Origin of the sequence: Bradyrhizobium sp. 138 (genome assembly GCF_023074075.1) — a bacterium.
Taxonomy (GTDB): Bacteria; Pseudomonadota; Alphaproteobacteria; order Rhizobiales; family Xanthobacteraceae; genus Bradyrhizobium.
The window spans coordinates 1-57,671 of record NZ_JADPKT010000089.1 but is presented as its reverse complement, the minus strand read 5'-3'; the positions used below and the strand labels follow the sequence as shown (position 1 = coordinate 57,671).

44 protein-coding genes and 5 pseudogenes (1 of these 49 running past the window's edge) are annotated in these 57,671 nt (G+C 58.2%); 13 read left to right on the top strand and 36 right to left on the bottom strand.

Annotated elements, in window-relative coordinates:
• Window positions 1-220 carry the start of a crotonase/enoyl-CoA hydratase family protein gene (locus IVA79_RS31210; protein WP_247560361.1) on the bottom strand. Its footprint begins 563 nt before the window's first position, so the window shows 220 of its 783 coding nt (coding positions 1-220); the start codon lies at window positions 218-220; its stop codon lies off the left edge, out of view.
• A 137-nt stretch (window positions 221-357) separates the two neighbouring features.
• Here IVA79_RS31210 and IVA79_RS31205 point away from each other — a divergent pair, with 137 nt between their 5' ends.
• Window positions 358-1,248, top strand: coding sequence for a LysR family transcriptional regulator (locus tag IVA79_RS31205; RefSeq protein ID WP_247560359.1), 891 nt, complete (start codon window positions 358-360; stop codon window positions 1,246-1,248).
• Between the two features lie 188 nt (window positions 1,249-1,436).
• Here the strand turns inward: IVA79_RS31205 and IVA79_RS31200 are convergent, their stop codons facing one another.
• From IVA79_RS31200 to IVA79_RS31135, 14 genes are all read right to left on the bottom strand, one after another.
• Window positions 1,437-2,792 carry a Glu/Leu/Phe/Val dehydrogenase gene (locus IVA79_RS31200; RefSeq protein WP_247560391.1) on the bottom strand — a complete coding sequence of 452 codons (1,356 nt, stop codon included), beginning with the start codon at window positions 2,790-2,792 and terminating at the stop codon, window positions 1,437-1,439.
• A 339-nt stretch (window positions 2,793-3,131) separates the two neighbouring features.
• Window positions 3,132-3,965, bottom strand: a complete 834-nt coding sequence (locus tag IVA79_RS31195) for an NAD(P)-dependent oxidoreductase (RefSeq protein WP_247560357.1) — start codon at window positions 3,963-3,965, stop codon at window positions 3,132-3,134.
• 178 nt (window positions 3,966-4,143) lie between these two features.
• Window positions 4,144-5,535 carry a PLP-dependent aminotransferase family protein gene (locus IVA79_RS31190; protein ID WP_247560355.1) on the bottom strand — a complete coding sequence of 464 codons (1,392 nt, stop codon included), beginning with the start codon at window positions 5,533-5,535 and terminating at the stop codon, window positions 4,144-4,146.
• A gap of 35 nt (window positions 5,536-5,570) precedes the next feature.
• Window positions 5,571-7,004, bottom strand: a complete 1,434-nt coding sequence (locus tag IVA79_RS31185) for an NAD-dependent succinate-semialdehyde dehydrogenase (protein ID WP_247560353.1) — start codon at window positions 7,002-7,004, stop codon at window positions 5,571-5,573.
• Between the two features lie 229 nt (window positions 7,005-7,233).
• Window positions 7,234-8,133, bottom strand: a complete 900-nt coding sequence (locus IVA79_RS31180; protein ID WP_247560351.1) for a dihydrodipicolinate synthase family protein — start codon at window positions 8,131-8,133, stop codon at window positions 7,234-7,236.
• A 12-nt stretch (window positions 8,134-8,145) separates the two neighbouring features.
• Entirely contained in the window at window positions 8,146-8,985 is an 840-nt protein-coding gene (locus IVA79_RS31175) for an amino acid ABC transporter ATP-binding protein (RefSeq protein WP_247560348.1), read from the bottom strand.
• Complete coding sequence (locus IVA79_RS31170) at window positions 8,985-9,638, bottom strand: amino acid ABC transporter permease (RefSeq protein ID WP_247560335.1); 654 nt, start codon at window positions 9,636-9,638, stop codon at window positions 8,985-8,987. The genes IVA79_RS31175 and IVA79_RS31170 overlap by 1 nt, the downstream gene beginning before the upstream one ends.
• 11 nt (window positions 9,639-9,649) lie before the next feature.
• Window positions 9,650-10,621 (bottom strand): proline racemase family protein, encoded by a 972-nt coding sequence (locus tag IVA79_RS31165; protein WP_256465672.1) that lies wholly within the window; start codon window positions 10,619-10,621, stop codon window positions 9,650-9,652.
• 4 nt (window positions 10,622-10,625) lie between these two features.
• A complete protein-coding gene (locus IVA79_RS31160) occupies window positions 10,626-11,468 on the bottom strand; it encodes a transporter substrate-binding domain-containing protein (RefSeq protein ID WP_247560331.1) in 843 nt (280 codons plus the stop codon).
• 216 nt (window positions 11,469-11,684) lie between these two features.
• Complete coding sequence (locus tag IVA79_RS31155) at window positions 11,685-12,920, bottom strand: FAD-binding oxidoreductase (protein ID WP_247560329.1); 1,236 nt, start codon at window positions 12,918-12,920, stop codon at window positions 11,685-11,687.
• Window positions 12,921-13,635: 715 nt separating this feature from the next.
• A complete protein-coding gene (locus IVA79_RS31150) occupies window positions 13,636-14,091 on the bottom strand; it encodes a tautomerase family protein (protein ID WP_247560327.1) in 456 nt (151 codons plus the stop codon).
• A 37-nt stretch (window positions 14,092-14,128) separates the two neighbouring features.
• Entirely contained in the window at window positions 14,129-14,689 is a 561-nt protein-coding gene (locus IVA79_RS31145; RefSeq protein WP_247560325.1) for a cupin domain-containing protein, read from the bottom strand.
• Window positions 14,690-15,078: 389 nt separating this feature from the next.
• Entirely contained in the window at window positions 15,079-16,503 is a 1,425-nt protein-coding gene (locus tag IVA79_RS31140; RefSeq protein ID WP_247560323.1) for an amidase, read from the bottom strand.
• A 154-nt stretch (window positions 16,504-16,657) separates the two neighbouring features.
• Window positions 16,658-17,902, bottom strand: a complete 1,245-nt coding sequence (locus IVA79_RS31135; protein ID WP_247560321.1) for a RidA family protein — start codon at window positions 17,900-17,902, stop codon at window positions 16,658-16,660.
• A 1,288-nt stretch (window positions 17,903-19,190) separates the two neighbouring features.
• Between IVA79_RS31135 and IVA79_RS31130 the strand changes: the two genes are divergently transcribed.
• On the top strand, window positions 19,191-20,612 hold the full coding sequence (locus IVA79_RS31130; protein ID WP_247560319.1) for an amidohydrolase: 1,422 nt from the start codon (window positions 19,191-19,193) through the stop codon (window positions 20,610-20,612).
• 496 nt (window positions 20,613-21,108) lie between these two features.
• Here IVA79_RS31130 and IVA79_RS31125 read toward each other — a convergent pair whose 3' ends face one another.
• From IVA79_RS31125 to IVA79_RS31115, 3 genes are all read right to left on the bottom strand, one after another.
• Window positions 21,109-22,887, bottom strand: a complete 1,779-nt coding sequence (locus IVA79_RS31125) for an ABC transporter permease subunit (RefSeq protein WP_247560317.1) — start codon at window positions 22,885-22,887, stop codon at window positions 21,109-21,111.
• 22 nt (window positions 22,888-22,909) lie between these two features.
• A complete protein-coding gene (locus IVA79_RS31120; protein WP_247560314.1) occupies window positions 22,910-23,950 on the bottom strand; it encodes an ABC transporter ATP-binding protein in 1,041 nt (346 codons plus the stop codon).
• Between the two features lie 168 nt (window positions 23,951-24,118).
• Complete coding sequence (locus IVA79_RS31115; RefSeq protein ID WP_247560389.1) at window positions 24,119-25,222, bottom strand: ABC transporter substrate-binding protein; 1,104 nt, start codon at window positions 25,220-25,222, stop codon at window positions 24,119-24,121.
• A 241-nt stretch (window positions 25,223-25,463) separates the two neighbouring features.
• Between IVA79_RS31115 and IVA79_RS31110 the strand changes: the two are divergent.
• Window positions 25,464-25,764 (top strand): annotated as a pseudogene (locus IVA79_RS31110) (IS701 family transposase); the annotation flags it as partial.
• Between the two features lie 61 nt (window positions 25,765-25,825).
• Here IVA79_RS31110 and IVA79_RS31105 read toward each other — a convergent pair.
• The 8 genes and pseudogenes from IVA79_RS31105 to IVA79_RS31070 form a co-directional block, all read right to left on the bottom strand.
• Window positions 25,826-26,474 (bottom strand): annotated as a pseudogene (locus IVA79_RS31105) (IS630 family transposase); the annotation flags it as partial.
• Window positions 26,475-26,605: 131 nt separating this feature from the next.
• The gene (locus tag IVA79_RS31100; RefSeq protein ID WP_256465671.1) at window positions 26,606-27,385 is read right to left on the bottom strand and encodes a hypothetical protein; all 780 of its coding nucleotides are present in this window, start codon (window positions 27,383-27,385) and stop codon (window positions 26,606-26,608) included.
• 488 nt (window positions 27,386-27,873) lie between these two features.
• Window positions 27,874-29,463 (bottom strand): gamma-glutamyltransferase, encoded by a 1,590-nt coding sequence (locus IVA79_RS31095; RefSeq protein WP_247560310.1) that lies wholly within the window; start codon window positions 29,461-29,463, stop codon window positions 27,874-27,876.
• A 6-nt stretch (window positions 29,464-29,469) separates the two neighbouring features.
• On the bottom strand, window positions 29,470-30,234 hold the full coding sequence (locus tag IVA79_RS31090) for an ABC transporter ATP-binding protein (protein ID WP_247560308.1): 765 nt from the start codon (window positions 30,232-30,234) through the stop codon (window positions 29,470-29,472).
• Window positions 30,235-30,241: 7 nt separating this feature from the next.
• Complete coding sequence (locus IVA79_RS31085) at window positions 30,242-31,231, bottom strand: ABC transporter substrate-binding protein (protein WP_247560306.1); 990 nt, start codon at window positions 31,229-31,231, stop codon at window positions 30,242-30,244.
• A gap of 34 nt (window positions 31,232-31,265) precedes the next feature.
• Window positions 31,266-32,042: an ABC transporter permease gene (locus IVA79_RS31080; RefSeq protein WP_247560304.1), complete on the bottom strand. Its 777-nt coding sequence runs from the start codon at window positions 32,040-32,042 to the stop codon at window positions 31,266-31,268.
• The gene (locus tag IVA79_RS31075; RefSeq protein WP_247560302.1) at window positions 32,042-32,803 is read right to left on the bottom strand and encodes an aspartate/glutamate racemase family protein; all 762 of its coding nucleotides are present in this window, start codon (window positions 32,801-32,803) and stop codon (window positions 32,042-32,044) included. Before IVA79_RS31075 ends, IVA79_RS31080 begins: the two co-directional genes overlap by 1 nt.
• 8 nt (window positions 32,804-32,811) lie before the next feature.
• Window positions 32,812-33,984 carry a Xaa-Pro peptidase family protein gene (locus tag IVA79_RS31070; RefSeq protein WP_247560300.1) on the bottom strand — a complete coding sequence of 391 codons (1,173 nt, stop codon included), beginning with the start codon at window positions 33,982-33,984 and terminating at the stop codon, window positions 32,812-32,814.
• Window positions 33,985-34,082: 98 nt separating this feature from the next.
• Here IVA79_RS31070 and IVA79_RS31065 point away from each other — a divergent pair, with 98 nt between their 5' ends.
• Window positions 34,083-35,018, top strand: coding sequence for a LysR family transcriptional regulator (locus IVA79_RS31065; protein WP_247560298.1), 936 nt, complete (start codon window positions 34,083-34,085; stop codon window positions 35,016-35,018).
• 501 nt (window positions 35,019-35,519) lie between these two features.
• On the opposite strand, the gene IVA79_RS31060 is transcribed toward IVA79_RS31065, so the two are convergent.
• The 3 genes from IVA79_RS31060 to IVA79_RS31050 all read right to left on the bottom strand — a co-directional run bounded on the left by IVA79_RS31060 (window position 35,520) and on the right by IVA79_RS31050 (window position 41,764).
• On the bottom strand, window positions 35,520-36,692 hold the full coding sequence (locus IVA79_RS31060; protein WP_247560296.1) for a Xaa-Pro peptidase family protein: 1,173 nt from the start codon (window positions 36,690-36,692) through the stop codon (window positions 35,520-35,522).
• Window positions 36,693-37,825: 1,133 nt separating this feature from the next.
• Window positions 37,826-38,617, bottom strand: coding sequence for a hypothetical protein (locus IVA79_RS31055; RefSeq protein ID WP_247560294.1), 792 nt, complete (start codon window positions 38,615-38,617; stop codon window positions 37,826-37,828).
• Window positions 38,618-40,228: 1,611 nt separating this feature from the next.
• The gene (locus IVA79_RS31050; RefSeq protein WP_247560292.1) at window positions 40,229-41,764 is read right to left on the bottom strand and encodes a porin; all 1,536 of its coding nucleotides are present in this window, start codon (window positions 41,762-41,764) and stop codon (window positions 40,229-40,231) included.
• A 474-nt stretch (window positions 41,765-42,238) separates the two neighbouring features.
• On the opposite strand from IVA79_RS31050, the gene IVA79_RS31045 reads away from it, so the two are divergent.
• Window positions 42,239-42,721: a MarR family transcriptional regulator gene (locus tag IVA79_RS31045; protein WP_247560290.1), complete on the top strand. Its 483-nt coding sequence runs from the start codon at window positions 42,239-42,241 to the stop codon at window positions 42,719-42,721.
• A gap of 284 nt (window positions 42,722-43,005) precedes the next feature.
• Here IVA79_RS31045 and IVA79_RS31040 read toward each other — a convergent pair whose 3' ends face one another.
• A complete protein-coding gene (locus IVA79_RS31040) occupies window positions 43,006-44,076 on the bottom strand; it encodes a hypothetical protein (RefSeq protein ID WP_247560288.1) in 1,071 nt (356 codons plus the stop codon).
• Window positions 44,077-44,931: 855 nt separating this feature from the next.
• On the opposite strand from IVA79_RS31040, the gene IVA79_RS31035 reads away from it, so the two are divergent.
• The 8 genes and pseudogenes from IVA79_RS31035 to IVA79_RS31000 form a co-directional block, all read left to right on the top strand.
• Window positions 44,932-45,393, top strand: a complete 462-nt coding sequence (locus IVA79_RS31035) for a hypothetical protein (RefSeq protein ID WP_247560286.1) — start codon at window positions 44,932-44,934, stop codon at window positions 45,391-45,393.
• Between the two features lie 538 nt (window positions 45,394-45,931).
• Window positions 45,932-46,530: pseudogene (locus IVA79_RS31030) on the top strand (transposase); the annotation flags it as partial.
• A gap of 612 nt (window positions 46,531-47,142) precedes the next feature.
• Entirely contained in the window at window positions 47,143-47,901 is a 759-nt protein-coding gene (locus IVA79_RS31025; RefSeq protein ID WP_247560284.1) for an SDR family NAD(P)-dependent oxidoreductase, read from the top strand.
• Window positions 47,902-48,253: 352 nt separating this feature from the next.
• Window positions 48,254-48,959 (top strand): annotated as a pseudogene (locus IVA79_RS31020) (transposase); the annotation flags it as partial.
• Window positions 48,960-49,037: 78 nt separating this feature from the next.
• On the top strand, window positions 49,038-49,478 hold the full coding sequence (locus tag IVA79_RS31015; RefSeq protein ID WP_247560282.1) for a transposase: 441 nt from the start codon (window positions 49,038-49,040) through the stop codon (window positions 49,476-49,478).
• Window positions 49,475-49,831 carry an IS66 family insertion sequence element accessory protein TnpB gene (gene tnpB, locus IVA79_RS31010; protein ID WP_247560280.1) on the top strand — a complete coding sequence of 119 codons (357 nt, stop codon included), beginning with the start codon at window positions 49,475-49,477 and terminating at the stop codon, window positions 49,829-49,831. The genes IVA79_RS31015 and tnpB overlap by 4 nt, the downstream gene beginning before the upstream one ends.
• A 122-nt stretch (window positions 49,832-49,953) precedes the next feature.
• Window positions 49,954-51,432: an IS66 family transposase gene (locus tag IVA79_RS31005; protein WP_247560387.1), complete on the top strand. Its 1,479-nt coding sequence runs from the start codon at window positions 49,954-49,956 to the stop codon at window positions 51,430-51,432.
• Between the two features lie 12 nt (window positions 51,433-51,444).
• A pseudogene (locus IVA79_RS31000) lies at window positions 51,445-51,607 on the top strand (transposase); the annotation flags it as partial.
• Window positions 51,608-51,825: 218 nt separating this feature from the next.
• On the opposite strand, the gene IVA79_RS30995 reads toward IVA79_RS31000, so the two are convergent.
• The 6 genes from IVA79_RS30995 to IVA79_RS30970 form a co-directional block, all read right to left on the bottom strand.
• A complete protein-coding gene (locus IVA79_RS30995; protein ID WP_247560278.1) occupies window positions 51,826-52,866 on the bottom strand; it encodes an alpha/beta fold hydrolase in 1,041 nt (346 codons plus the stop codon).
• Window positions 52,867-52,868: 2 nt separating this feature from the next.
• A complete protein-coding gene (locus IVA79_RS30990) occupies window positions 52,869-54,209 on the bottom strand; it encodes a Zn-dependent alcohol dehydrogenase (RefSeq protein WP_247560276.1) in 1,341 nt (446 codons plus the stop codon).
• Window positions 54,210-54,326: 117 nt separating this feature from the next.
• Window positions 54,327-55,562 (bottom strand): FAD-dependent oxidoreductase, encoded by a 1,236-nt coding sequence (locus IVA79_RS30985; RefSeq protein ID WP_247560274.1) that lies wholly within the window; start codon window positions 55,560-55,562, stop codon window positions 54,327-54,329.
• A gap of 158 nt (window positions 55,563-55,720) precedes the next feature.
• A complete protein-coding gene (locus IVA79_RS30980) occupies window positions 55,721-56,041 on the bottom strand; it encodes a Rieske 2Fe-2S domain-containing protein (RefSeq protein ID WP_247560272.1) in 321 nt (106 codons plus the stop codon).
• Window positions 56,042-56,162: 121 nt separating this feature from the next.
• Window positions 56,163-57,188, bottom strand: a complete 1,026-nt coding sequence (locus IVA79_RS30975) for a sterol desaturase family protein (protein WP_247560270.1) — start codon at window positions 57,186-57,188, stop codon at window positions 56,163-56,165.
• 320 nt (window positions 57,189-57,508) lie between these two features.
• Window positions 57,509-57,671: GMC oxidoreductase (locus IVA79_RS30970; RefSeq protein WP_247560385.1), on the bottom strand; the 163-nt coding region annotated here is incomplete at its 5' end.

The following is a 57,671-nucleotide window of genomic DNA, read 5'->3' as shown; positions in this document are numbered from 1 at the left end:
GACGCAACCGTTCCGCTAGTTGCGCAAGATCGAGCCCGGCGGAAAAGTTTGGCCCATGGCCGAAGATCACGCCAGCATCCGCATCGTCGCCGGCACGTGCCACCGCCTCGCCGAGCGCTCGCAGGACATCGTCATTCAGCGCGTTCCGCTTGTTGGCTCGATTCAAGCCGATGATCGCGATATTACCCTCGAGCTCGTAGGTCACGAGTTCAGACGACATGACAAACCCCAAAACTACGTGCTTACTGCAAAGCAACCGACGACCGTTTCCAGCGAGTGCAAGGCTAGTTGGCAGCTCCAAGTTCGGCTATACTTAAATTTGAAAAGATGCGGTTCAGATTCTGACCGACGAGGAAAATGGCTTGCCGATTCGAAGTTGATGCGTTGCTGTTGTTTTCGGAGGTCGTTCGGTCCGGAAACCTGACGCGCGCCAGCGATTCAACTGGTCTCTCCAAGGCGACGATCAGCCGCAGACTAGCTTCTCTCGAAGAGCAGGTCGGTGCGCTGCTTCTGAAGCGCAACTCCCGCGGCCTCGCACCGACGTCAATAGGTGCGCGCCTTCTCGACTATGCGCAGCGGATTGATACTGAGGTCAAGGAAGCGCGAGTAGAAATCGACGAACTGCAGTCCGGCACCCGCGGCACGCTGCGGGTCAGCATTCCGATGGAATTCGGCAATGCCTGGCTCGGCAAAGCAGTTGCAGAATTCGCACTTGAGTACCCCGATATTTCCCTGATCGTGGCGGCTAACAATGGCATGGTTGACTTGGTTCGGGAACAAATTGACATCGCCATCATTCTGGGAAAGCTACCCGATTCCAGGCTCATTCACCGAAAGCTGACGTCGCTCAGACGTGCCGCCTATGCCTCCCCGAACTATATTGAGAGGCACGGCATGCCGAGGACACTTGAAGAGCTGTCCCAGCATCGCTGCGTCGTCACCGAACTTCAACAGCGAGATGGCGTCTGGACATTCCTGAAGCGTGCGCAACGTCGGCACGTCGAAGTGGCCGGCCACACTACCGTCGCCAACATCAGTCTTGTGCGCGAGCTTCTACTTAGCGGGGTCGGAATCGGCATCCTGAATGACGTTATGTGCGTGAATGACCTCAAGCATACGCGACTGGTCCGCGTGTTGCCCGATTGGGAAAGTCCTCCGCTTCACACTTCGGCCGTTACGCTGAAGCGCACCTTGGTACCCAAGCGGAATCGTCTTTTCCTCGACTTCATGGTGCGACGGTTGCGTTGACATCCTCCCCGCGCTCTGGGTGCCCGAAAACACTGCGCTAAAGTTGGATTCATCGAATTGCGTGGCCATTGCTGTTTAGGCGCGCTCTGGCCAGCGATAGGGGTGCCGCCCGACAGCTCTCCGGCGAACGAGAGGCGAGAGCTCGCTCCGATGCCTTACACGTTGCGTCTTGCTATTCTCGCGAGTGCTCAGATGCCGATCGCTTCGTATGCTTCAGCGACCTGTCGGATGGATGCGACATAGGCGGCTGTCCTGTAGTCGCCGAGCTCCGGCTGCTCCTGGAGCAAATCTGCGATGCGCGTCCAAGTGCTGCGCATGACATCCTCAAGTCCGGATCGAACAAGGTCGATTTCTGCGCCTCCTTCAAGGAATTCGTGGCGCATGTCAGCTGGAATCTCCTTGCCGGTCATCTGTTCTAGAGCTGCGGCGATGGTTCGATTTCGCCTTTCTCTACGCCGACGTTCCATCAATCCGAAGGGGATGCGCGTCAGGTTCTTCGCCCACTCGAAGTAGCTGACAATGACGCCGCCGGCGTTGACGTAGAGATCTGGAAGGATTGTCACTCCGCGAGAACGCAGCATCTTATCAGCTTCGAAAGTGACAGGGCCGTTGGCGGCTTCTACCAGGAGGTGAGCTTTTATACGGCCTGCATTTTCCGAATGAATTGCACTCTCCATTGCCGCAGGAATGAGAACATCACAGGCTAACTCAATGCCTGTCATGTCGCCCGAGACGGACGTTGCGCCAGGAAAGCCCAGAATGCTGCCAGTTAGAAGCTGGTGCTGCTTCAGCAGTTCAACGGGGAGCCCCTTCGGGTTGGCGACATAGCCATCCCGTTCCGCAACGAGGATCACGCGGGCGCCGTCCTCCTCCGACAGGAACTTGGCGGCGTGATAGCCGACATTCCCAAAGCCTTGGACCACAACAGAAGCATTTTTTAGATTGCGCCGGCCATTCAAACCTGGGCCGCGCAGATCGCGAAGATAGCTCTGGATCGCAAACTGCACGCCCCTGCCTGTCGCCTCAGTGCGACCGGCAATCCCCCCCTTGGACAACGGCTTTCCAGTTACGCAAGCTCGTGCATTCACAACGTCGGTCGGATTTGCGCGGCGGAATTCATCCATCATCCAAGCCATTTCCCGCTCGCCCGTCCCTACGTCAGGGGCCGGAACGTTGACACCGGGACCGATTAGACCGCGCTTGTTGAGTTCCTGCGTGAAGCGGCGGGTAATGCGCTCGAGCTCCTGCGGCGTCCATTCGCGCGGATCAATCTTCAGAGCCCCTTTGGAGCCGCCAAAAGGCACGTCGACCAGTGAGCATTTAAGCGTCATTAGTGCAGCAAGCGCCTCCACCTCTTCGGCATCTGCATTCGGTACGTAGCGAATGCCACCCTTTACAGGTTCAGAGTGCTCGCTATGAACTGATCGCCAACCGATAAAGCTGTACATCCGACCGCGCAGTCTCACGCCAAAGCGCACCGTGTACGTCGAATTGCATTGAATGATCCGCTCCGCCAAACCCTCAGGGAGATCGAGAAAAGTCATGGCGCGGCGGAAGTTTTTGTCAACGCTCTCGAGAAACCCAGTAGAGTTGGCCGACATCACACCTCCCTCGGTGCCGTCGTCACGATTTCGCATGTACTTCTCTCTTTACAGATATGATTGTTTAAGCCGGATCGCCGATCCCGCAGTCACCAACCACCGGCCGCGGTGACTACGTTGAAACAATCGTTTCCCATCCGGTCGAGCACTCCGTGACGGAGGGCACATGCTGCGCCGAGGGCGCGCTCCGGCGAATACGCTGTCCGATTGAACTTGTTCATGTGACCACACCACTCAAAGCCGATGACGCTACAGTGAGTCCACAACTCGCATTCTGGTGCATCAAGTCTCTTGCTCCTTCCGCAGGTGCGTCATACGGCGCAACATCAACTCAACAATTCCAAAGAGCTCGCCACTGAGATGTTCTCTGCGGCCTAGTGCGACCTCTGTTACGCCACCGGGCGTCGAGCGTTCACTTTCGGCTCGTTGGGAAGACATGTTGCTGCCGAGCGATCGCCTCACCAGTTGTTTGAACAGGATGTCTTGGAGATCATCCTTGAATTGAATCGGGAGCCGCCCCGCCTCCAGACTTTTCTCGACCGTTCGCGACAGGGCCGATCTCAGAAGCGTCAGAAGCGGGCCAGCAAGAAGCGTCGTAAGATCATAAAGGGCTTCTTCGTCGATCCATGTCACCGGTCCAAGCAACTCTGAAGCTGCTCTTGCCAAATCCAAGCGGTGATCCGCCAAAGCGGATGCATCTAAAAGTCCAATGCATGCGATTTCGCCGCCGCCCGGCGGGATGGCCGGACTCAGTCGAACGACCAAAGCCTGTGATAATACTTCTCGGACGCGTTGGACCTGCGAGTCGATTCCTGATGCAAATATGACTCCATTGAAGCTGCGCCAACGCTCGTGTGAAGGAAGGCGTAAAAGAGCTTGATTCGGTATAGCAGAAAACAGCACGTCAACTTCAGCGAGACGATCAAAGCTCACTGGCAAGTAGGTTCCTGCAGTAATGGCGCGCAGCTGAGCACCATTCTCGTGTCTCCGGCTCCAAAGCGGCACATCCAGCCCTAGGGATTTCAGCCGACTTGCCAAGGCTGAGCCAAGCCTTCCCGCGCCTAAAATGCCTAAGCGGTGGGAAAATTCGGCGCATACGTCGTTGGCCATGGTCATTCAATAGACCTCAAGGAGGTAAAGGCGGAATCGAGGTCTGGGCAAGTCGGCGATCATGTTCCGGCGTGCACCAAGCCGGCCTCGCCGGTCATCTCATAGTTCAGCTCGGAGCACGGCCGCTGCTGCTACAATTCGCCCGCTTCAGCCTACACCCAGGACGGACCGCATCGATCAGCGGTTATGCGACAGAAACAACGTTCACCGGGTGGCACCTCAGGATATCGTAAAGAGTCTGAAGGGCATTAGAGAGCTCTTTGGTGTCTTTCGGCGCACCAAGGCAGATGCGAACTGCGCCGGGTTCAGTTTCTCCCACCGCGGAAGCAATGCGGGGGGTTACAAGAATGCCGCGAGCCCGCGCAGCGGCCGCAAGTTGATCTGCGGACCACTCCTGTGGCAACGGCAACCAGCCGTAGAAGGCTGGAAACTGAAGCCTTTCGGCCTTCGGAAACACGTCCAGAAACACCCGATACCGCTCGAGCGCCTGCACGCGCCGCTCACGCAGAAGTTCTTCAAGCTTGCCACTCTCAACCAGCCGCAACACTGTCTCGCCCAGCATCGGAGTGACGAACCAAGCGGATGCGTGGAGGAGGAGCTCGGCTTGCGCGATGTAGGCCTTCGGAGCTGTCAATGTGCCGAGCCGGAACGCTGGTGCAAGGCATTTGGAATAAGACGTGACGTAGAAGGTGCGGCTTGGTGCCAAAGAGGCGATCGGTACAGGACGCTCGGCGAAGAAAAAGCCGTAGACATCATCCTCGATGACGGTGAGATCAAGCTCCTCTACAACTTCGGCGATACTGTGCCGACGAGCAAGACTCATGGTGCGAGCCGTCGGGCTCTGCAAGGTCGGCATGCAATAGAGCACCCGCGCTCCGGACGTGCGGCAGGCCTGTTTCAGCTCCTCCGGATCCATCCCCTCCCCGTCCATCTGCACAGCGACCAAGTTGAGGTGACTAGCAGCGGCGATGGCTTTGAACCCAGAATAGGTGTACGCATCCACCAATATACTGTCGCCGGGCTTTGCCACCAGGCGCAGGGCGACGTCTATGGCATGCTGAGCACCATTGCACAGGAACAGGCGTTCAGTTTCAACCGCGAACGCTGTATCAGACAACGAGGCTGCGATGATTTCGCGGTGTCTTCTGATGCCGCCGTGTGGATGATAGCCCAGCAAAGGTGCAAGATCACGCTCGCGCACCACCTCGCTAAATAGCGCGGACAAGATCTGCGTTTCGCTTCCTTGGGCAGGCACATTCAACGCTAAATTGAGCACTTCATGCCTTGCTGATGCCACCTCGGCACTGGCGGCGGAACGCCGCCGGACAAAAGTGCCCTGCCCGACATGGCCGCTGACGATGCCGCGCTGCTCGGCTTCCTGATAGGCTTTGCTGACGGTGCCGACAGAAAGATTGAGCTCTCGTGCCAAGTCACGGTGGGGCGGCAGACGGTCGCCATCAGACAGCCGTCCGTTAGCGATGTCCTGCTCCAGAGCACCGACGAGGGCGAGGTAACGCGGTCCCTCGGAGGCGAGTTTCCGCGGCCGCCACCCCGAAAATGTACCATCCAAGCTCACCTGCCGCGCTCCTTTCTCATTCCTCTCATCACCAGCTAGGCATGAAGATGACCGACATACTTTCTTACAGTGTAGGATTCCAACCCCTCGATGCCGCCTTCGCGGCCCCAGCCGCTGTCGCCGATTCCTCCGAATGGCGTTTCTGGGATCGTCACCACCATCTGGTTGATGCCGATGACGCCCACCTCCAGCTCGCCTGCGATCCGATTGGCAATAGCGGCGGAACGGGTGAAGGCATATCCGGCCAGACCGTACGGCAGGGCGTTCGCCCGTGCGATGCCCTGCTCTACGTCATCAACAGGTTGTATCAGTGCAAGCGGGCCGAATGGCTCCTCGCTCATGGCCCTCGCCTGGTCGGGCATGTCAGCCAGGATGGTAGGCTTGTACATCAGGCCCGTCGCCTTCAGCCGCTCGCCTCCGATTACAAGGCGGGCCGAATGTGATAAGGCGTCGGAAATCAGGTCATCCATGGCAGCGACCCGGCGAGTGTTTGCGACAGGCCCCACCGTGGTGTCCTTTTGCAGGCCATCGCCTACAACCTGTTTCTCCACGAACACGCGAGCGTGTTCGAGGTACTCTTCGTACACGGAGTGCTCCACGAAGAAACGTGTCGGCGAGGTGCAAACCTGGCCAGTGTTGCGCAGCTTGATGGCCATGGAGAGCTCCGCCGCTCGCTGAACGTCAGCGTCTTTCGCGACAATCACGGGCGCATGGCCGCCCAGCTCCATCGTGGCGAGCGTCAGCGTCTCTCCTGCCAACCGAGCGAGATGACGTCCAACCGGGGTCGATCCGGTGAAGGAAATCTTGCGGATCACTGGCGAGCGAATGAGGTACTCAGAGACGTCTGCCGGTACGCCGAAGACCACGTTCAGCACGCCTTTGGGTAATCCTGCATCGGTGAGCGCCCGTGCGATTTCGAGCGTGGTGCCGGGCGTTTCCTCAGCCGGCTTGATGATGCAAGTGCAACCAGCGGCAAGAGCGGGCGCGATTTTGCGGGCGGGCGTTACCGCCGGGAAGTTCCACGGCGTGAAGCAAGCGACGGGGCCGACCGGCTCCTGTGTGACTGTCTGGCGCATATCCCGCAGACGCGCCGGAATAACACGCCCATAGGTGCGCCGGCCCTCTTCGGCGAACCAGTCAAAAAACTCTGCCGCGGCGGTGATCTCGCCTTTCGCCTCCGCCAGGGTCTTACCTTCCTCCAAGGTTAGCACGGTTGCGATGTGCTCCACCCGCTCCCGCATGAGATCAGCCGCGCGGCGCAAGATCTGGCCACGTTCGTAAGCCGAAGTACGCTTCCACCCCTCAAAGGCTCGGCTTGCCGCCGCGAGTGCGCGGTCAAGCTCGGCCTTTCCGGCGTGCGGCAGCGTGCCGAGAGGCTGTTCGGTCGCAGGATTGAGAACGATCTCGCTCCCAGCATTGGTCTCCTCGATCCATTCGCCGTCGATGAGGAGTGCAAGTTTGGTATACATCTTTTATTCCTTGAACGAGGTGAATTGGGCTCAGATGCTAGTAGCCAAGCCCGCCTGCATGGGCCTTGCGTCGATGCAGGTATGAAACGAGTCGTTACGTCGGTCGCGCCATGCAATTCTTGATTTGCAGCCGCTAGTTATCTGCACAAAATCCACCTCTTCCGTCGTCGGCGCCGCCAAAAACCCTCGACCTCTCCTGCGATCAGATAGGACCGCAGGTCGACTCTCCTCAAGCGTTGGCCCAGCGAGCAAGTCCGGACTCGGCGATGATCTTCGCGATGGCCGCTTTCTGCTCGGCTGCCAACGGGAGCAAGGGCAGACGCGGGCCACCGGCGTCGCGGCCAAGCTGGCTCATGGTCTCTTTGATGGCGGCGTAATAGGCGCCGGACTGGAAGCAACGGTAGAAGGCGAAGACGTCGCGCCCGAGGGCATCCAACGCTTTATCGCCAGTGAGCGCCTTGTCCCAGTAGTCCCGGATCAACGGACCGGCGATTTGGTGCGCCATGGCGACGACGCCATGGGCGCCAACGGCGCGGGCCGGAACGATCATGGTCTCGTAGCCGACAAAAACACGAATTCTATTGCCCACGCGCTGCACAAGCTCAGCTACCTGAGTAATAAGGCCGGAGCTGTCCTTGATGGCGACCACAGTTGGCAGTGCAGAGAGCTGCTCTACAAGAGCCGGCGTGATGTCAACGCCCGCGCGGCGGGGGCTGTTGTAGAGCATCAGCGGCAGCGACGTGTTCCGGGAGATGTACTCGAAGAAAGCAACGATCTCACGCGGGCTCGGCATAGCGTAGATGGGTGGAAGGATCATGCCGCCTGCGCAGCCCGCAGCGACCGCTGACTGACACGCTTCCAGTACGTCTTCTACACGCAAATCGGCGACGCCTGCCAGTACTGGCACGCGCTTGGCCACATGATCAACCGTCAACTTGTAGAGCCGCGCGCGCTCGGCCGTCGTAAGTGCATAAAACTCGCCAGTGCTGCCAGCCGCCACGATGCCCTGTGCGCCATTGCTAATCGCTTCGTCGATGAGCGCCTTGTATCGGGGCTCGTTGATGGAGCCATCGGCTCCGAACGGAGTGACGAGAACAGGGAAAATACCGCCCCAGTTTGTACCGGTCATGATCTGTTTTCCTTAGTTGGGAGATGTGAATGAAGGTGCGGCCGGCTGCACGGCGAGAGGGCCAAGCAGACGAGCCTGTTCTGTGAAACGTCCAACAAAAGCGGCGAGCCGCGGACTGGCGGCTGACAGCAGGAGGTCACGGGGAGCACCGCTGGCAGCAACGACTCCTTGGTCCATGAAGACAACGCGATCGGCCAATTCATAGGCGAACCCGATCTCGTGGGTAACGATGACCATGGTCATTCCGTCGGCGGCGAGCTGGCGGATAGCGGCGAGTACTTCTCCCACCAGTTCCGGATCCAGCGCCGAGGTCGGTTCGTCGAAAAGCATGATGGTGGGCTGCATAGCGAGCGCCCTGGCGATGGCGACGCGCTGCTGCTGGCCGCCCGACAATTGCGAAGGGTATTTATTCCCGGCGTCGGGAAGACCCATTCGGGTGAGGAGTTCGAGCGCTCGAGCCTCGGCTTCGGCACGCGGCACCTTCTTCACCACCAGCGGGGCTTCGATAATGTTCTCGAGCGCGGTGCGGTGGGGGAATAGGTTGAAGCTCTGGAAGACCATGCCGGTCTTGATGCGCACAGCGCTGACCTGCCTGCCGGAGAGCTTCAGCCGCTCGTCACCCGCGCTGCGGAATAGAGGCGCCCCCTCGATGACGATCTCCCCCTGGTCGGGCTCCATCAACAAATTCATGCAGCGCAACAGCGAGGTTTTGCCCGAACCGCTCGCACCAATCAGGCAGACCACCTCTCCGCGATGGACATCGAGATCGACGCCGCGCAGTACATGGTTCTTCCCGTAAGACTTCTCGATGCCACGCACGCTCAGTACTACTTCGGTGGATGTTGCAATCATCACGCGGCCTCCTTGCGTTCGAACCGGCGCGAAAGAGCGCTGAGGGGAAACAGCATGAGGATGAAGACGGCGCCGATAACGGTGTAGACCTCCATCGGCCGATAGGTGAAACTGGCGATGTAGCCGGCCTGATAGAGCAGATCAGGAATAGTCAGAACCGAGAGAAGGGTCGTGTTTTTGAGCTGCATGATGGTCTGCCCCATCAGTGGCGGCACCATGCGGCGCAGTGCCTGCGGCAAGATGATCCGCTTCATGCGCTGGAAGTACCCCATGCCCAACGCGATGGCCGCGTCGGTCTGGCCATGATCGATCGACTGGACTCCGGCGCGCAGGATCTCGGCATAGAAGCCGCTCGCGTAGAACCCGAGACCCAGAACGCCCGCGGTTTCCTTGCCGATCTGGATCTGAAGAAAAATTGGCAGGGCGTAGTAGGTCCACATCAGCAACACCAGCAGCGGGATGTTGCGGAAGAACTCGACCCAGACTCGCCCGCTCCATCGCATGAGTGGCCATGGGGTGAGCTGAAGCAGCGCCACAAGAAGACCGATCGCGAGCCCGATGGCGCAGGTGTAGATCGTGTATTTCAGGGTGACCAGCAGTCCGTAGGCAAGGATGTCCCAATTCGCAAAGACAATGGACGGATCGAATTTCATGGTGCTCTCCGTCAGGTGGGAAGGAAACCTGCGGGCAGCGGGTCGTCCGCTTCCAGCACAAGGGTGGAGAATGCGCTGATATGAGCCATACCTCGCACCTCCGGAATCACGGCGGGTTTGCCGTCACTCGCCTTAGCCAAGCCCACCACTTTGGCTTCGAAGGGAACGCCGAGGATGTTCTCTGCACGGTATGAGGCGCCTATTTCCAACTGTCCGCGGGAGTGGAGTTGGGCAAGCCGAGCAGAAGTACCCGTGCCACAGGGCGAACGGTCGAACTTGTTGGCGGCCAGAATGACCAGATGGCGCGCACCACCGTCGATGGAACGATGAAATAACACGCTATCGACCTGCGGCACTCCGCTGCGACCATTGAGGGCTTGCTTGATGGAGATGCCCGCGCGGCACCATCCGGTAGCATGGTCAATATCGAAGGGAAGATCGACCTGGTCAGCGTCGACAAGCGCGTATATGATACCGCTATACGCGATGTCGCACGCTACTCTGCCGACGCCTTCGATCTCCGAAATAACGTCGGAGGCAAGAACGTAAGAGGGTACATTCCGCAACAGGACGGCAGTGAGCCGGCCAGAATCGAACGTACCGGTCACGTGGACGATACCCGCCGGCGTCTCTATGGACATGCCATTTTGCTCGAAGCCCTGCGGGAGAGCTCCCATAGCCGCCAAACTGGCGATGTAGCCGATCGTGGCATGACCGCACATGTCGGCGTAAACGTAAGAGAAGATGAAGAACAGCCCCTGGTCCGCTTCGCGGGAGGGCACGGGCACCGCCGCCGCCATGGCGGCATGCCCGCGCGGTTCATGCAGCAGAAGCGTTCTCAAACCGTCATGGTTGTTGCGGAAATCATCCCGCTGCTCGCGCACACTCTGCCCGCGCAGCGGAGGAATGCCCGCCATGACCGTTCGGGTGGGATGTCCTGCGGTGTGACTGTCGACGACAGTGAACAGACGACTCGCACGCATGGCGTCAGCAATACTTGCCGGACTGAGGAACGACTTTCATGTCGATGCCGCGATCGAGCATGTAGCGAGTGATGCGCGAGCAGGCGAGGCCGAGAGAATTCTGCTGGGACATCCAGTTGGCCAAGAAGTTGGAGAACCCCTCGTTGCCAGCTTCGCGACGGATGCCGATTGTCGCCGGGTTGCGCAGGACCGGCGTGGGCACCACGGCCTTGCCGACGCCCTTGGAGTCGAGGAGTGCGGCGTCCTGGTCGGCCACGATAATCGCATCGACCTTGCCTGACTGCAATTCCAGCACTGCCTGGTCGCGCGTCGGCACTACGACGATGGTGGAGCTGGGAATTACGGCTTCAGCGATCACCTGCATGGTGCCGCCCTTCTGCACAGCGACGCGAACTTCCTTCTTGTCCATTTCACGCCAGGTCTTTGGCGCGAAGCCGGGGCGCGCGACAAGCGCCCAGATGCCTTCAACGATGGATCCCGGCACGTAGTCGATAACGAGCCCGCGACGCGGATTGGGGTTCAGCGCTACCGCGAGATCCACCTTGCCGGCCTGGAAATCGGCAGCAAGATTGCCCCAGGTCGTCTCATAAAATTCGATCTGAACGCCAAGCAGACTGGCAATGTCCTTACCCCAGTCGACGAAGAATCCAGACCATTCGCCGGTGCGCGGATCCTTGAGGTAGCCCGGCTCCTCCGCAACCATCACCGGAAATTTGAGCTTGCCACTGGCCTTGATCCGGTCGAGCACCAGGGAGGGGTTTTCGGCTCGAGCGGGCACGGAGGCCGGCCCGCACAGCGCAACCACACCTACAACAGTCGCGATGATCGCACCTATCCAACGACTCATTGACGTCTCCTTTATTGAACTATGTCAATTTCAGAATGACATATATCATTTTAGCTGATGGGTGCAAGATAAACTTGAGCGGCCCACCGGCTTTATCGAAGCCGATGAGGCGAGCTTGAAACGGACGCGCGTCGAGACCGGATAATGGCGGCCCCCTCGATCGAACCGGGTCAACTTATAATTGAAATCACTGATTGGCCCGCAAGACTAAACCACCTATCGCACCCGATAAGGCGCGCCTGAAATTCGGGGGGCGCGACCCGCGACGAGGTCGGATATCATCGCCGCGGTCATAGGGGCCCCGCTGATGCCCATGTGGCCATGGCCAGTGGCGAACAGCACAGTCGGGTGCCTTGGATGAGGACCGATGATGGGCAAACTGTCTGGCGTTGAGGGCCTTACGCCCATCCAGTCAGTTACTTTGGCAATGGATATCTCCGGCAGCATTGCGCGGGCATATGCGTGCAGCTTTTTGGTTTGCTTTGGGTCACGCGGCGCATTGGGTACGTCGAATTCGGCGATACCTACGATTCGCAGCCCCTCGTCGAGTGGCGTGGCAACGAAGGCCGAGGCTGCATCGGTTACGGGTCGGCTGATCGCACTGGAAATACCGGGCATGGTAATGTGGTAGCCACGCTCGCTCGCCAGCGACAGAGAAATTCCGAGGGAGCGCGCCAGATCGCGGCTGGCGATACCAGCTGCGATAACCGCTATGTCGCAGTGATGGGCCCCGCTGCTGGTCTGCAGCGTTACACCTTCGGCGCCGGGCTCTATGGATTGGACCCGCGCCACCCGAAGTGAAACTCCAAGCGTGGCGGCTCGATTCATCATCCCCTCCACCAGCGCAGGGGGTGAAATGACGTGGCCACTACCTGGAAAGAAGATCCCACGCTTGTAATCCTGCGACAAGGCTGGCTCTAGCTCGTGAAGCTGCTCGGCGTTGAGGCTCTCAAACGCGACGCCATGCTTTCTCCGCAGACTTTCCACCAGCATGTCTAGGGCTGTTGGTGATTGATCGCGCCAGACGTGGAGAGCACCGCTGGGGCGGAACAGCCGTTTCCACTCAGAGTCACCGAGCATATCGCGATAGAGGGAAGCACAGGGCTGGTTCAGAGCGTGCAGGGCCGCATATACCGTCTCCCAAGACTCGAGCCGTCCGGTGCGCAGGAAACGAACGAGCCATGGAAGGGTACGGGGCAGCTCACGCGGGGCGAGGCGCACTGGGCCGTTAGTATCAGCAAACCAGCGAAGCGCACGCCACAGGACACCAGGATGAGCCATGGGAAAAGCTGATCCCGCATTGTATTGGGCTCCGTTGCCCCAGGAGCAGCCGTAACCTACCCGGCCTTCCTCTACCACGGTGACGCGGTGCCCTTCCCGGGCCAGCATGAGCGCGCAGCTTACGCCAACTACGCCGCCGCCAACGACGGCAACCGTGCGAGGTTCAGCCATGCGATATCTCCTGTCCAAGCCGACTCGCGACTGAGGCCCGTTGCGCCCGCTCATTGCCGAGATGTGGGCTAATCTTCACGGTCACTCTGACTACCCCCAGATTGATCTAGTTCATTGAGCGATATTCCGCAGATTGACATGATACAAACACAACCAATGGAGGGATTCAATGGCGTCGCGACCTCGGCTTGACCTTGTCTCAGAAATGGCCGACGCGGTGCCCCGAGGCGGAGCACGACCGGACGGCTCTCAGCGCCTGAAGTCCCACGGTTCTGGTCCGGTGAGGTTCAAGAATTACGGTCGGTAGAGTCTCAATTGGCAGGAGAGTGCGAATGAGCGTCGCGATCGATCGCAACATGGTGGTGGAGTCAGTCCTGCTCTCGTTCAGGGCTTAATGAAAGAGCCGCTTCTTCGCTGGGCGATCGAAGCGCCCCAGGCATTGAAGCCTCCGCCCAGCGGTAGAGAAACTGACCATCAAGCGGTCGCTCGCATCGGTTGCCCTCCCGAGACGAAGAATGGGTTGGACATGCGCGGATCAGTCTCCGACTGAGCAGGTTACAGGCCGCAATGCGAGCATCCCGCGTGTCAAACGGGGCGATGTGGCCATTGTGACGATCATGCAAATTCGGTTCGAAAGGAATTGGGACAAGAAGCGCGTTTTCGACATCATTGTATATTGCATAGCCCGGTTCGAAGATCCGTCCTGTTCACCAGTCTAGACATCAACCTTGAAACCCAGATCGATCTCTGATGCGGGATAGCCACCTCTGAGTCCCCAATTCTCCGCCGGCACTTCAAGCAGGATGATCTTGATTTCAGTCGCCGGAACACCGAGCCCGGAGAGATTCGTGACGAGTCCCTTATAGAGCGCGCGTTTTGCTTCAAGTGATCGGCCCGAGAACATCACCACCTCAATACGAGTGTAGTGCTCGGAACGACCGGTCGGGACGATCCGAGCGGCAGCATCGCTGATGTCGAGGACTACATCACGGTCGTATTCAGGTATCTTCAGCGCAGAGAGGAGCGCTGACTGGACGGCTTCGATAATCTTTTGCTCGGTCCCACGAGCCCAGCCGCCCGTCGTGATCCGTTTACTTGGCGTTCGGAGATTCCCCTTGAGAGACTCGGCGTCGGATGTTTCAGCCTTAAGCAGGGAGGCTAGCACCTCCACTCACAGAGCGCTGTTCGTACAAGGCGCTTCGTTCCTTTCAAAATGTTGGCGGCGAGCACGCACTCACGACCTCGCATGGCTCTCCTCCGATGCACCTAAATCGATGCGGCAGACGGCTAGAGAAATAATATGCATCACCAGGGCCAAGTACGCGCCGTTGATCTTCAACAGTGATCTCCAGGCGGCCCTTAATGATAATACCACCTTCTTCACCGGCGTGAGTGAGCCTAACCTTTCCTGTATCGGATCCCGGCGCGTATGTTTCCTTCAGGATCTGAATTGAACGACCAACCATATTGTTTCCAATCTGAAGGTAAGAAATTCCGCCTTTGCCGATTTCCGTGAGCTCTTTGCTCCTGAAGAAGATCTGCTCCCCGCCAGAGTCTTTCAGCGAAAAGAAATCGGCCACGCTAATCGGAATAGCGTCCAATATGCGTTTCAGTGCTCCCACCGATGGATTAGTCTGCCCGGTTTCAATCAATGAGATGGTTGAGTTCACCACACCGGCCCTTTTTGCAAGCGCGCGCTGCGAGAGCCGATTGCGCTCTCTGAGCTGACGGAGGCGAGCACCGATTTCTTCGTTGAGACAATCAGTCATGCTAGGATTAACGGCTCGGCAACGTGAGTTCAGAAAAATAGACTTGGCAGTGACGTCTCAAGAAGCCGGAGTTGTGGCGCCGCAATTTCTTTGGGCGGGTACGCACGAGCGCCGAGTGTTTGCGACGCCATCACCTGAGCATAGCTACCTTTAAGGCCGAAAATCTTTAATCCCGATCCAATTTTGCAGAAATTGAGCGATCATCGGGGTGCTCTCCTTGCAATCACGCGAGATTGAGAAAACTTTTGCGTAGCTTTCAACTGGCGAAATCTATTTCGCTAATCCGTGAGGCTAACGTTCGTGCTGGTGTCGCTAATTTTCTGTGCCCTGGTCCAGCTAACCTCGTTCCGGCTTAGGTTGCGAGCTTATGAGTCGACGGGAGAGGCTAGCTAGATCGCCGGCACTCGATCAAACCAAGGTTGCGCGGTCTCCAATTGTGTGGCCAGGGTTAACAATGTTGCCTCCTCCCCGTAACGGCCCGCGAAATGCACACCGATGGGCAAGCCACAGTCCGTCCAATGCAAAGGTACCGCCATCGCGGGGGTTCCGGCAGCATTGTGTAGAGGTGTGACGCCCATGTATTCGATCGTCCGATCAGCATGCAGTTTAACGTCGCCACTCATATCGAAGTATCCGACTTTCTTGGGAGGGCCGCAGGTTGCAGACAAGATCACGTCATATTTTGCGAAGAAATCTGCTAGCTTCCGGCCGGCCGCATGAGCCACCGCGATGGCCTCGACATAGTCAACCGCGGTGATACCGAGCGCGCGCTGGTAAGCCGCCCATGTGACGGGTTCGAGATCATTGGGACTTGGCTCTCGACCGAGAGCTTTCCAGCGAGCGTTGCAAACGCGTGCAATATTTGCGGCCGAGATTCTGCGGTTCATGGGGTAGAGCTCGGCGAGGTCGATTTTGGGACTGTCTTCCTCGATGACATGTCCTAAATCGGCGCAAAGCTTTGCAGCGTTTTCAACGGCTTTATGGCAGTCGGGATCGAGCTTGGCGTCTCGATGATCCTTTAGCATGAGCGCGATCTTGAGCTTGGGCGCTCTTCGCTTAGTGGCGCTCAGGAAGCTGCCTTGGGGCACCGGTACTGTGTAGGGATCGCCAGGCTCAGAGCCTGCTGTGCAATCGAGTATAAGGGCAGAATCGCTCACGCTTCGGCTAATCACGTGGATCGTCGAGAGACCACCCCAGCCCTCGCCAGCATCTGGCGCCATTGAGACGCGTCCTCGCGAGGGCTTGAGGCCGAAAAGGCCGCAGTGTGCCGCCGGCATCCGAATAGAGCCGCCGCCGTCTGTCGCGTGCGCAACAGGCAGAATCCCCGCTGAAACTGCCGCCGCCGCTCCACCAGAGGACCCGCCGGTAGAAAACTCAAGATTCCAAGGATTGCGGCAAGGTCCATACAGACGCGGTTCGGTGCTGGGATTAATCCCGAACTCGGGTGTGGAGCTGCGCCCGATGATGACTAACCCGGCTTGCTTGCAGCGCTTTACATATGCCGAATCATGATCAGCAACAAAATCTTTGAATAACGCACTACAGATTGTCGCCGGTTCGCCGTTCTGGAACGTGCCTAGGCCCAAGTCCTTGATCAGATACGGTACCCCCCTCAGCGGAGCTTCGGCAGGCGCTGCGCTAAGAGCTTTGCGTCCTTGCTCATATTGCTTGTGCACGATCGCATTGATGAGTGGGTTGACCTGCTCGGCTCGGTCAATGGCGGCGTTCAGCACTTCCTCCGCACTGATCCTTCGCTTCCTAACGAGCTCCGCTAAACCAATCGCGTCATATCGACGGTATTCCTCAAACTTCATGGTTCGAATGTCCTGTCTTAACTGCGGTGTCGCACTTGTGTGAAGCTCCATTTGTGGATTTGATGGAGTCAGCTTCCGACAATGCCAATGCGGTCCGGCGAGATTCCTCGTGGTACCTTTGAGCTGTGCGCAAAGGCTATCGCGCGAAGCGTTCTCAACCCTGTGCCACACCCCAAATCTCGAGTCTCGTTTCCTGAGTGTGCAGCGCGGGAGTTGGGACGACCGTCAAGGGTGGAAGCGCCCCAGGTATGCAATCGGCGAGGGTCTTTAGGAAGGCGGCCGTCTCGGCCTCGCTTCCGGTCGAGGTGAAGTAGCAGACCAACAGCTTCAGATCTGCAAGCGTGCGGCCAAACGGACGTAGCAGGTCCTCGAGCAAGCTCATGACGACAGCGGTCTGGGGTGTGAGCTGGCCCTCCGCAACGCGCAGGCCGGAGTTGACGTAGGGGCGGCAGGCGCACTGGCCACCCAGCCACACTACGTTGCGCAGCCTGATGGCTTGTCGATAGGGCAAAGGAATCGGCCAGTCCCAAACGCGCTCAGGCCAATGATCCTCACGCGGAATGTATTTGTCGAACCCGCTTCGCAGCGTGCGCATGCCCATGAGTTCGATTTTGATTAGGGCTCCCTTCGGGTTGAGTCGGTGACAAGGCACCACGGTCGCTACCGGTCCTGGGTCGCGGAAGTGGTTCGCCCGAGCCTTGGCCAGCGGCATCCAATCTGCGCGCGTGCTACCGAAGTAATAACCTTCCATCTTGACGCTGTCCTGCGTAGAAGCACCGAGGCCAGCCAGCGTCTCCTCGTGCCGCTCCATGATGAAGTGTGTCTGACCCACACCGTCGTCCGGATGGTGCACCACACCATCGGCGTCCTCCGCCGTGCGGTTGGCCACCGCGATGAACTCGCCAGCGCGCAGACCTGCGGTGACGGTGCGGTCACCGAAGAGTGCCTGTTTGGGATGCGGCACACGGCGCGGCACCACACGTAAGTCGGCATGCTTGCGCCAACCACGCTGGGCAATGGCCTGGATCTGGATCGTCTGACCGCCAAACGGCTGGAATGGGTCTGGCACGGTGCTGATCACAGGCATGGGGTCCTTCCCGAAGAACCGAGCTAGCGCTGCAATGACGTCCCAGTCGTCGCGATCCGCGGTGAAATGCGCCTTCAACCGCACTATGTCGTCAAGCGTGCAGTTTTCAATATCGAGCGCGTCTTTTACGTTCGCCATCGCACCTTCAATCTGCTTGTCGAGATCGCCTGGATTGCGAATTCGCCCCGCTGCATCCAAGTCGCCCGCGCCGCCGACGAAGCTCAACGCGCCTGCGCTGGCGCACAGAAGGTGCGTCTTTGCAATTGGCAGATTCCAGATGAGCGGCGCCGTCATCTCCACTTTATCCTCCAAGTGTCGCCCTCCGATATTTTGTAGCAAGGCTAGGCTCGCCTCATGCAGACTTGCGCGAGGTTATCGTCGCCCTCGTCCTTGAAAAGACGTTTTCTTAGATCCTGTAACCTGTTGAATTGTATGGGCCGCGTTTTATAAATCGAACATCGTAATCATTTAGCCCGCGCTTTGCGCAAGACCTAGCGACCCAGCGAACAGCTGCGAACTTCGGGACACGGCTCCGCGGGAAACCGAACAGTCGATCACTGATGAACTTGGTTGACCGCGGCTGCACACTGCGCTTGGCGTTTTGTCAGCTCGAGCAGAGTGAACTTAACCTGTTGATCCCGCAGCCTTGGCGGAACCGATTGCGGCTGTCGACGCACTCAATAGCAAATAGCAGTAAACTAACTCGCCGTGCCGGATTTCCCTGAGGACCTTTGGCGCAAGATGCGCTCGAATATCCAGCGAAGTTGGAGAGCACGGTTCGGCGACCTCATCCGCACCGGTGCAGCGATCGCAGAGATCCCTAATCATTCATTGACGGTCCCCATTCTGCCCCATCGTGTCGCCGCTTGTAGCTTCTACTGGTACGAATAGTTCGCATCGTCCTCAATGTCCGCATGGGCGAGATCCGTCTACCCGAGCGGCTGAGCTTTTCGAGAGGACTGCACCCCTGCCGCGGGAGCTATTCTCGCAGATACCGCCCAAATACAAACTTACCAAGGCGATCCTTGCCAGTCTCCAAATCTGCACCGCCTGTTTTCAATTTTTGCTTGCTTTCATGGGGGAAGCCTCTCGCTGTAGGCTTTTCAGCAGTTCATGACCTGCAAGGCCTTCTTAATGACAGACGCGGCCTCCGTCGGCGCGATTTCACCAGAGCGTTTGCGCTTTCTCACTCGACGCTGACTGACAATCTTCTGGTCACGTCGGCGCGTTTCCCCGATGTTGCAGCTATCCATTTCCTGGGCACTTCGATCTCCTACCGCGACTTTCATAGAAAAGTGGAGCGCCTGGCCGGGAAGCACGGGAACCTAAAGCGCGGACCGCGTCGCATTAGCGCATTTCGGCGCTGCAAGCGGTCTCTGAGCGGCAATTCTCTATCTTCCGAAGCACATTTGCTGGCGATTGTCGCTGCACATCGTCCATGTTCCTGGGCATGGATTCCGCGAATCGAGGAAGTTAAGGTCGGAGACCAATTCGGCGCCTCCCCTTCAAGCTCCCAGGGCGGAGATCAACGCTGGCCTGTTCTCTTCGCGGAATTGCTAACGCCGAACACGTTATCCTGATCTGAAGCGAGGAGGATTTAATGCTGAAGAATACGAAGCCAGTTTGGGATCGCGTCGAGGCTCACAAATCCAAATTTTGCGGTCTGAGCGATCGAGTTTGGGACAGGCCCGAAGAGAACTATCAGGAATTCTTCGCCTTCACCGAACATCGGCAGGCGCTCGTCTCGGAGGGCTTTACAGTATCCGAAGCAGTGGCCGAAATTCCAACGGCGGTCATGGGCGAAGCGGGTGAAGGCGGCCCCGTTATTGCGATCCTTGGTGAATACGATGCGCTACCCGGGTTGAGCCAGGAAGCCGGTCTTGCGGAGCAGCGCCCTCTCGTTTCCGGAGGTTCCGGCCACGGCTGTGGCCACAACATGCTGGGCGCGGCCTCCCTCTTAGCTGCCGTGGCGTTGAAGGACTGGTTGGCTCAGGCCGGGCTGCCTGGGCGAGTGCGATATTACGGGTGCCCAGCGGAAGAGGGCGGATCCGGCAAAAGCTTCCTGGTCCGCGGCGGTGCGTTTGATGACGTCGATATCGCGATTTCCTGGCACCCCTCGGCCTTCACAGGAGTTTGGCCTGCGGCTTCACTCGCCTGCGTGGAAATGGAATTCACGTTTCATGGCCGTGCCGCACATGCTGCTGTGGCGCCGCACCTTGGGCGTAGCGCGCTTGACGCGGTGGAGCTTATGAGCGTGGGCGTGAACTACATGCGCGAGCATATGCCCTCTTCGGCCCGTGTCCATTATGCCCTTGTTAATGGCGGCGGTGTTGCGCCAAACGTGGTGCAGCCGCGCGCTGTGGTGCGTCATCTCGTTCGGGCGCTAAAACTTGACGAAATGTGGGGCCTGGTCGAACGGGTCAAGAAGATCGCCGAGGGCGCGGCCCTCATGACCGAGACCAGGGTAGACGTGAAACAGCTATCTGGCGAGGCAAACCTCGTTGGCAATGCCCCATTGGAAGAAGCAATGCAAACGAATCTGGAGCTGCTGGGTGGGGTCGGCTTCGACAGTTTCGATATGGAGTTTGCACGGCAGATCCAGACCACCCTCTCGCGGGATGACATCCTCACGGCCTACGGCCGGCACGGCCTGCAAGTCGGCTCAGAGCCACTGAGCGAGCAAGTCTATCCGTTGAACGGCCCACGCGCGAATTCCATGGGCTCTACGGATGTAGGAACGGTCAGCTGGGTTGTGCCGACGGTGCAGTGTCTGGTTTCCTGCTATGCGGTCGGAACGCCAGGGCATTCGTGGCAGCTGGTTGCGCAAGGCAAATCCTCTGCTGCGCACAAGGGAATTGCCTTCGCCGCAAAGGCTATGGCCGGCCTCGCCGCCGACGTCCTTTCGGATCCTGCTCTCCTGGCGGCGGCAAAGGATACCCTTCAGAAATACCGCAAGGATAACGACTTCAAAAATCCCATTGGGCCAGAAGCCGAACCGCCGCTTTCTATGGCGGCCAAATGAAGTGAACTTTGAAAAGCGTCCCGAAGGCCGCGAGGTGATGATCGCTGCGGACGACATGCCGACGTCCGACCTCACTCGAGCACCGCGTCTCGCCGCCTTCACCGGTCGACAACCGTCCGACAGGCAGTCCAGTTGCTTTGCCTATTTGACTCGTGCGTCGCAGCAAGTCGTCAGAAAAGATGGTAGCGCACGTTCGTACGCATATAGCACGAGAAAGTGACCTACCCTTGCTCTGAACTCATGGGTTCGTGACACGGCTCGAGACCGACACTGCTCAGGCGTGCTCGGTTATAGCTGCTGAGATACAACCGAGCGGCGCTCCCCTCCGTGAACCTCGGCTACCGACTGTGCCAGTCCCCTTCGAAGGGGGCGGCCATATCAGGAGCCGATATGCATTACCGCGCCCGCCCGCCGAAAATGGCTCGTCCTAGTGGCTGGCTTGGCTGCTTACCTACCGGTCAGGCCGCTGCTTCCGACGTTTCCTCAGGCATACGGCTCAGCTTACGGCGTCTGGAAGCACGTTTTGGGCTCGCGGCCTCGGCCGCCAGCCCGTCACGTACAGGACAAGCAGCCAGAGCAAAGGCAAAAGTATCAGCAGCGATGCCACAGCCGCGATTGTCGGATCGATCTGATTGCGTATGTTCTCCCACATCTTCAGCGGCAGGGTGCGAACCGAGAATCCGCTGACCAGCGATGTTTTGACGACCTCATCAAAGGAGTGGATAAACGCAAATAGAGCTCCGCCCATGACACCGGGTCGGATGAGCGGCAATGTCACCCTCCTGAAGGTCTGGAGAGGTCCAGCCCGCATGCTTTTCGCTGCCTGCTCGAGCCTACGGTCGAAATTGGCCAGCGTAGCTGAAACGATCACCACTACATAAGCAATGGCGCCGATGCTGTGGGTCAGGATAATCCCCGTCTTGGTACCGATCAGTCCGAGATTGAGCAGCCCAAAATAAGCAGCAATGCCGACAACAATACTAGGAAAAGTGATCGGCGCGAGTATGATCAAAGTCAGAAAACTGCGCAGCCGCGGAAAGGTGCGGTTAAGTCCGTATGCGGCGAGCGTCCCGACGATGGTCGACAGGACAGCGACCGCCACTCCAATCTGGATGCTCATCCAGGCTGCGCCGGTCCAGGAAGGATCACCGAAGAAGGAACTGTACCATTTCAGCGAGAGGGTAGAAGGCGGGAATTCCAGGAACTCCCCGCCACTGAACGACATGATGATGACTACAACGCTCGGAAACAGCAAGTAGAGCATGACGAGCAGGACGAACAACGTACCGAGGGTCGTCCACAAGCCGCTGCTGCCGCCAGCTTGGTAGAGCTTAGCCGTCCAGCGCTTCGCCCGATATGGACTCGCAAGCTCATTAAGATCCCGTGTCAAAGCACGGAATGAAGGCAGACCGCTGCGCCAGGATTTTCGCGCTAGCCGCGTCCCGTGGGTCTTCGTATCAGCAAGGTCGAGTCCAAGAACAGAGAGCATCACTGCGGCGATGCCGAGGAGGATAAAAGCCGAAGCTGCGGTTTGCGCCATATTGAAGGAACTTGCCACTTGCGCAGCGATGAGGGTCGATAGCATGGCGTCGCGTAGCCCGCCGAGGGCGGCAGGCGTGATGTAGAAGCCGAGGCAGAACACGAAGACGAGCAACAGGCCGCTGCGAAGTCCGGGCAGGCTGAGCGGGAGGAACACACGCCAGAAGGCGGCAAAAGGGGGTGCGCCCATGCTGCGAGCAGCCGCCACTAATGATTTATCGATGCCCATCATGACGCTGACCAACGGCAGAATCATCACCGGCAGCATTATATGGACCATTCCGATATAGACAGCCATTCGGCTGTAGATGAGCGACAGCGGGCTAGAGATCAACCCTGTGCTGAGCAGCAGGTTGTTAATCAATCCGCTGTCGCCGAGTATCACTATCCACGCATAGGTGCGCACCAAAAGACTCGTCAGATAGGGGATGATAACGAGCACGAGCAGAACCATACGCACGCGCTTCGAAGCGGCCGTAATCAGATAGGCCATGGGATAGCCGATGATCAAGCAAATGGCCGTCGCTACTACGCTGACCTGAATGGTTTGGAATAGTACGCGCACGTTTGCCGGCTGGCGCAAAAACGCTTGATAGTTGCTGAGTGATAACGCCGGCGCATTAACGCTGGTCAGGAAGAGCAGAACGATCGGTAAACCGAAAACAACTAGCAGGATCGTAAGCGCTGGTACCGTGAGCCCGATAGGCATTCGCCCGAGTTTCTGAAGCGTCTGCATGTGCCTTGAACCTCCCAGCGCCTCACGCCGCAACGAAGCGGATATCGGAGCTCAACCACTCGAGCCGAACTTCGTCGCCAGGTCGGAAGATGTCCTGTCCCGAAGCAACATGCTCGCGCACCATGAGCAAACTATTCCCAACGCGCACACGGTATTTGCGCAAAGGACCAGCATAGATCATGTCGTCTACCGTGCCGGTGACGGACTGGCGCTGGCCTGCATCGGCACGTTTGGTTTTGTCGGCAGGAAACACGCAGATACGTTCCGGTCGGATCATGGCGAACGTGCCAGGCGGCTGAGTTGCAACGAGTTCGCGGTCAAAACCAAGATTTTCGAGAATGTTGGCTTCGCCGAGAAAACTGGCCACAAAACGGTTTGCTGGTCGATCATACAGCGCTTCCGGTGTGTCCGTCTGCTCGATCCGGCCTTCTCTCATGACGACGATCCGGTCTGACAGCGTCAGTGCCTCCTCCTGATCGTGCGTTACGCAAACGGTGGTGATGCCAAAATCCTTGTGCAGGCTCTTGATCTCGACCTGCATCTGTTCGCGAAGATTGCGATCAAGCGCCCCGAGCGGCTCGTCGAGCAGAAGGACCGGTGGATCGGCGATCAGTGCGCGGGCAAGCGCAACGCGCTGCTGCTGGCCACCACTTAGCTGCGACGGCATGCGGTCGCAGAAATCGCTGAGATGCACACGCTCGAGGATGCGATCGACCCGCGCTGTCCTCTCGGTCGCCTTGATGCCGCGCATTTCCAGCGGAAATTCCAGATTTCTTCGCACCGTGAGGTGTGGAAAAAGCGCATAGCTCTGGAAGACGATGCCTTGGTCGCGCCGGTATGAAGGCACTGCGGCGACGGATTTTCCGGCAATCAGAATATCCCCCTTCGTTGGCGCCTCGAAGCCGGCGAGCAGCATCAATGTCGTCGTCTTGCCTGAGCCGCTTGGACCGAGAATGGTCAAGAACTCCCCGCGATGAACCGTCAGCGAAAGATCCCTGACAGCGGCAACGGGGCCGTACATCTTCGTGACGCGGTGAAATTCAATTTGCGTCGCCTGAATCAAGCTTTTCTCCAACACTTCATCCTCGGCAACTGGGAGTGGACTTGTGACACGCACAGTTAGCAAATTGTGCTCCAAAGTAGTCCGATTGTATATCTAGCCGGACCGGCGCACCCGATGTGAGGAACCTGGCGCGCTGTCCGGCTTACTCACTCATGAATAATGGTCATATCAGAGCAGAACCCACTCGTTCCAGCGCTGACGGAGCTGCTCGCCGTTTGTCAGGCCACCGGCGCCGATCTCGCTGTACCACTTCGCATTCCAGGGAAGGCTGATCGCCATGTAGTCGGGATGGCTGGCTAGTTTGCGCGCTACTTTCTCGGGGATCAGCTTGAAGGCATTACGATTAGTTGGGCCGTAATTCATCAGCTGGGCGAAGACGGCTTGGCGGTCAGCACGGGTGGCGAACTCAATGAACTTTTGCGCGTTCGCGGCATTCGGACTACCCTTCGGGATCGCCCAGTAATCCCATCTCAGCTTCGCCTGATTTCGATTGATCTCGAGCGGCGCGCCCTGGTTGATCAACTGGCTAGCCCGGCCATCAAAGGCATTCACAAGGTCAGCTGTCTTGTCGTGCATGATTTGCTGGATCTCGGACCCCACACCCCACCATTTGCGGGTATGCGGCTTTATCTTGTCCAAGCTCTTGAAAATGCGGTCGATGTCCATGGGATAGACCGCATTCAAAGGAACGCCGTCCGCCATCAAAGCTTCCTCCCAAGGGCCCTCAACGCCGCGCTGGCCGGTCGGCAGCACGCGGACGCCAGGAAACCTCTTCACGTCCCAGAACTCGGCCCAAGTCGTGGGCCGCGGCTTGCCAGCGGGAAACTTCTCCGTGTTGTAGACCATCACGTTCGCATACATGAGCGACCCGACGGCGAACGGTTCTTTGGCGAAGTCAAGGATGCCATCGAGCTCATCCTTTTTGTAGATGGAGTAATCAATCTGTTCGAGCTGGCCTCTTGGGCCTGCGATGGCAACCGAAGGCGCGCCCAGGTTGATCACGTCGAGGGTGACGTTTTTTGTGGTCACCATCAGTTCAAGCTGCGCTATCGTCGAATCGTCGGTGATTGGATTCACCTTGATTCCCGTTTCAGCTTGAAATGGTTTTACATACGCTTCGATGTTCGCCTTTCCCCATTCACCTCCGCCCACGGATACCCGTAGCTCATTGGAGGCCGCCCAAGAGCGGCCGGTGATAGAATTTAGTGTCCCCAGCATGAGGACGGACGAACTCGCCTGCACGAGGCGCCTGCGATTGATGGAAGAACTCATCATTCCCTCTCCAGCGTTCACTTGTCTCTCCTTCAGGTGACTTTTCTTGTTATTTCGAAATGAAAGTATTTGGTCCCGAAGGTGGGATTCTGCAAAGAATCGAGGTAATTCGCAACAATCCTGCATAATCGCCCGAGCAAAGGGACTTTTTTTGCGCCGGCGTCCCTTTTGCGTCTGGAAGAGCAATGGATCGAGCGGGGCGCTCTCGCCGAAAGTTGGCGACCTGCGTGGACGGATCTGCACATTGGCCGCCACTATCAAGGCACGATGGATTTGAGATCAGGCGCATCAGCAGAAGGAGGAGCTTGGACCTCATCACTTCGAAGGGCGATCATGGCAAGGTTCTTCATCGTCACATCCTAATGATTATGATTGCTTACGCCCTCCTGCAACGCCGTTCGCCTCGCACACGCGGCGCGGAAAAAATAATCAAAGGGGTCTCCGCCTCAACCGACCATGCCCGCAGTACGTCACGCCATCGTCGATCTCCTCCTTCGGCCGCTTTCTCAACATTGCCCATACTGCCGAAAACAAATCCTTGAAAAAACTAGCGCAAGTAGATTCTGCCAAAGTAGCGTCAGGTTCGACAGCCTGAATTTTGAGGTAGTTGGCACATTCTTCGGGGGTGAAGGTGTCCAGCGCGCGGCCGATGGCGGCGCAGACTGCGTCGACGGTTCGCCCGGAGCGTTGCTTGAGCTTGGCAACGACCTGTTCAATCGGGTTCAGATCGGGCGAGTATTTTGGCACGAAGAAGAGCCCGGCGCCGACCGAGCGGATGAGGTGGCGAACTGCCTTGCTCCTGTGGCTGCCGAGGTTGTCCAGGATGACGATGTCGCCGGGTCGAAGGACGGGGCGGGAGAACCTTCTCGACATAGGTGCGAAAGCTCACGCCATCGATCGGCCCTGCGATGACCCGTGGCGCATCGATCGGTCATAGCGCAAGGCCGCCAGGAAGGTCATGCTCTTCCAGCGGCATGAGGAGCCTTGGCGTGAACTCCATGTCCGCGCAGGCCCCCGCAAGGGCGGCATATCAGTCCTGGTCCAGATCTCGTCGGTGAAGACCCGCCGCTCAGCTTCGACGCTATCCTGGTACTTGTCCACTGGGCTCGTCGCCTCGCGACCTCGGATCGATCGCGTTCGCAGCCGCCACGCTTTTTTTGAAGCTGAGCTTCTCGGCATGCCCGAGGTCCCACACCGAGTGGTAGTCGAGCTTCAGGCCGCGACGGGCGAGCTCAGCAACGAAACCACGTAAATCGCCGTCCCTGATCCGCACGGACAGCCAGGCTGCGTGGTCTCCCGAAACCGCCTTTCGGCTTGTGGCTCCCATCTGGCCAAGCTCAACCCTGCCGTCTTTCGACCCGCTGCCTCTGACTCCATCCCGCTTTAGCCTATGCCGGTGAAAGGCCTACGTATCAAGCCACGAATAAAGAACTCCACCATAGAGGTAAAGTCGAAGACCGGAATGCCGGTAGCCTGTTGGACCGCCGCTGAGTAGGGCGGCAGCTCTGAGCATTCGAGGAGCAACGTCCCAATATCCGGGCGCGTCTCAAGCAGTGTCACCGCAGCCTCAACTGTTTCGCTCTCGACCGCGGCCATATCCAGATCGCCGTTGCACGACAACCAGGCTGCAGCAAAAGCGGGAGCATCCTCGAGTCCCGAAACCACAACTCGTTCAGAATTCGTGCGCAGCCCTGCCAGCTCCACCAAGTCCGGAGAGAGAGAGGATGCTTTTGCGGTGATGATGCCTAGTGCCTTGCCCCGGGGCAGCAGCCTTTCGAGGAAAGGACCGAGGAGCAGGCTGGACAGGAGAACCGGCACATCGACCGCACGTCGAACCGCCTCTTGGTAGCGAATCATGAACCCGCAGTTGGACGTGATCAATTGAGCACCTTCGTCTGCAAGTTCGGCCGCGGCGCGCGCAACGATCTCCGCTACATCGCCAACTTCAGGCCCAAGAATTCTGCTGAAGTTGAGACCGGGCATCGTTTTGTATCGCACAGGGACACTCCAAGTGCTGGCGTTCCCGACGCTTCCCGGAATGAATGGCCGGTCAAAGGAGTCGCGGGGACGCTCGAACATCAGAATGCCCACAGGCGCCCCGTAGTATGTCGGCTTTGGCTTCGGGGACGCGAAGTGCTGGTTAGCTCGAGCAGGAGCGGTCATCTGTGGCAGATCCCTTTCGCAGTAGGACGTCTGGGCAGCGGCAATGGTCGCTCAAAGCAATTCACTCGAAGCTCGCCATTAGCTCTTGAATGTCCTACGGGCGCTTCGACGCCTGATAACTGCAAAGACGAGCGACAAACTAGAGAAATACTGCTAACCATAAGTATTTTGCAACCGGCATCGTCATTTCTTGCTCCGCGATAGAATGGTCCAAGAACCTGAACTTTTTCAGCGCTTGGAATGTCGAATGTGTTGGATGCAAAAGAAATCCAGGCGCCAGAGAATGAATAGGCGCGTTCTGCGAAGATGGCTGAGCTGCTGGTCTCTGGTGCCCTTGAAAACAGCACCTCCTTCAGAGGCTCAATCTTGGCTTTACACCGGCCGGTTCAATTATCCCGACGCAAAAGCGCCAAGCATGGCGGCCGCCGCCCGATGGCAGTACACCTCGCCAGTACCGGCCCGGACCACTCATTTCAGCAGGATGGTCGTCACTCGGCGATTGCATAGCAAGATCGTCGGGGATCCGCGCCCCCCATAAGGAGGCATCCCTCCTTTCGGATCGCGTTCACTCCCCCCATGAGACGGGACCAGGCGTCTACTCTCTTCACGGCCCAGCCGGCTTTCGTCAGGGCAGCGTCCCAGCTCAAGGGACATCTGCTCTCGAGCATCACTTCTCGTCCGGTATCGTGCCGTAGACGAGGCCACTCGATGGCGCATTGAATGTCTACTTCCAGCTCGAAGTGGCGTCTCATGACCTGGAACAGTGACTGCGGCTGCCCATGGTCTCCCGGCGTAGCTATCGCAAGCTCCACGCCTGACTCGCCGGTCAGCAACGCCGGGCAAAGTGTGTGGAAAGGACGAAATCCGCCACGCAGACCGCGGACCGGATCATCATCCAGGCGTTCGAGCATGGCGCGATTGTGCAGTACGATGCCGTGACGTGGACACACGATGCCCGATCCGAAGGATTCGAATAGCGATTGAACCCAGGAGACTGCGTAGCCGGCAGCGTCGATGACGACCAATGTTGATGTATCACCACCACCCGCCGTGCTCATGGCGGGCTGGGAATCGAGTGATAACGTACTTAGACGACGGGACGAGAGGAGGTCAGGCGGGAGGCAAATTCTGCGTTGATCGGTACAATAAGTGTCGCGCATCGCAAACGCGACGGATTTGCGTGACAAATAAGCCACAGGATCAATCAGGGGATCGGAATTGTCAGAAGGCGGCGCAGGTGGTTGAGCTTCGGTCAGAGCCAGCATGGCGAGCAGTGCAAGACCTTGCGAATTGGGTGGAGCCACATGGACTCGTTTTTGTCGCCAGATCGTTGACAATGGCCGGTCGAACGAGGTTCGGTGGGCAGCGAGATCTTCGAGATCGATCAGAACACCCTGGTCTCGCGCTTGCGCAAGCCATTGCCGGGCAAGATCGCCCGAATAAAACGATCTCCAGCCCCGTTTTGCGATGATGCGCATGGTCTCGGCGGCCTCGGGCTGTTTCAAGCGCTCTCCGATGCGGCGCCCGCCGGCCGGACCGAATTTGTCTCTCAAGGCAGGAAATTCCTGTGCAAGCGTCGCGTATTCGATTCCGTTGAAGAACTCCACCGCCGAGACGTCCAGCGCAACTCCCTGCTCAGCGAGCGCGATCGCCGGCTCCAGAACTTCCGCAAGAGAGCGACTACCGAACCGATCCAGTGCCTCGCCCCAGGCTGCGACTACGCCCGGTACGGTGACTGGGACAGGGCCGCGCCGCGGCATTGCGTTCAGACCGCGGTTGCGCAGCGTACCGACTGACATCGCGCGTGGCGTCGCGCCGGAGCCGTTGATCGCGGTGACATCACCGTTCGGCTTCCCGTAAAGAGCAATCGCGTCTCCCCCGAGACCGTTCATGAATGGGATAGCGATAGCCAAGCTTGCGGCGGCGGAAATCGCTGCGTCCATCGCGTTCCCGCCGCTGCGCAGAATCGCTGCTCCCGCTTCGGACGCTTTGGGATGACCGGCCACGACCATGCCGCGGTCGCCCATGACGACGGGGCGATGCGATCTGAGTGTTTCGGCTTGAATGGTTGTGTTCACGGTCGATTACTCCACAAATCCGGATGCATTCATCAACATGCGTATGCGCTCACACGCGCTATGGAATTCCGGGTCGCGCAGCGAAGAGAAATCGCGCGGCCGCGGCAGCCCGATTTCTATGATTTCCTGGATCCGTCCTGGGCGGGGCGACATTACAACGACCCGATCAGCCAGCATGACAGACTCCGTAATGCTGTGCGTGATCAGAAGCACGGTTTTTCCTGTCTCCATCCATACCCGCTGGAGCTCGAGGTTCATCTGCTCGCGCGTCAGTGCGTCCAGGGCCCCGAACGGCTCGTCCATGAGGAGCAACGACGGATTGGTGACGAGTGCTCGACAGAGCGCCACCCTCTGTTGCATTCCACCGGACAGCTCGTAAGGCCTGCTATGTTCGAAGCCACGGAGGCCGACCAGCGCCAGCAACTCCGCGATTCGCTTCGGCTCTTTGCCGCAACGTTGAATGTCTAAAGGTAGCTGAACGTTCTGCTGTACCGTGCGCCATGGAAGAAGTACCGGGGTCTGAAACACGATACCGATGCCTGGACCAGGCTCCCTGACTACTTTGCCGCCGATCCTGACCTGTCCGTTCGTCGGCTCCATCAGGCCGCCGACGAGCCGCAGCAATGTGGATTTTCCGCACCCCGATGCGCCGACGATGGCGACGAACTCGCCGGCGCTCACTTCAAGGTCGATGTCCCGCAAAGCCTCAATGCTGCCCTTGCCGACTCCGAAGGCTTTCGAGACACCGTGTACTGTAATCGGTTGAGCCATGGCGCGCTCAGACCTCGAGCAATTCATTCGTATAGAGCTTGTTCAGTTGAACTGCTTTGGGAAGGCTTCCATATTTCAAAAGCAAGTCCTGCGTCTCGCGCCAGTCCTGCTCGGCCATGAAGCCAGGCGGCTTCCCCTTCGTATTGCGTGTATCCAAAGTGGGAAACGTCAACTCGAGTTGCCGGCGTAGAACGCTTCTGTTGCGCGCCTGTTGTGGCAATCGTTTGATGAGGAGGTCGACGGCCTTGTCGGGGTTCTCCTTAGATGCCCTGAAGGCGTCCAGCGAGGTACGAACGAACGATTTGGCGGCATCGCGATTCTGCTGAACCCAATTGGCATTGGCCACGAGTCCATTGTTCATCATTTCGACGCCGAAATCGTTGAACAGGAAATAGTGGAGCTTGGCTCCCTGGTCTTCGAGTTGTGCGACTTGCACATTCACGTTGGCCGGGATGGCATCGGCCCGCCCCTGCAGAAAGACCGCATTCTTTGCGCCCGTTGCTGGGTTGAGCACGTTGATCTTGCCTGCATCGACGTTGGATCGCTGCAACAGCGCGGGAAGCATCTGTCCAGTGCTCTCGGCGGGTGCATAGGCAACGACCTTGCCCTCCAGCTCCTTGGGCGCGCGAATGGGCGCGTCCGCATGACTGATGACGCACATGGCGTTCGAAATCACCCGTCCGATCGCAACCAGCGGAATGCCCTGTTCGATGGCCCTGATTGCGCTCGTGAAATCGATGAAGCCGATCGGGTCGTTGCCCTGCCCTACGATCTTGGCGACTGTGGCCGAGCCTTGGCCCTCGCCAATGCTGACATCCAGTCCAGCCTTCTCATACATCTTCTCTTCCAGCGCCAAATAGAATGGCGCATGCGACCCGTAAACTGCCCAATCGAGTCTAAAGCTGATCGGTGTCGATGCTTTCGCCCGCCGAATAAAGGGAGCCGAGAGGGCGAATGCCGCCGCTCCGAGTACGATAGTCCGCTTTGAGATCTTCATAGCCTCCACTCCTGCGTCGGTTGCGTGAGGAAGATCACGCTGTCACGTTCTGCAGACGTATTGTGCTGTGCCAGGGTATGACCAGCCGCTCGACAAATTCGACCGCGTAGTAGAACACCACCCCGATGATCAGCAGCACTATCAGAACTGCGAACAACAGCGTCGTATCCAGATTTGCATTCGCCTGCAGCAAGAGGTAACCAAGACCGACATTGGCTCCTACCCATTCGGCGATCACGGCGCCGACCACAGAAAGCGCTATCGGAACCTTCGTGCCGGCGAAGATATTCGGCAGGGCTACGGGGAGGCGAAAGTGAAAGAACATCTGGAGAGTATTGGCGCGGACAGAACTCGCGAGTTCAAGCATCTCACGCTCGATGCTCCGCAGGCCAACAATGGTTGAGATCAGAATCGGGAAGAAAGCGACCAGGAACGTAATCACGAACTTTGGGCCGAGCCCCAGGCCGAACCAGACCACGATGAGCGGCGCCAAGGCGACCTTCGGAAACGTCTGGCTCAGAATCAGCCATGGCATCACCGCACGTTCAAGCACCCGAGATGCGACCAGGACGATTGCGAGGGGAACACCAAAAGCAATCGACAGCAGAAATCCGCCCAACGTGATGTAGATGGTGATCCAGCTATGATGAAGCAGGAACCAGAAGTCTTCCCGCATGCGTTGGATCACGTCACCAGGCAATGGCAGGAGATACGGTGGGACCCGAAAGATCTTCACAGCGGCGTACCAAACCAGCAGTAAGGCGGCGAGCGTGCTGACGGGATAGAGGCACGATATGATACGGTTGAGCATCAGAGCAGGCCCGAAAACGTTGTCCTCGCACACGCATGATGAACGAGAGACACCAGATGCGTGAAATCGAATACCGGAAGGGAGATTTCGGCCTGTATCGCTGCGGCGTAGGGCGGGAGCAATGAGCATTCCAGGAGGAGAGCTCCTGTATCGGGAGCTTGGTCGACCAGTCGCTTGGCGACCGTAACCACCTCGCTCTTGATCCGAGCAAAGTCCAGCGTTGTCTTGTCGTCCCAAGCGGTTGCAGCGAACTCCGGGCAACCGTCCATCCCCACAATGTGAACCCGCGCGGGGTGGATAGCTGCCTCTTGAAGATGGCGTGAGGACAGGCTGGCTGCATCGGCGGTAATTACACCGACGCGACGCCCTCTTCTCAGGGTAGCGGCAATGAAGGGGACCAACATGAGCGATGACGCGAATACCGGGACGCTAACTGCCTCGAGCAAATGATTCTGAAATAAGACTGCGAAGCCGCACGACGTCGTAATGGCTTGGCAGCCCTGATCTTCGAGGCAACGAGCACCGTCGATCCAGGGCTGTATCGCCTCTCGGAACTGCTTGCTTTCCGGATCAAGACTGAGGAGATCGCGTACCGTCCGGCTGCCTGAAAACCCCTTTACGACGTGGTGCATCACCGGGAACGGGAATGATGATGCATTACCGATCGCACCGGGCGGCCGCGGAAAGCGGCCTTCGATCATCAGGATCCCGATCCGATGACCGTAGACGTTATGCCCGCCTCGCAGCAGATCGCTTTCCATTGCGAGCCTCAGGCTTTGCACAGCAGTTCGCGCGGAAAATCGGCAAAGACGTCGGCGCCTCGCTCCGTCACCGCGAACGTTTCTGAGATCACCACTCCGTAGTCTTCGGTCCAGATCGCCGGAATGCAGTGGAAGGTCATGTTTGGCTCAAGTTCAGTCCGATCTCCGGCGCGGATACTGGCCGTAAGTTCGCCCCAGGTCGGGGGGTATCCAATGCCCACCGGGTAGCCAATTCGGCTTTCCTTCTCGACGCCGTATCGCGAGATTACTGCTTTCCACGCGGCAGCCAGCTCTTCACACAAAACGCCTGGCCGCACTCTTTCCAGCACGGCGCTCAGGCCTTCCGCGATCACCTTAGCCGTGAAAGCCATGCGCTCTGTCGGCTTGCCAAGATAGATGCACCGCGAAAGAGGCGAGTGATAACGATGCCTGACGCCGCCGAGTTCGATATAGATAAGGTCGTTCTCAACGAGCGGTGCGTCGGTCCACGACAGGTGCGGAGCGGAACAATATTCACCCACCATCGCATTCGGCGGCTTGCACGGGAACGTTCCACCGAACTCAGGCAGTCCCGCCGTCGTCACTCGGTACACTTCGGCCATGACGTCGCACTGGCGAACTCCGGGACGCGCTGCATCGAGTGCTGCCTGCTGCGCTGCGGCAGCAATGCGACCCGCCTGGCGCATGTACTCGAGTTCGCGTTTTGACTTTACCATCCGGCATCGATTGACCAGCAGGAACGCGTCGACGAATTCGCCATTCGGAAGATTCTTTTTAAGGATCGCGTCCCACTTGGCTGTGTAATAGTAGTCGTCGGTCTCGACACCGATCCTGCCGCGATCCCATCTACGACGCTGAAGTTCCTCGCTGACGAACTGCATCGGGTGAAGCTCGGATGAGCTGACATACTTGTCCGGATAGGGAACGACGTTCTTCGGAGCGAGAAAGGCGGTAAACTTCGCCCCGACAGCATCCATGCCACGGCCGATCCAGATCGGCTCTTCTTGCTGCTGGCTGACCACCACCATCTGAGGCGTATAGAACGACCACCCGTCGTAACCCGTGAGCCAGAACTGATTTGCCGGCGAAGCCACGAGCAGAAGATCGATGCCGCGCTGCGCCATCTCTTTCTTCACTCGAGCAACACGCGCCAAGTACTCCGATCTCTCGAACAGCAGCATTTTAGGTCCTTCCGCCTCTTTGAAGTTCGTCCCAAGGGTTGCGCGCGGGAAACAGTCTGTCTAATGAATAGTTCTGCGAACTAGATAACCGGTCGGTAATGAGGCGGCTCAACCTAAGACTGCTCGAGGTGTTCAGGGTTGTGTTCGAGACGGGCAATGTAACAGTTGCCGCAGACAGGCTCGGAGTGACCCAGCCCGCAGTCAGCAAATCACTGATTGAGTTGGAGCAGGACGTCGGTTTGGTACTGTTCGGGCGAGAGCGGCGCCGGCTGATTCCCACAGAAGACGCCGTGCGCCTCTATGAGGAAACCTCGCGCCTTTTTACGCACGTAAAGGTCTTCGAAGATCGCATTGATGATTTCCGATCTGGATGCGACGGACAGTTAGCGATCGCTGCGATCCCGACGTTGGCAAGTTCTATCGTCGTTCAGGCCGCGGTGGCTCTGCAGAACAAAGCCCCGCTCGTCAAAGTCAGGATCGTAACAGTATCTCGTGCCGAGGTCATCAAGGCAGCGACGCATCATCAGGTGGATCTCGGGCTGTTGCATGCGCCTGTGGCGGACCGCGACCTAGACGTCGAGATAATCGGCGAAAGCGAGATTGTTGCAGCAGTCCATCGAGGTCACCTTTTCGAGACTTACGACCATGTCACGCCGCGCGATCTGGAGGGTCATCCTCTCATAGGTACATATATCGGCTCGCCAGCCAGCTACCTCGTTCGCGAATGCTTCGAGGCGGCGGGCATAAAGATGCAAGTGGCACTGGAGGTTAATAGCTCTTCAGTGGCCTTCGCAGCAGCTGCTTGCGGGGGGTACATAGCGTTGATCGATCCCTGGCCGAGCCAAGTCGTTCGTGATGATAGATGCGTGCTCGTCAAATTTCGACCCGTTGTACCTCAACGTATTGCGCTACTGACTTCAACTTTTCGGCCTCCATCACGAGTTGCCCAACTATTTGCCGAAGAGCTGAGGCACGAGATCATCAAGGCCGCGGCTTCCACGCCGTTCGTGAGAGGAATGATCAAGAGCAGCTGAGTTCTGTCGCGGGCATCTCGGCATGCAGATGTATGTGACTCCCATTTCGAGGGCTTATCCGCCAGCGCAACGATCTCGTTCTCGTGATCAAAAAGGTAGGATCGCTGCTAAAGGATCGAAGGCGCCTCTTTAGCGATGACCATGTTCTCTGTGACAACAGCAAGTGCTATAGATGTCGGTGCCACCTTATTCCTCTGCAATGAGGCGTGTGGCAGAAGACTGAGCTTGTGGGATGGGCCCACGGCATTTTTCTATCGACGTGTTTGCTCGTTCGGGTTCGAGCTGGCGGCGAACGCCACGCTGGGATTTGATGGACATTCCCTTGGCCGCTTTTAGAGACATGCTTGGAGAGCAGTGTCGAAAAGACCTGTTGCGCTCAACTGTCTCATATAAGAAAGACTGTTGCTCTCGGTTACGTGTCAAAGCGCAGCATTCAAACCTCCCCGGACATCCCGCAGGCTTGGCATTGCCATGCCTGCAGGTCTTCCGGTTCAAGTTTCGTTACGCAGAAATCTCGAAGAGTTCGCGTGGCAGCTTCGTGAACGATTCGCCGCCGGCATCAGTCACCCGAAACGTTTCGCTGATGACGTAACCAACATCTTCACCGATCCAGTTTCCCAGCATAAGGTGAAACGTCATGTTTGGCTTCAGAACGGTCATGTCGCCTTCCTTCAGGCTTGCCGTCGGTTCTGTCCAATCAATCCCGACAGCGTACCCACAACGCGACTCCTTCACGAAACCATGCTTCTTGAGCGCGGCGTTGAAAGCGGCGGCGACATCGCTGCAGGTCGTGCCGGTCTTGGCGGCATCGAGTGCGGCTTCCAAGCCAGCCACCTCTCCTTCGTGCAACCGACGTACTTGATCTGACGGCTTGCCGATGGACATGGTGCGCATCAATGGAGACGTATAGCCGTGGCGCACCCCGGAAAATTCGAGATTAATTTGTGAGCCCTCTTGGAGGACGTCCTCGGTCCAGCGAATGTGACATGTGGACGTTCGGGGCGTAGCGCACAGAAAGAAGCCGGCGAGGTCCGTTCCAGGCCTGCCGTTGGCGCCACGCACAAGCGTCGCAATGATTTCCGCAGACGCATCTGCTTCGCGCACGCCCGGGCGGATTACCTCCTTTGCTTTGAGCATCCCGGCATCGGAAATAGCGGCGGCTTCTCGCATCATCGCAATTTCCAGATCAGATTTCACGCCCCGGATCCAGGTGACCGCGTTGGTGCAATCAACGACTTTCGCATCTAATCGCGATCTGAACTTCTCCACCGTCACAGCCGGCAGAAACTTCGTTTCAAGGCCGATATTTTTGCGGCCGATCCCCTTGTCCAGGAGGAAATCGATTATTGCATCATATCCATCGCGGTCAGGATTAGCGATGAGCGCTTCTGGGTAGCCGATCACACGGCTTCGATCGACAAACATCTGATGAAGTGCCGCCGGTGCGTCCATGAGGCGCGTGATGAAGGTCGGCTCTTCATCGTCAATTGAGACTACCAGACCTTGGGGCACATATCCCGACTTCGAAGTGTATCCCGAAAGGTAGGTGATGTTGGCCGGGACCGTGAGCACGAGCGCTTCAATCTCGCGTCGCTCCATCTCCGACTTGACGGAGGACAATCGTCGAAGATATTCAGAACGAGGAAACACCTGCGCGGCTTTTGGGATCGTCATGATTTCTACTCCTTGGCTGAGATGATGAGTTCTTCTATTGCGTTTTGCGCTGGCGCGCCCGGTACAGCTTGGAGCCAGGCCAGAGAGCAATTCGATGCCGGCAGGCCACTCAATTGAGGGACATTCACGATCGATTTGGGTATCCTTTTGCGGCAGAGATTGACTGCCGAAGATGACACAAATTCAGCGACTCCAAGCGGCATTGAATTGCTGACCCTGCCGTCCGAACAAGCAGGACGTCGAATGCTTCTAAGGTCGACGTGTAGACGCCAGATCGGATCTGCCCAGAATTCCCGGATCCGCGGCCGAGTGCACCCATTATTCGGTAACTCCGGCTCGCGATGCATGGCATGACCCACCGCGATGACTGGGTCCTTTTCAACGACAGAAAGCAAGTTGTTCGCAATCGTTTCCATTGACGCCCTCGCCAGACCCGAGTTGCCGCGCAGGTCTTGAATAGCAAGCCCGGCTCGCCGCAACACAGCGACTACTCGTGTCAAAACGCAGTAATGCTGCAACTTTTTCCTCTAATACGCACATTAGCGGAGGTCCTTTCAGCTACCGCAGCCAATTGAATGCAACAGATCTGCACTGTCGGCCGGCACTGCCTGTCGGGCGTCCCTCCCCCGGTTTGAATATTTGAACGCCGATTCACAGCCCGCGGCACGAACGCCGGGAAAAGTGCCTTCCGCTACAATGTCGAAACAGGTTCGGTTTACATGCCCGACGCCTCGATCACTAAACACTGGCTTGGCGACCGTCCGGTGGCGATGAGCGAGCCGCCAATGGTGATCAAGCCTGCTACACCCATGGCCGTCACCGGTCTGACCGAAGGAGGCATCAAGAGGCACCGTTGAATCACCCTCAACGATCGTCGCCCCCATGGCATGTAGCGGACTTTGCGGTGCACCCAGGCAGGTAGATGATGTTCGACGCAACTACAACCGCCGTGACATCGATCTCACGTCGCCTCATTCCAACAGGTCCGCGGGTATCTGATTGCAGAAGCGCTTACCGCCTTTCGGCACCGCAATAATTTCAGCCTGTTATCTCGAACCTTGGGTTCTTGGCTCCGTTGCGGCCGATGATGGCGCCTGTGCTGGACCAGATCTTCATTTTCTGTCCGACGATCGTCAACGCGTCGACGCCAATAGGCTACCAAATCCATCGATCGAATGACGATAGCCCACGAGCCGAAGTGCATCCCAAGCCATTGCCTGGGAGCTGCTAACAACTGGTATGCCGATCTCTTTTTCCAGATCAGCGATATGCGGCACGACAGGGGTGGCTGTACACGAAACGAACAGCGCATCCGGCGACGCCGAACGAACGAGCGCTGTTGCAGCTTCAAAAATTGACTCGCGGCACAACTCTCCGATGTCGGCGTCCGTGGATTTCTCAAAGGTACCGTCGGCGGTGATGTCGAATCCATTCTCCTTGAAAAACGGAAGAAATGATCGGTGCACCTCACGTCGATATGGCGTAAGGAGCGCTATTCGTCTTGCTTTGAGATCGCGCAGCGCTGCGAGTCCGGCAACCGCGGGTGACGTGTATTTTAGGCCCGGTCTTGCATTCGCTAGCTCCGAGAGCAGGCTTTTTGCGCCCATTGCGACCGTACCACTGGTGCAGCTAAAGGCTAGAACGTCGACGCGACCCGCGGGCGGCAGGGTGCCCGCAACCTGAGCGAACGAGGTTGATAACGAGAACCCTCCCCCCCTATGGTCGTACGCCGTCCTCGTTGTAAAGACCGAGATTTCATTCTTGGGAATGATAGATGTGAACGCGTCACCACCGACCTCATCTGTCGACAGCAGAATAAGACCAATTCGCCCCATCAACTTAGACGCTCGAGGGGATCCATCGAATACTCTCGTGGAATTCTGGCTGTCCATTGTTACCTCTCCCTGCAACTCAACCTCGGTCATCCAACTGCCCGCGACTCCGCAAGCTCCTCAGAATTGACTGAGAATACCATCGCGCCAAGAGATGTTTCCATTGCATTAGACCCATCTGTCGATTTTTTCCTGCAAGTCGCACCGCTCCTTTTTGGTATTTGTACCACTTTCGAGAAATCTCCTTAGCAACCCCGCCCCAGCGCGGGGGGCCTCGAATGCGAGCGCGGCGTTCGTCAGCAGGATCTTTCGCGAGCTGCTTTGCGAGGCCCGGACCAATGGAGATGTACCGCGCCAAAGAGACATCTTTCCTGCCAGCGCCGATCTGAATCCAGGCTTTCGGTGAGCCGCGACTGCCCTGGGTAGATGAGCCGCATCAGCGTCTCAGTGCGAAGCACGTCGTGTGACGGCGCGACGATCGGGGTGGCGGCCCGAATGACGTCGTATGCACGAAGGAGCCGCTGGCCGAAGCGCGCAGCTGCCGAACCAAGGCAGATTGACGGTACGCACGTCACGTATGCCGAAATTGTCGCAACATGGGCGTCCTGTCCTGAACGAAGGCTCTCTGCCAGCCGTTCCCGGAGGAGCTTCCGGAACAGCTTCGCCATTTCGTTGATGACGAAGACCGCTGCACGAATGATGCATTCAGTCTGTCCAGGGTTAGCGGAGGCGGGCGACGGCCTCGGCGACTTGGCGGACGCGCTTGGACCGCAGCGCCCTCTGCTCTGAGTTGGCATCTCGAGTGTTCCTTCCCAACCTCGGCAATTGATATTTGTGGCCTCGCATCAGGAATGGTGCTGACGACCGCGCCGTCATCAACCGTAATTGCGCGAGGGACTAACTTCGCTGGCCAAGCGGGGCGGTAGTGATTGGCTGAGCAGTACGCCATCTTGCCAGTGGTGTTGAGGGTGAGTTGGTCGACAGATTTGGCTGCCGCGCCCTCTCTAACAGAATTCTCGTCTTGAACGGTGCGCGCACAAATGGGCTCCGCTTCCTCGGCCGATTGGAAGCACACGGGGACGTTTCGCGGCGGCGCATGGCAACCGCTCGCCACCAAGGTTTATCTTGGAGCTGGCATTGCAAAGCGTTGCGTGGCTTGATAACGGCGGCGCTGTCGGCATTTGAGATAAGGCTGTTGTTGCGAGAGCGTCATTGATGCCGGCGAGTGCAAACCTCCGCGACCACGTTGCGGTCGATGCTATGCGCCAGGACGACTATCAGTTCGAAGTTGAATAGGTGCGGCACCGATGGATGGTGAACAGCAGCGCGCACATCTAAATGGCCGCATTCGGAGATCGCGGCGCTTTAGCGATCGTACGTGATCTATCCGAGGAGGCCGCGCAAAATTGTCTCCTCCTCTTCAGGGCCGATCGATCTGAGGCGAAAGACGCTGGTTCAGCGACTCGGACGAATCCGGCTGATACTTCATGATGCACGGTTGGATACCGTCCTCGTACCAGCGCAATCTCAGGGGTAACGGCTTTGAAGATTTGGTCATCCGCAGGGGCTGGGCCTTGGGCTATACCGGGGATGAAGTCTGCGACAAATCAGAAAGGCCTCCGGCGGGCATGCCGGAGGCCTTCTTGGAGGTTAGAATAGTTTAAAGAGCCGTTCAGATTTCTCCTTCTAGTTGGACAGAAAAACTCACCAGTTGCGCTGAGCCCGGAGCAGCAGCGCTAGGCTATTCTGATCCTTCAGCTCATACGCAGCCCCAGGCTTGGCGATGCCGGCCTGAACCGGCAGCGTCACGGTGCTTCCGCTCGCATACTTCTGGTCAAGCATGACGTAACCAATTTCGGCCGTGAACGTCAGATTCTTGACGGGATTCCAACGCGTGGTGGCACCCACAACCGAGTAGTTGAAGTCAGGGTTACAGCCGCCGAGGCCGCTCGACAGCGCGAGCGTCGTCACAAAGGCGCCGCAGATGTAGCCCTTGGCAGTGCTGTTGTACCGGACAGCACCGAATCCGCCCCAGAGCGAACTGCTCCAGTTTGGGTTCCAGTTGTGGGTATAGCCGCCATTGAAGCCGTAAGTCGTGGTCAACTGCTGGCCAGCGCCAGCAACGAAAACGGAGTCCGAGACCCCGGCGACCCCGACGCTCTGGTAAGCTCCCGGCACGCCCGCACCGCCGTACAGCGCGAAAGTGGCGGGCCCGTACGATTGGAAGTTGTACCCCGACGCTCCGTTGGTATACACGCCTTGGACGTTGATCGTATCACCCGCTCCGGTTGGGACATTCTTGATCGACAAGGCAAGCTGTCCGGCCCAGCCCCACTTGTCGCTGGGGTGACCGGTCGTTTCGTCAACGCCATAGTAGCCAGCGTGATTATCATGCGCGGCAACTGACGTCTGGAAAAGCCCCCAAGCCTGGTCTACTCGAAGCGCTGCCACAAGGTCCGGAGCCCGCACGCCGCCAATGTCGCCAGCACCATACGAGCCTGTGGCAAGACCTGCCGCGGTTGCACCACTCACGTTCCAAATATTGGTCGTATGGCCGACAACCTGATCCTCAGCCGAGAAGCTGGCCGTGATGCCCTGCCCGAAATCCGCAGTGTAGGCGAACTGATTGACAGCTTCCCACCCGGCGCCACCCGGCAAACCATCGTAGCTGTTCGCCGGATAGTTGGTCCAGGGAGAGGCGAACTGCGACTGCGTCCTACCGAAGGTGAAGCCGGCAAACTGAATGAACGCGTAATAGACGGAAAGGTTACCACCGGAGATCATACCGCTGCCGCTCCCGGCAGGATTACTTCCATTATACGCAGTAGCGCCGTTTACGGCAGTGCTCCCAGCACCGCCATATCCGCCTGCAGTCCACGTAAAAGCCAACTCGGCGTACGTTCGAACGACGCCGTATTCAGTCGCAGTGCGGGTGTCGACGCCGAGATCAAAACGAGACTGGGCAGTGTAAGAGTTGCTGAGACGATTGTGCGCACCGCCGAGGCCGCCGGTCGGGGCGGCCCAGAGGCCCTGCGCACCTACCGCGGCTGCGGCGCGCACGTAACCACCCAGCTTGATGCAGGTGTCGGTGCCGGGGACGTAATAGAAGCCGGCTCCATACAACGAGCAGATTTTCACGTATTCGATTGCCTTGGCCTTGACGGGAAGATCGGCCGCCTGAGCCCCCGTGCCCGCAAACATTGCGGCAGAACCAAGAACTAGGCTCTTCATCAGTTTCATTTTTGAACCTCCAAGTTGGAAACGTCGTTTCCGTCCTTCAAAGATCCGCCGCTGCTAGCCTCACCTACTGGGCGGGTGCTTGACGGACGACGTCGAGGCGCCCCCTCTCCGTCAGTCCAAGGTCTAATTCGCACAATTAATTGTTGCAATTCATTAATCGCAGTAAGCATTCTTTGGCGGCTCACTGTGGCATTTCGGCGACAAATCCCGTTGCAATGCAGCCGCGACGCAAAAAAAGAACCCCCAGGGGGCATCCCGGAGGTTCTCCTTGGAGATTTTACATGATCGCTGAAGAGCTCCCCAAACGATCTAGGCATAATATTACCAAAAGTAATTGCGGATATCAATTGATTTTTTACATGGTACCCATGTCTTGCGCGCCTTTCAGGGGCGCCTAAAGCGAGATATCTGTAGGGAGGGTAAAGTCACGCCGCGGCTTTTCGGGCGTCGCTGAGGTTTGGCGGAACAACCAACATGGCTGAAAAACCAACAATGGACAGGGCCGTCAGAGACTTAATCTGGAACGTTGTCGAGATCCATTCCCAACTTGAGCAAATACATAAGAGCTGGGCGGAGCTACTAGGCTTGACTGAGCCGCAGTGGTTGATCCTCATGGCCATCGACGAGCTCGATCAAGGTCGCGGTGTCTCGGGAATAGCGGTTGCAAGCAAACTCCGAATTCATGCTGCGTTCGTTACCAACCAGACGAAAAAGCTAGAGACGATGGATTTTCTCGCACGGGAGCCGTCACCAGATGATGCAAGGTTCGTTCAAATGTTCCTGACTGAGAAGGCTCGGGCCCAGATCTCAAAGCTCTCGACCAAGAGGGAAGCTTTGAACTCGGCGCTATTGGAGGGGCTGGACGAGGCGTCACTAGACTACCTCAACAGGCGACTGACCTCGATCGCGAGGAATAGCCGATTGGCATCCCAAAAGCTGAGTATTGGCGTGTTGTAGGGCTGAATGGGTAAGGGCCGCATCGCTTGGCGGTTTCCATCATTTACCTCCAACCAAGATGACAGCTTCACTGCACCTAACGCCAGCGGCGGGCGGTCGAGCAGGCATTTCAGTCCATCTTGGCAGGCCCATCGTTTGGACTTCTCGGCCCACATCGCTTCCTCCACTGCACTGAGCACCCATCCAAGCCCCGCAGAACAATCGATTTCGCGGACGATTAGTTGGCCCCCGGACAACTCACGACTTGATGTGAGCTACTCCGACAAGGTCGGAGGAGAACCGCGCTAGCCGACGACTCGCTCTGGAGTTGGTTCGCGTGCGAGCTTCTGCTCCAGCCATCTGAAGGTGCAGGCGTCCGAGCTAACGAAGTTGTCAACCTCCTCGCACACCCCCCCTCGAATGAGCTGCGGCACGACCAAATCCACGTCGATGCGCGCAGCCATGCAATCACTCTGCAGTTTGATAGCCTCGGAAACGCTGACGACGCCGCGCCCGCCCGCTACCACGAGTATTGGGCAATTCGGCAGTCGAGCTAGCCGTGAACGATGCCCTGACTCCATGTTCCTTTCTGCGCCGTCATCGGTCGATGTCATCCAATCGATGGATTTTCGGGAGCGCGTCCAATTCCAAATGCCCCCATCACACACCGCCGCAGCAATGCGGCGATCGTATACGGCAAAATCCGTAGCTAAGGAGGCCGATAATCCGTCGCCATAAATGCCGATGCGACCACTATTAACGTCAGGTCGAACCGACAAATGATCCAAACAATGGGACAATACGATTTGGGATCCGCCGCGTGCCTGATTTGCGATGTGCTCGTGAGAGACAACCAGGACGGACATCCCCCGGCCAATCACCACAGGCAGGAGCCTGCCGAGCAACGTCACTCCCTTCTCTTCTTCGTTGCTGACGCAAATGACCGCCGGCGCCCGTGAATTGGGAGTTCCAGCAGGCAAATAGTAGGCGAGAAACGCCCCCAGATCGCCACACGCGATCTGTACACATTCGACCTCATGGCCGAAGCACAGTCCGATCCTCTGAAGGCAATTTTCGACTTTGGCTGAAACGTTCGCCCGTCGCGGATCATCGTCCGCAACTACTCTCCTGGCGACCTCGAAGGCAGTGAGGGCGCAAAGCCACGCCTCAGTGGCTTCATCGTACTCTTTTCTGCTTATGTTGAGGTCAGCAAGACGGCGGTAGGCATCGCCAGTGCCGGCCCAGGTTGTGCCCCAGTTCTGCCGAGCCAATTGGGCGCGATAATCCTCTGGCAATAGACCGTCCAGGAACGCCGAAGCGTTCTGTCGTGCGGACGCGAGATTCCCCCTCACATGAGGCCAAGCACCAAACTCCATCGATTTGCCCCTCGGTGAAGATCCTTACCCAGCATGCGCCCATAATTCAGCAGCTCCTACGGAGATCGGCTTTTTCGTGGAGAATTGCCCCTCAGAGTCGTGCTGTCTTCATCTCTTGTAATAAATTTAGCAAGAACTGAGCGCCGAAATATCCCATTGGAGAGGAGTTCAACTTGGAAATTCGGTGTCCGAGAGCAGGTATACGAGCTTTTTATGCGGGGTAATTCTCCGACGAGAGACGCCTTGCAGCGGACTGGCCTGATGGTTTGTCGCGCGCCATGGAAAACTGCCCCCCGCATTGCTCAGTAAAAATGTTACCGGACAACTTCGTGTCTGGGGCGGAGCTGCCGAATCAGTTCGGTGGCGGGTATGGCAGGGAAGATCAGCATGCGCGCAAATCGCGAAATCACATCAGCGCTGGTGGAGCGTTATCGAGCGAGCGGACGGCTCGAGAAGGCACGGATCCTGGACGAGCTGTGTGCCGTTACGGGATGGCATCGCAAGCACGCGATCCGAGCACTGTCGGTGGACGGGGCATCGGGATCGGCCGTGCCGCGGCGACGGAGCCGGACCTACGGAGCTTCCATTCGCGTTGCACTGATTGTGCTATGGGACGCCTCTGACCGGCTCTGCAGTAAGCGGCTCGTCGCGATGATCCCGTTTTTGCTTCCGGCGCGTTCATTCAGACGCTAACAATGGTGGATATCGCAACGGGGTGGACCGAATGCTTTCCGCTCGTCGTGCGTGAAGCAGCTCTTGTGGTCGAAGCTCTCGAGCGCGCGCAGAACCTATTTCCCTGGCCCGTTCGGGGCCTCGATTTCGACAACGACAGCGCCTTCATAAACGACACGGTCGGTGTCGTGGTGCCGTTCTCACGATGTCGAAGTCACTCGTTCCAGGTCCTCCAAGAAGAACGATCAGGCATTCGTTGAACAAAAGAACGGAGCTATCGTTCGCCGCCTGGTGGGCTATGGGCGGTTTGAAGGCATTGATGCCGCTCGCTCATTAGCTCGCCTGTTTGCGGCGGCACGGCTGCACATCAATTTCTTCCAGCCCTCGTTTAACCTGAAGGAGAAGCACCGCGAAGGTGCCAAGATGATCAAGCGCTATCTTCCTCCCGCTACGCCGTACGAAAGAGCATTGGTCCACCCGAGGCTCAATGAGGCATTCAAAGGTCGGCTGCGGGAGATTTACCGGACGCTTGATCCGGTGGCATTGCTGGCACAGATGCGGGACGCTCAGAATGAGCTGGGTAAGCGCGTCGATCAACGGGCTGGAAAGCCAGCGATGCCTGTCGCGCAGGGCATAGCGACTTAGCGGCCTTTGCCCGAGAGCTCGGCGATGGTTGGAAACAGGGTGAGCAGCGGGGCATTCATCGTCGTCGCTATGTGCGGCGCAAGCCTGTGCCACGTCGGCCATCGATGCTCGACCCCTACATTCCCATTATCGAGGAATGGCTCGCCGCGGCTCCGCACTTGTCCGCGGTCGATCTTCTCTCCCGGCTGGAAGCGCATACGCCCGGTCGGTGCAGCGGCCATCAGCGGCGCACGGTGCAGCGATTGGTGAAGAATTGGCGATCAAAGGCCGCTCGACAGCTCATCAGCAGCACAGAGATCACACTATCGGTCCAAGCTTCGCGCCTTCGTATTTAATCCTGACATGTTCTTTCGCCGAAGCACCGCAACCCGCTCGCTCGCTACGGCGCTCTGGAGGGCGCGCTTTGCGAGCGGCTTGCTCCCACTCGCGGCAGCCGATCCAGAAAGACACCAGGGTGCGCTTCGGCAACATTGTCATCTGAGGCAATATGAGGGGGCAGTTCCGGATGGCGTTTGACAGGTTTCTCGATCCCGGACGCAAGGCGTCGCCGGCGACGCCTGCCTTCTGCTGGGCGCACGGCCGGAAGGCTTTCTTCGAACTAGCCGATATCGCCCAGAACGTGCGTCGCGAACGGTCGACGACGGCGATCTCGCCTCTTGCGCTGGAAACACTCCGTCGGATTGACTAGCTGTTCGAGTTCGAGCGCGAGATCTATGGGCTGAGCGCCGAGGAGCCGCTGCAGATCCGCCGGGAGAGAAGCGCGCCGCTGCTGATCGACCTTGAGGCTTGGCTCCCGGCGGAATCTGCCCGGCTCCCGCATTCGTTCCAACGTGCTCAAGCCAATCAACTGTCTGCTCAAGCGATGGGACGGCTTTGCCTGCTTTGTCCATGACGGAAGGATCTGTCTCACCAACAATCCAGCCGAACGAGCGCTGCGCGGTTTTGTGCTCGGAGGAAAGGCATGGTTGTTCGCCGGTTCTGACCGCGGCGCCGAGCGCGCTGCCGTGATGGCCACGCTCATCATGACGGCGCGTCTCACGACATCGACCCGAAAACTTGGCTTGCCGACGTCTTCGCATCGCCGATATGCCGCAGAATCGCGTGCACGAGCTGCTGCGCGATGCTCGATGTGTTTGAGCGGGAACCGCTTCCCCATGACAGCCCGTTATCGGAGTGCCGAATGTAATAGCAACACGGCACATCTTGGGAAATCCGACAGGCTACGCGAATGCGAGCGTTTCCGACAATTGGGGAGAACATTCAGAGATTTCTGGACGGAGTGGCGCTAACCAATGTTGTGGATCTGAGCCGTGGTTATTGAGCTTGCGCTGCTCGGGTGCGTCTGGAAGAAGGCGACCATAAGTTTAGGATAGAGGATCAGAGGCGCCATTCTTAGTCCGTCGAGCGGAGACCACTAGCCTCCGTCAGGATCCGGACGCAATCACCTGAATTTCGGAAATAGGATTCGCTTGGATCATCCCATGAGACCAAGGACGATGAGTATACGCGATCAGAACTTTCGCACAGGAAGCTCGGCTAAAGTGACCACGAGCACGAAGGGCAAAATGAGATCACGATAATCCGGGACTGCAAATTGTAGGGAATCTCGGACCAAGCGCACAATTTCTGCACTGCGCCTTCAAAAATCGGAGATTTCCAACGCGGTGCGGCTGTTAGAACGACGGAGCATCCCTTCATAACTCTCCACGCTCTATCGTCCTAACTCTAATCGCACGGGTGCCAGAAAATATGATTTCTTTCGACCTGAAAGGCAAGGCAGCTCTTGTGACAGGTGCGGCAAGCGGCCTGGGACTGGGCACGGCAAGGATGCTCGTGGAGTCTGGCGCGACTGTCGCTCTTAATTTTCTACCAGACGATCCACGCGGACCGCAAGCCATCGAAGAACTGAGCTCAGTCGGGAACGTGATTGCAGCGCCAGGCAATGTGGGAGATGCGGCCTCGGCCGAAGCCATGGTCTCTAACGCAGTGTCCGCGCTTGGCCGGTTGGATCTCCTGGTGAACAATGCTGGAACGCCCGGTGTGAAGCAGCCAATCCCCGTTAACCGGCTTGATCTCATAACGGAAGAACTCTGGGCCACACTGCTTGACGTCAACCTGCTCGGGGTCTTCCGGTGTAGCAAGGCCGCAGCGCCAGCTTTGAAGGCGGCGAACGGGGCGATTGTCAACGTCGCCTCGACGGCTTCATTCAACGCGCGTGGCAGCACGATCCCGTACGCTGCCGCAAAGACAGGCGTGGTCGTGCTCACGAAGAACTTTGCGCGTGCGCTCGCTCCCGAGGTGCGAGTCAATGCCATTGCTCCGGGATTTATCGATAGCAACTGGATTGAATGGCCGGAAGAAATCCGCCGCACGTCTGCTGAGTCGACGCTTCTCAAACGTGTTGCTAAGCCGTCCGAACTAGCAGAAGTGATTCTCTATCTTGGCTTCGGCGCAAACATCATCACCGGCTTCACCGTGTTGGCGGACAACGGCCTACTGCTCAACTAAATGAGCAACTAACAGGCGGGTTGGTGACCACGTAGTCGCAGCGCTTACCCAGCAACAACGTGAATCCGCATTGAGCGCGACGTTTTGCGCGGCATCTTAGGACGTTTCCAGAGCGATACCGAGCATGTTCCAACCCGAATTATCTGACGGACATACGTTGAGGCTTAGTACTTGGCCGTAAGGAACCTCCCGAAGAGCTAGCGCGGACGACGACTCGTGGGCGGCGACCGTTCCAACTCCATCGGCGGCCGGGTAGTGTGCGGGAGGTTCTGCGAAAGCTGAGAGGCTGAAGCGGTCATGGTAAGTCCGGTGATTGCCAAGATCACCACTCGTAGAGAAGCTTGGACCCGCCATGACCGTGACAAAGGTTAGAACGGATGTCTCTGCCGTCAAAGAGTTGTTGAGGTCGGACAAGGAGTTCCTGAAGCCGCTGATCCAGGGGGCGGTGCAGGACATCCTCGAAGCGGAGATGACGGAGGCGCTGGGTGCGGAGAAAGGCGAGCGCGGGAGCCGTTCCCTTATCTGATCCTGGACGCCCGCTACGAGCGCGTCAGGGACGATGGCATCATCGCAAGCCAGGCGGTGCTGATCGCGATCCGGGTTGACTGGGAGGGCCGGCGCCAAGTGCTCGCGGTCGAACTCGCCAACCGGGAGAGCCGCTCGAGCTGGAAAGAGTTTTGGAGGGGTTGAAGGCCCCCGGCCTGCATGGCGTCGAGTTCGTCGTCTCCTACGATCATCCCGGCTTGAAGAAGGCGATACCGGAGGTCCTCACCGGGGTGTTCTGGCAGCGCTGTTACGTGCACTTCCTGCGCAACGCGCTCGACTATGTGCCGCGCAAGGTCGATGACGATTGCCTGCTCGAGCTGCGCTGGATGTACGACCGGCGCGATCTTGGTGAGGTGCGGCGCGATCTGGCCGCCTGGCTCGGCAAAACCGGCTGGGTGGAAGAGAACATCGACGAGACGCTGACCTACTTCCGCCTGCCGCTGGCGCACCGCAAGCACATGAAGTCGACCAACATGCTGGAGCGTCTCAACGAGGAGACCCGGCGACGCACCGTAAGCGCTGTTCTGACCCCACCTTCTCCTGGCGCGTGGGATGGACGAGTGTAACGATCTCTAAACAGGGATCGGCTTGTGTCTACGCTTGACCATACGCTTGAGCCGGACGTCACGGTGCGCCGGCTGGAAGTGATCACGGGAACGGGACGTCGTCGCCGATTTTCGGATGATGACAAGGCGCGGATCGTCGAGGAGACGCTCTTGCCGGGGGCGGTGGTCTCTGAGGTTGCTCGACGCCACGGGCTGATGCCACAGCAAGTGTTCACGTGGCGCCGGCAAGCACGTAGCCCCTCAATGACCAGGGCCGAAGCGCCACTGTTCGTGCCGGCAGTGGTGGATGCCGTGGCGGCAGCACCTGCTCTTTGCAAGGAGCGCAAAGCGCCGCCGCGGTGCAAGCCCAAGCCGGATGACGGCATCATTGAGATCCAAGTTGAGGGCATTACGATCCGGGCTGGCCGCGGGGCGGACGCCCACATGATCGCGGCCATCGTTCAGGCGCTGAAGGCAAACGGGTGATCGGTCCAACGGGTGCGGTTCGGGTGATGGTGGCGACCAGGCCGGTCGACTTCCGCAAGGGCGCCGAAGGATTGGCCACGTTGGTGCGCGAGGCGATGATGGCCGATCCGTTCTCGGGCGCGGTCTATGTGTTCCGGGCCAAGCGTGCGGACCGGATCAAGCTGATCTTCTGGGATGGGACAGGCCTGTGCCTGTTTGCGAAGCGTCTGGAAGATGGCGTCTTCCGCTGGCCAAAGATTGAAGACGGCGTGATGCGTCTGTCGGCGGCGCAACTCTCGGCGCTGCTCGAAGGGTTGGACTGGCGGCGCGTCCATGAGGCCCGGGAGACGACGACACCGACGCAGCCCGGATAGTTGCAGGCCAGGCTGCGGCGAAGTGAATCAGGAGCGCCGGGCTCGTCGCAAAGTGAGTGCGAATATGCTCTGATTTACGCGTGAGCGACGCCCTGCCTGACGATCCTGAGACGCTGAAAGCGATGCTACTCGCCGAGCGATGCGAGAGCGAGCGGCTACGCCAGATCATCCAGGAAATGCAGCGCCATCGCTTCGGCCGGAAGGCGGAGACGCTGCCCGAGGAGCAGATGCTGCTGGGCCTGGAAGATGTCGAGCAAGTCGCAGCGGCGGGCGAAGCCAAGCAGGACGAAGACGCGCCCGAAGGCCGCGCGGCGCGAGCTCGCAAGCGCCGCAGCAACCGTGGCGCATTGCCGGCGCACCTGCCGCGGATTGAGATCGTGGTCGACCTCGAGGACAAGACCTGTCCCTGCTGCCAGGGCGAGTTGCACCGGATCGGCGAGGACAAAAGCGAGCGGCTGGACCTGGTGCCGGCGCAGTTCCGGATCGTCGTCACCCGGCGGCCGAAATACGCCTGCCGATCCTGCGAGGACGGCGTCCTGCAGGCGCCAACTCCGGCCCGGCTGATCGAGGGCGGATTGCCGACCGAGGCCACCGTCGCCCAGGTTCTGGTCTCCAAATATGCCGACCACCTGCCGCTATACCGGCAAGCCCAGATCTACGCCCGCCAGGGCATTGAGCTGGATCGTTCGACGCTGGCGGACTGGGTCGGTCATGCGGCCTGGCACCTGCGTCCGCTGCACGAGCGGCTCCTCGCCAGGCTGAAGCAACGGCCAAAACTCTTCGCCGACGAGACGACGATGCCGGTGCTTGATCCCGGCCGCGGGCGCACCAAGACCGGCCAGCTCTGGGCCTATGCCGCCGATGACCGGCCATGGGGCGGCGCCGATCCACCGGGCGTCGTCTACGTTTATGCACCTGACCGCAAAGCCGAGCGGCCGATCGCTCATCTCGCAGGCTTCAAGGGGATCCTGCAGGTCGACGGCTATGCCGGTTATGCCAAGCTGGCTGAGCGCGGCGACGTCGAGCTTGCGTTCTGCTGGGCGCATATGCGGCGCAACTTCTACGAACTCGCAACGCCTGGTCCCGCGCCGATTGCGAGCGAGGCGCTCAAGCGCATCGCCGAGATCTACGCCATCGAGAAAGACATCCGCGGCCGCAGCGCCGAGGAGCGCCGGCTCGTCCGCCAGCAGAAAAGCCGGCCGCTCGCCGAGACATTCGAACAATGGCTGCGCGCAAAACTCGGTCTGATCAGCCAGAAGGGCAAGCTTGCAGACGCCATCCGTTATGCGCTCTCGCGCTGGAAGGGCATGACGCGCTTCATTGATGATGGCCGCGTCGAGCTCGATAACAACGCCGTCGAACGCGCCATCCGTCCGATCGCGCTGAACCGGAAAAACGCGCTGTTTGCAGGTTCGGACGGCGGCGCCGGCCATTGGGCCACCGTCGCTTCTCTGATCGAAACCTGTAAGCTGAACGATGTTGATCCGCTCGCCTACTTGACCGACGTCCTCACCAGGATCGTCAATGGCCATCCCAACAGCGACATCGACAAGCTCCTGCCGTGGGCCTACCGACGTCAAGCCCTCAAAGCCGTGGCCTGAAAACGACGCTTACGACGCACCTATGTGGTGCGAATCTTCCCCAATGCCGAAAGCTGTAAGGCTGGTGCGGGCGCTGACCGTCGAACGTCACGAGACCTGGCTCGAGGACCATCGCTATCTCAACATGGATCTGCAGAAGGAGCACAAGAAGGAGGCGTTACGCCGGGCGGCCTGACGATGCTCAGGCCCATCAGGGGGATGCACGCCACCCCTTTCCGCCGCCGTCGCTCGCCAGCGGCTCTGTCCTGCGCCGTTGGGACCTAGCCGGCCGGATCGGACTGATCAGCTACGCAACTCGCCGCCGAAGGGCACGATCGTTCCTTTCCCGAGAAGAGTCTTCGTCCGATTTTTTGATTTGCCATAATCCAAATCCAATCTTGGAAGCCTTTCTCCTCAGAGTGTGGGTTCCTCATAGCTTAGAAAGCGGCCTATTCGATCATTCAGCTGCGCCGCCGCCTGCGGCTCCGCCTCCGAGGCCACCAGATGGCCGCTATGGAACGGAAGGCGAATGAGTTCACATCGCTCGATCTGCTCCGCCGCCCAGATGCCTGATTCGATGGGATTGTAGAGATCGAGCGACGGCACAGCGACAAGGGTACGAGCTCGAATTGACGCAAGTGCTTTTTGTGTATCACCGCCGAAGCCGGTCGACGCGCCAACATCGTGCGCATCATACGCGTAGGATTGGTAGATCCAGTCGAGTGGATCAGATTGTTGCGCAGCCATTGAGCGCGCGCACGCAAGAAGCCACGCGACTGTGTCGTTATTAACATCCTGGTTAGCCGCGACGTCCGCAGCAAGCCGCGATGGCGAGCGCGCGAGCACGGACATCAGGGTTGTCCACGTCTCCCAGCGAGCTTCGGCTGTCGGCAGTTCGCGCGCGTTCGCGAGCGCGAGGCGCCCGGCGTGGTTGATTGCTTGCGACCATGGCGTAGTCTTCGGCATCGGGACGAGCGCAACGAGGGATCGAGCGAAATCCGGATAGGACACGCCCCACTGTAGCGCTTGCATACCACCCATCGATGCTCCAACGATCGCGGCTACAGCGTCAATGCGCAGGTACGAAGCGAGAACGCGTTGGCTCGTCACCATGTCGCGGATCGTGAAGCGCGGAAAGCGCTCGCCCGATTGGGTCTGCGAATTCGATGGCGAGCTTGACAACCCGTTGCCCAACGCATCGATGACGACGATAGTGAAGCGCGACGGATCAAGCGCCCGCCCCACACCGATCAAAAAATCAAGCCTATGATGCGTGCTTCCGATCGAGCAGACGCCGAAGATTACCGGTCTCGAGCGATCGTCGAGTGAACCGTGGACGACATACGAGATCCTCAGATCGTCGATCACTTCGCCTGATTCGAGCGGAAAGCGTCCGAGCGATACGATTTGATGCGGCGCATCTATCCAGCCTGGCGCAAGAGGCGGGTGTGCCATCGTCAGAACTCAATCACGGCGCGTATGTCCTCGCCGGCGGCGAGACGCGACAGCCCAACATTGACATCTTCGAGCGATATGGACGACGTGACGTACTCATCGAGCTTGAGCGAACCGTCGAGATACGCATTTGCGAGCCATGGAAAATCGTGCCACGGATCGGCACCGCCGTAACTTGATCGCACAATGCGTTTCTCGCCCATCAGCGCCCCCCAACGGAACGCCAACTCTTCATTCGTGGGCAGTTTGCCAAGCCACACGACTTGTCCGCCGACTCGCACCATTTCGACGCTCGCACGAAACGCCGCGCGAGTGCCAGCGGCTTCGATCACACAATCTGCTCCGCGTCCATGTGTGAGAGTCAAATGTGAGGCAACAAGCGAATCGTTGACGACCAGGGTATCCGTCGCGCCGACGACCTCGGCGAGATCGAGCTTTTCACGCTGCCTGTCGATTGCGATTACGCGCGATGCACCCGCCAGCCGCGCACCTTGAACTGCTGACAAACCCACCGCACCGCAGCCGATTACCGTCACTGTGGCGCCCTTCTCAATTTGTGCGATATGCATCGCCGCGCCGACGCCAGTCATCACGCCACAACCAAGTAAACACGCGCGGTTGAAGGGAATCTCGTTCGGCACTTTAACAGCGCAACTCTCGTCGACGACGCACACTTCGGAAAACGTGCCCAAATATGCCAGCTGATGCACTGGCGCACCACATTCGCTCTCTAGACGATGACGGCCGTCAAAGTGATACGACTTAGCGGCATTTGCTCGATATGACTCGCACAGGATTGGTTGATGACGCGCGCAATAGAAGCACTCGCCACAGTGAGGATTCCACGACATTACGACGTGGTCTCCGATCTGAACCCTTGTGACCGACCTGCCAATCCACTCGACAACACCTGCAGCCTCATGTCCTGGCACTATTGGCAACGGCACACCAAGATTGCCTTCAATCCCTTCAAGATCGGTGTGGCAGAGGCTCGTCGCCCGCACTCGGACAAGCACGTCGGTGTCGGCAAGCTGGGTGAGGCCAAGTGTTTCGATCTTGAGCGGCGCTCGAAACTCAGACAGGACGGCGGCTTTGAACTTCAAGGGATTTCCTTCGATATTGGAACACGATTTGAGCCACTTACCGCAAGCATTCGGCAATCCGCCGGTGGGAGCCTTGTGCAGCCGATATGACTCACACAATATGCTTACATCGATGCAAAAGAACGCAAAGTCCTGGGTGACTTCGCAGAAATCCTGCATGTCGTCCAAGGTCTTTGCGGTCAAGTCATTGTGCATGGAAAGCATGTCACTTAGCCGAAGAGCTAACGGCTCGTCCGCCATCGGTCCCTCCGTCGATGACGCGAAAAACAAGAAGACCGGCATGGCGATAAGGGTGGGCGTGTCCCAATATTGAAGCTGAACTAGGATGACCGGCCTCGCCGACCCGACCTCGATACACTAAGACAACAAGGATTTGATATTCACTGCTGGATTTGAGAGTGCCTCAACGTTTGGCGAAAGCCCTCTGCCGATCATCATCTCGGCGAAACGGATCTCCCTGGCGATCGCAGGCAGACTGCCAAAGCCGCAGGCGGCAACAATGCGTCCGTCCTTGGCCAGATAGAAAATGAGCAAGCCGTTCGGGCCGAGATCTCTAATAACTGGGTCGTCTTGCTCCCGATGTAAACCAACAACCTGAAGCGTTTGATCATACTGATCGGACCAAAACCAAGGGATCTTCTCGTAAGGGCTGTGCGCGCCCAACATGTTGGACGCGGCCGCCGCCCCCTGCTGCTGCGCGCTGCGCCACGCCTCCAGTCTTATCCTTTCATTGTAAAGGCGATGTGGGAATGAACAGCAGTCGCCGGCCCCAAAGATGTCTGGGTCTGATGTAGCTAAGAGCTCGTCTAGCGCAATCCCATTGTCAATAGCCAATCCTGCCAGTCGCGCGAGTTCAACATTTGGTACTGCACCGATCCCGACAATAACGAGATCTGCGAGATGTGCGCGGCCGCTGGTCAAGATCACCTTCGATCGGCCTTCAATCGCGTCCACACGCTCGATTGTGGTACCGAGCTCTAGGCGCACGCCTGAGCGCTCGTGCTTAGCTTTGATCAGTTCGGCCAAAGGCGCCGGGACTGCACGCGCCAAAAGCCGCGGTCCAGCTTCGATCACGGTTACTGAAGCGCCTCTCGACACCGCGCTGGCAGCTACCTCGAGGCCAATGAATCCGCCGCCTACAACAACAACTTCGGCACCTGGGTTGATTGCCCGTCTGATGAACAACGCATCGTCATACGTGCGAAGCGTTCTTATCCGAGCTCCTTGACCGATCAAGTTGCTCACCGGCCTGGCGCGGGCCCCGGTGGTCAGCAGAAGTCGTTCATAAGCCAGTCGCGCACCGTCCGCCAGTTTGACGGTATGCGCAGCTCGATCTATTGCGACAACCTCGCGGCCCTGGAGATATTCAATATCCAGCTCCTCGAGGCGTTCGGATGTCACAAGCGTCTTGGGCCCCGGCTCAACCTCTTCTGTCAAGTGCGCCTTAGACAGCGGCGGCCGCTCATACGGCAACCTCGTCTCTCGACCAATCAGTACTATCCGACCCCGCCACCCTTCTGCGCGAAGCGATTCCGCGGCGACCGAGCCGGCTATCCCGGCTCCGACTATCATCATCGTAGCTTCGCTGCTCATGGAGCTACGCCAAGATAAACAAGCATCGCGTGTCACGAGGCATCTGGTCGAGCACTCTCGTCATTGGAGACTTGATCGAAACGTCCCTTCGCCTGCAACCAGTTACAGCGCAAGTGCGTGCTGCCTTGGCACGAATTCGAAGTCTTTCGTCGGTCCAGTTAAAGTTTGATGAAGACCAAGTTATTCTCGACCTTAACATCATAGCTGCGCAAATCGATGCATACCGGCAGCGCACATGCCTCGCCGGTTCGATAGTCGAAGGTCCCGAAGTGTTTCGGGCATTCGATGATATGGCCGTCGACGATACCCCCGGCGAGATGAACCTTTTCGTGAGAGCAGTTGCCATCCATTGCGTGGAACGTTCCCTCTGGCGAACGAACGATTACGAAGGTGCGCGCGCCGTAGTCGAAACGCAGTGCTTCTTCGCGCTCTATGGCGTCGACGGGACAGGCAGCTACCCACTCCTCTGTTATAGTCAATGCAGTTTCCTCTACTTGGTCTGGTTAACAGCCAACCTCCGGGCTGACGCAATTTGCAATCAGTTAGCTGGAGCCAGCCGCCTGGGCAGCCAAAAGCAAGAGCTGCCGTCCGATCCGAATCTTAAGGTGACGGAGACGGAGCCGAAATGTGTTTATTGGCTTTGCTCGCTCTAAGGCGCTTGAACAACTGCTCATCAGCTTCAGGCGATCCATCGTGAGCGGTACCAAACCATACATCGAAGGGAATCGATCGATCGCTATAGTTCACCTCGAAGAGCTTGTGATGCAAATAGTGGAAATAGTTGTCGCTTGGAATAGCCTGCTCACCAACCACGACAAGCTTATGAAAGCCGACGTGAGTTTTTGCAGGCGACAGCGCGGCATTCATCAGCTCATATATTGCATGCAAGGGATGTGACGGCACCACAAAGTGGATCAGGACGTTCGTGAAGTATATGACGTGTTCAAATGTGTGCATCGACAGGCCAGACCACGGACCCGGATTGACGTTGTTGTGATGCACCTTGTGGATGATGTTATACAACGGGCCTAGATGAATTAGGCGGTGTATGAAATAGAAATGCGCCTCGCGCCATAACGGGATTAGGACAAGGACAGCAAAGAAGTAGATCGGGTGCTCAGCGAAACTAACGTATGGAACGTACTCGTTGGCGAAAAGCCACCATGTGAGAACTTCATAGGCAGTCAAGACCGGAACCCCGCTGCACATTGTCCAAAACACATTCTCTGCGGTCTGGTTGCCGAACAGGAATGTCGGATTACCAATATCAGGCCATTTAATGTTGTATTTGAAATCGGTCCCTTGCCGCCTCTGAATGTAGAGCAAGGCATGGAAGGTGCCATAAACCAAGAGCACCAATCCAGCATTGCGGGCTAAAATGAACGAAATCCAGCCGACACTAAACTGCCGCATCATCTCCAGCGGGGGCGTGAGATAGTACCAGACCCCCAGCGTGATCAAGAAATAAACAGTTGACCATGGCCACAAGTATCCCGGAAAGCCGAACAGGTAACGCAACCAAACCTGCGGCCTAGTCGGCTGGGTATGAATCGACAGCAGGAGCGGCCAATTGCTCGGTTTCCAATAGCCGCGCTTGTCACGCGTACCATACAAGGTGTCGTTCACCCTCTTCTCCATTCTTGCGTCAGCACCGATATATGTTCGAACTTTCTCGATCGACCATTTTGGCTTTGAACATCTTTCGCTAAAGACAAAAGCAAGACCTCCACGTGAGAGATGGTTTCGAAGCTCCCTTGCAGAGCACTCTCATGCCATGCTCATTGCCCTCTCTAGAGGCAACTGTAGATGGATTGGCCCGCGCAAAGACCGCCCAACTGGCCTCTTTATGCAGGATTACTGCAAAATGTGGCTAATGCCGCTGAAATTATGTAGTGGCTATTGCGGGGCAAGATCGTAGCCCCCCACAGAGCAACGCCGAGCTCAATTCAGCACCTCGGATGAAAGGCGCTTTCCTGTCCGACCCAAGAACAATGCGCTACGCCGCGCTCCTTTGCGTCTTCCATGATCATGTCGGCGCCCTTCTCAGCCACCATTAGCGTCGGCGCATAGGTATTTCCGGACGGCACCGTCGGCATGATCGAGGCATCG

Coding starts and splice junctions, on each gene's coding strand:
- IVA79_RS31205 (WP_247560359.1), top strand. CDS start 358: ATGGCTTGCCGATTCGAAGTTGATGCGTTGCTGTTGTTTTCGGAGGTC.
- IVA79_RS31200 (WP_247560391.1), bottom strand. CDS start 2,792: ATGACTTTTCTCGATCTCCCTGAGGGTTTGGCGGAGCGGATCATTCAA.
- IVA79_RS31195 (WP_247560357.1), bottom strand. CDS start 3,965: ATGACCATGGCCAACGACGTATGCGCCGAATTTTCCCACCGCTTAGGC.
- IVA79_RS31185 (WP_247560353.1), bottom strand. CDS start 7,004: ATGTATACCAAACTTGCACTCCTCATCGACGGCGAATGGATCGAGGAG.
- IVA79_RS31180 (WP_247560351.1), bottom strand. CDS start 8,133: ATGACCGGTACAAACTGGGGCGGTATTTTCCCTGTTCTCGTCACTCCG.
- IVA79_RS31175 (WP_247560348.1), bottom strand. CDS start 8,985: ATGATTGCAACATCCACCGAAGTAGTACTGAGCGTGCGTGGCATCGAG.
- IVA79_RS31170 (WP_247560335.1), bottom strand. CDS start 9,638: ATGAAATTCGATCCGTCCATTGTCTTTGCGAATTGGGACATCCTTGCC.
- IVA79_RS31165 (WP_256465672.1), bottom strand. CDS start 10,621: ATGCGTGCGAGTCGTCTGTTCACTGTCGTCGACAGTCACACCGCAGGA.
- IVA79_RS31160 (WP_247560331.1), bottom strand. CDS start 11,468: ATGAGTCGTTGGATAGGTGCGATCATCGCGACTGTTGTAGGTGTGGTT.
- IVA79_RS31155 (WP_247560329.1), bottom strand. CDS start 12,920: ATGGCTGAACCTCGCACGGTTGCCGTCGTTGGCGGCGGCGTAGTTGGC.
- IVA79_RS31145 (WP_247560325.1), bottom strand. CDS start 14,689: ATGACTGATTGTCTCAACGAAGAAATCGGTGCTCGCCTCCGTCAGCTC.
- IVA79_RS31140 (WP_247560323.1), bottom strand. CDS start 16,503: ATGAAGTTTGAGGAATACCGTCGATATGACGCGATTGGTTTAGCGGAG.
- IVA79_RS31130 (WP_247560319.1), top strand. CDS start 19,191: ATGCTGAAGAATACGAAGCCAGTTTGGGATCGCGTCGAGGCTCACAAA.
- IVA79_RS31125 (WP_247560317.1), bottom strand. CDS start 22,887: ATGCAGACGCTTCAGAAACTCGGGCGAATGCCTATCGGGCTCACGGTA.
- IVA79_RS31115 (WP_247560389.1), bottom strand. CDS start 25,222: ATGAGTTCTTCCATCAATCGCAGGCGCCTCGTGCAGGCGAGTTCGTCC.
- IVA79_RS31100 (WP_256465671.1), bottom strand. CDS start 27,385: ATGACCGCTCCTGCTCGAGCTAACCAGCACTTCGCGTCCCCGAAGCCA.
- IVA79_RS31090 (WP_247560308.1), bottom strand. CDS start 30,234: ATGGCTCAACCGATTACAGTACACGGTGTCTCGAAAGCCTTCGGAGTC.
- IVA79_RS31085 (WP_247560306.1), bottom strand. CDS start 31,231: ATGAAGATCTCAAAGCGGACTATCGTACTCGGAGCGGCGGCATTCGCC.
- IVA79_RS31080 (WP_247560304.1), bottom strand. CDS start 32,042: ATGCTCAACCGTATCATATCGTGCCTCTATCCCGTCAGCACGCTCGCC.
- IVA79_RS31075 (WP_247560302.1), bottom strand. CDS start 32,803: ATGGAAAGCGATCTGCTGCGAGGCGGGCATAACGTCTACGGTCATCGG.
- IVA79_RS31070 (WP_247560300.1), bottom strand. CDS start 33,984: ATGCTGCTGTTCGAGAGATCGGAGTACTTGGCGCGTGTTGCTCGAGTG.
- IVA79_RS31065 (WP_247560298.1), top strand. CDS start 34,083: ATGAGGCGGCTCAACCTAAGACTGCTCGAGGTGTTCAGGGTTGTGTTC.
- IVA79_RS31060 (WP_247560296.1), bottom strand. CDS start 36,692: ATGACGATCCCAAAAGCCGCGCAGGTGTTTCCTCGTTCTGAATATCTT.
- IVA79_RS31055 (WP_247560294.1), bottom strand. CDS start 38,617: ATGACCGAGGTTGAGTTGCAGGGAGAGGTAACAATGGACAGCCAGAAT.
- IVA79_RS31050 (WP_247560292.1), bottom strand. CDS start 41,764: ATGAAACTGATGAAGAGCCTAGTTCTTGGTTCTGCCGCAATGTTTGCG.
- IVA79_RS31045 (WP_247560290.1), top strand. CDS start 42,239: ATGGCTGAAAAACCAACAATGGACAGGGCCGTCAGAGACTTAATCTGG.
- IVA79_RS31040 (WP_247560288.1), bottom strand. CDS start 44,076: ATGGAGTTTGGTGCTTGGCCTCATGTGAGGGGGAATCTCGCGTCCGCA.
- IVA79_RS31025 (WP_247560284.1), top strand. CDS start 47,143: ATGATTTCTTTCGACCTGAAAGGCAAGGCAGCTCTTGTGACAGGTGCG.
- IVA79_RS31005 (WP_247560387.1), top strand. CDS start 49,954: ATGCTACTCGCCGAGCGATGCGAGAGCGAGCGGCTACGCCAGATCATC.
- IVA79_RS30995 (WP_247560278.1), bottom strand. CDS start 52,866: ATGGCACACCCGCCTCTTGCGCCAGGCTGGATAGATGCGCCGCATCAA.
- IVA79_RS30990 (WP_247560276.1), bottom strand. CDS start 54,209: ATGGCGGACGAGCCGTTAGCTCTTCGGCTAAGTGACATGCTTTCCATG.
- IVA79_RS30985 (WP_247560274.1), bottom strand. CDS start 55,562: ATGAGCAGCGAAGCTACGATGATGATAGTCGGAGCCGGGATAGCCGGC.